At 51.0% G+C, this 57,671-nt stretch carries 28 protein-coding genes, 2 tRNA genes and 1 pseudogene (1 of these 31 running past the window's edge); 10 read left to right on the top strand and 21 right to left on the bottom strand.

Going from position 1 to position 57,671, the window contains the following annotated elements; all coding sequences use genetic code 11:
* A protein-coding gene (locus tag Q0R57_RS07320; protein WP_294745370.1) for a tagaturonate reductase crosses the window boundary here: on the top strand, nt 1-159 show its 3' portion. The gene continues 1,281 nt to the left of window position 1, outside the view; the window shows 159 of its 1,440 coding nt (coding positions 1,282-1,440); its start codon lies beyond the left edge, outside the window; its stop codon occupies nt 157-159.
* A gap of 108 nt (nt 160-267) precedes the next feature.
* On the opposite strand, the gene Q0R57_RS07315 is transcribed toward Q0R57_RS07320, so the two are convergent.
* From Q0R57_RS07315 to Q0R57_RS07305, 3 genes are read right to left on the bottom strand one after another with little or no spacing between them, the layout of a single operon-like run.
* A complete protein-coding gene (locus tag Q0R57_RS07315) occupies nt 268-1,752 on the bottom strand; it encodes a DUF5687 family protein (protein ID WP_294745367.1) in 1,485 nt (494 codons plus the stop codon).
* 2 nt (nt 1,753-1,754) lie between these two features.
* Nucleotides 1,755-2,363, bottom strand: coding sequence for a LolA-like putative outer membrane lipoprotein chaperone (locus tag Q0R57_RS07310; RefSeq protein WP_294745364.1), 609 nt, complete (start codon nt 2,361-2,363; stop codon nt 1,755-1,757).
* Nucleotides 2,364-2,373: 10 nt separating this feature from the next.
* The gene (locus Q0R57_RS07305) at nt 2,374-4,776 is read right to left on the bottom strand and encodes a DNA translocase FtsK (RefSeq protein WP_294745451.1); all 2,403 of its coding nucleotides are present in this window, start codon (nt 4,774-4,776) and stop codon (nt 2,374-2,376) included.
* 150 nt (nt 4,777-4,926) lie between these two features.
* Here Q0R57_RS07305 and Q0R57_RS07300 point away from each other — a divergent pair, with 150 nt between their 5' ends.
* The 8 genes from Q0R57_RS07300 (at nt 4,927) to Q0R57_RS07265 (ending at nt 19,315) form a co-directional block, all read left to right on the top strand.
* Nucleotides 4,927-5,571, top strand: a complete 645-nt coding sequence (locus Q0R57_RS07300) for a 3'-5' exonuclease (RefSeq protein WP_294745362.1) — start codon at nt 4,927-4,929, stop codon at nt 5,569-5,571.
* On the top strand, nt 5,543-6,709 hold the full coding sequence (locus tag Q0R57_RS07295; protein ID WP_294745359.1) for a class I SAM-dependent rRNA methyltransferase: 1,167 nt from the start codon (nt 5,543-5,545) through the stop codon (nt 6,707-6,709). Before Q0R57_RS07300 ends, Q0R57_RS07295 begins: the two co-directional genes overlap by 29 nt.
* Before the next feature lie 148 nt (nt 6,710-6,857).
* Entirely contained in the window at nt 6,858-8,066 is a 1,209-nt protein-coding gene (gene tilS / locus Q0R57_RS07290) for a tRNA lysidine(34) synthetase TilS (protein WP_294745449.1), read from the top strand.
* Nucleotides 8,067-8,181: 115 nt separating this feature from the next.
* Nucleotides 8,182-9,054, top strand: a complete 873-nt coding sequence (locus Q0R57_RS07285) for an RNA polymerase sigma factor RpoD/SigA (RefSeq protein WP_294745356.1) — start codon at nt 8,182-8,184, stop codon at nt 9,052-9,054.
* Nucleotides 9,055-9,168: 114 nt separating this feature from the next.
* Entirely contained in the window at nt 9,169-11,271 is a 2,103-nt protein-coding gene (locus tag Q0R57_RS07280) for a DUF5686 family protein (protein WP_294745353.1), read from the top strand.
* The gene (locus Q0R57_RS07275; RefSeq protein ID WP_294745351.1) at nt 11,265-14,399 is read left to right on the top strand and encodes a UvrD-helicase domain-containing protein; all 3,135 of its coding nucleotides are present in this window, start codon (nt 11,265-11,267) and stop codon (nt 14,397-14,399) included. The genes Q0R57_RS07280 and Q0R57_RS07275 overlap by 7 nt, the downstream gene beginning before the upstream one ends.
* Nucleotides 14,396-17,143, top strand: a complete 2,748-nt coding sequence (locus tag Q0R57_RS07270; protein ID WP_294745347.1) for a PD-(D/E)XK nuclease family protein — start codon at nt 14,396-14,398, stop codon at nt 17,141-17,143. The genes Q0R57_RS07275 and Q0R57_RS07270 overlap by 4 nt, the downstream gene beginning before the upstream one ends.
* 27 nt (nt 17,144-17,170) lie before the next feature.
* Entirely contained in the window at nt 17,171-19,315 is a 2,145-nt protein-coding gene (locus Q0R57_RS07265; RefSeq protein WP_294745345.1) for a Tex family protein, read from the top strand.
* On the opposite strand, the gene greA is transcribed toward Q0R57_RS07265, so the two are convergent.
* The 4 genes from greA to Q0R57_RS07245 form a co-directional block, all read right to left on the bottom strand.
* Nucleotides 19,310-19,774: a transcription elongation factor GreA gene (gene greA / locus Q0R57_RS07260; RefSeq protein ID WP_294745446.1), complete on the bottom strand. Its 465-nt coding sequence runs from the start codon at nt 19,772-19,774 to the stop codon at nt 19,310-19,312. The genes Q0R57_RS07265 and greA overlap by 6 nt on opposite strands.
* Before the next feature lie 108 nt (nt 19,775-19,882).
* Nucleotides 19,883-22,618, bottom strand: a complete 2,736-nt coding sequence (locus tag Q0R57_RS07255; RefSeq protein ID WP_294745341.1) for a LamG-like jellyroll fold domain-containing protein — start codon at nt 22,616-22,618, stop codon at nt 19,883-19,885.
* Nucleotides 22,619-22,626: 8 nt separating this feature from the next.
* A complete protein-coding gene (locus Q0R57_RS07250; protein WP_294745339.1) occupies nt 22,627-25,806 on the bottom strand; it encodes a hypothetical protein in 3,180 nt (1,059 codons plus the stop codon).
* A 78-nt stretch (nt 25,807-25,884) separates the two neighbouring features.
* Nucleotides 25,885-27,516 carry a mechanosensitive ion channel domain-containing protein gene (locus Q0R57_RS07245; RefSeq protein ID WP_294745337.1) on the bottom strand — a complete coding sequence of 544 codons (1,632 nt, stop codon included), beginning with the start codon at nt 27,514-27,516 and terminating at the stop codon, nt 25,885-25,887.
* A 624-nt stretch (nt 27,517-28,140) separates the two neighbouring features.
* On the opposite strand from Q0R57_RS07245, the gene Q0R57_RS14745 reads away from it, so the two are divergent.
* Nucleotides 28,141-32,790, top strand: coding sequence for a glycoside hydrolase family 88 protein (locus tag Q0R57_RS14745; protein ID WP_366516831.1), 4,650 nt, complete (start codon nt 28,141-28,143; stop codon nt 32,788-32,790).
* A gap of 10 nt (nt 32,791-32,800) precedes the next feature.
* On the opposite strand, the gene Q0R57_RS07235 is transcribed toward Q0R57_RS14745, so the two are convergent.
* The 14 genes and pseudogenes from Q0R57_RS07235 to Q0R57_RS07170 form a co-directional block, all read right to left on the bottom strand.
* Nucleotides 32,801-33,433 carry a trimeric intracellular cation channel family protein gene (locus tag Q0R57_RS07235; RefSeq protein WP_294745333.1) on the bottom strand — a complete coding sequence of 211 codons (633 nt, stop codon included), beginning with the start codon at nt 33,431-33,433 and terminating at the stop codon, nt 32,801-32,803.
* A gap of 62 nt (nt 33,434-33,495) precedes the next feature.
* Nucleotides 33,496-34,779 (bottom strand): replication-associated recombination protein A, encoded by a 1,284-nt coding sequence (locus tag Q0R57_RS07230; RefSeq protein WP_294745329.1) that lies wholly within the window; start codon nt 34,777-34,779, stop codon nt 33,496-33,498.
* A 12-nt stretch (nt 34,780-34,791) separates the two neighbouring features.
* Entirely contained in the window at nt 34,792-36,189 is a 1,398-nt protein-coding gene (locus Q0R57_RS07225; RefSeq protein WP_294745326.1) for a C1 family peptidase, read from the bottom strand.
* 69 nt (nt 36,190-36,258) lie between these two features.
* Complete coding sequence (locus Q0R57_RS07220) at nt 36,259-37,050, bottom strand: TrmH family RNA methyltransferase (protein WP_294745323.1); 792 nt, start codon at nt 37,048-37,050, stop codon at nt 36,259-36,261.
* A gap of 8 nt (nt 37,051-37,058) precedes the next feature.
* Nucleotides 37,059-37,131 (bottom strand) — tRNA-Gly (locus tag Q0R57_RS07215).
* 68 nt (nt 37,132-37,199) lie between these two features.
* Nucleotides 37,200-37,272 (bottom strand) — tRNA-Thr (locus Q0R57_RS07210).
* Nucleotides 37,273-37,384: 112 nt separating this feature from the next.
* On the bottom strand, nt 37,385-37,579 hold the full coding sequence (locus Q0R57_RS07205; protein ID WP_294745320.1) for a DUF6440 family protein: 195 nt from the start codon (nt 37,577-37,579) through the stop codon (nt 37,385-37,387).
* A gap of 212 nt (nt 37,580-37,791) precedes the next feature.
* Complete coding sequence (locus Q0R57_RS07200; RefSeq protein ID WP_294745318.1) at nt 37,792-39,477, bottom strand: carboxylesterase family protein; 1,686 nt, start codon at nt 39,475-39,477, stop codon at nt 37,792-37,794.
* A gap of 20 nt (nt 39,478-39,497) precedes the next feature.
* Nucleotides 39,498-41,192, bottom strand: a complete 1,695-nt coding sequence (locus Q0R57_RS07195; RefSeq protein ID WP_294745315.1) for a carboxylesterase family protein — start codon at nt 41,190-41,192, stop codon at nt 39,498-39,500.
* A 42-nt stretch (nt 41,193-41,234) separates the two neighbouring features.
* Nucleotides 41,235-41,807 carry a hypothetical protein gene (locus Q0R57_RS07190; protein ID WP_294745312.1) on the bottom strand — a complete coding sequence of 191 codons (573 nt, stop codon included), beginning with the start codon at nt 41,805-41,807 and terminating at the stop codon, nt 41,235-41,237.
* A gap of 169 nt (nt 41,808-41,976) precedes the next feature.
* Nucleotides 41,977-42,753, bottom strand: a complete 777-nt coding sequence (locus Q0R57_RS07185; protein ID WP_294745311.1) for a hypothetical protein — start codon at nt 42,751-42,753, stop codon at nt 41,977-41,979.
* A gap of 18 nt (nt 42,754-42,771) precedes the next feature.
* Nucleotides 42,772-54,417, bottom strand: a complete 11,646-nt coding sequence (locus tag Q0R57_RS07180) for a LamG-like jellyroll fold domain-containing protein (protein WP_294745310.1) — start codon at nt 54,415-54,417, stop codon at nt 42,772-42,774.
* 28 nt (nt 54,418-54,445) lie between these two features.
* Nucleotides 54,446-55,681, bottom strand: coding sequence for a hypothetical protein (locus Q0R57_RS07175; protein WP_294745308.1), 1,236 nt, complete (start codon nt 55,679-55,681; stop codon nt 54,446-54,448).
* 47 nt (nt 55,682-55,728) lie between these two features.
* Nucleotides 55,729-57,671, bottom strand: a pseudogene (locus Q0R57_RS07170) (hypothetical protein); the annotation flags it as partial.

Below are 57,671 nucleotides of genomic sequence, written 5' to 3'. Positions count from 1 at the left end.
ACTGGCGACACACAGAAGATTGTTGATGGCGTGCTCGCTGCTGAGTTTATCTGGCAGGAAGACCTCAACAAGATTCCTGGTCTCAACGCCTTGCTCAAGCAGTTCCTCGACCTCATTCAGGCTAAGGGAATGCTCGAAGCAGTCAAGACAATTCTTTAAGACGTCAAGACTATTATCAAATAAAATAGGTGAAGCTGTTAACAGTTTCACCTATTTATATTTTATGAGACTATCTTTTTAAATGAAAGAAGGTGTTTTGTCTCGGATTTATCGTGAAGCACGGAAACCTTCGAGATTCTCGTATTTACGTTTCATCATGCGGACATAGATGTGGCGCAACCAGATAGGATGCGTGAGGGTAAAGATAAGACCCACGATGGAAAGCACGATATAGGCAAAGTCCTCGTTTACCAGCAGGATGAGCACAGACACCAGCACCAGCGGCGTGATCATAGCCACCAACTGGATGATGAGCTGGATGCCGTTCTCCACATTGTTCTTGCCCGTAATCTTTTCGTTCAGAGGCAACGTCTGCTTATTATAGACAGCCAGTTGGAACAAAGTGAAATAGAGCAGGCCGCTGCTGAGCAGCAGGTAGGCCAGCATCATAAGGGGCGAGAACTTGCCAGCGATGACGGCGGGCAGCATGAGCAGCAGGGGAACGAAAAGGATGGCTACATGGAAGTAGTACTTGGCCTTGAGCAGCATGAGCGTGTTCTCCTTGTTGGTCATCAGCAAATCGATATAGTTGCCCTCGGGTCCCATGACTTTGACCAGCGTGGTCATGCCGTAGAGTCCGAAGCAGTAGAAGCACCAGAAATTGAGCATCATACGGCCGTCGTAGATAGGGGTATAGGATATGAGCAGCGAGAAGACGGTGATGAGGGTCAGACTCATGATTACTCGAGAACGGATGGCCTTGTTGCGCATGATGGACTTCAGTTCGAGCTTGAGGTACTCACCCGTCTGTCCGAAACGCTCAAAGAAAGTGAACTGCGACACGTTCTTCATGGTTGTCTCTTTCTTTTCCTGCTTGGCAATCTCCTCACGAACAAAGCGGAACTGCATCCAACGGTTCACAAAGAAAAGACCAGCAAGCAGGGCTATACAGAACAGAGGGAAATACCAGGCATAGGTGAAGTCACAGAGGAAATCCATCTGTTTGTCGAACAGGTCGGCATCGATAGGCAATAGCAGCCAAAAGCCACCATAGACCAGCACAGGGAGAAACCACCAGAGCAATGAACGTCCGCAGAGGGTGCGCACCATGAGGTAGAACTGACTGTTGGACATGGTGAGGATCAAGCCACAGATGATAACCGACAGAGCCGAGAAGAACGAGGCACCACCAAAGAAGATGATGATGGCATAGGGCACATAGAGCGACAGCCACGTCAGGTTATAGCCAGTAATCAGCGAGTTGACCAGATAGGTTTCGACAACAGAAAGGAAAGGCATGGGCTGAAGCAGATAGGGTTTGGCCACCACAGAGGGTGTCTGCTGTACGGCAAAACGCATACCAAAGTCGATGGTGAGCCACAGGGGAACCATTGCCAGCAGGATGGTGTAATGATGGCTCTCGGCTGCTGGCATAGCCATCACAACACCCAAGAAGATGAGGTAGAAAATCATGAAGCCGGCACCGATAACCATCATGACTCGGGCGACAACACTCTGTTCGAAAGCGGGGCTGCGGCGAATAGCGAGGCTATTCTGCTTGCGCAGCATCAGAAAAAGTTTCCAACGGTTCATATTTATCTCAGGTCGATGACTTCAGCCGTGGGGAAGTCCTTAGAGTTAAAGCGGAAGACATTATCGCTGAGTTTGGCTGTCTTCAGGTTACTAATGGTAAAGGTAGTCCACTGCTGCTTTTGGAGCAACTTAACTTCTGTGGGGTGATAGGTTTTCTTATCAACGGTGATATACATCTCACGTACCTTCTTTGAAGCGTCAGTAGCTGTGAGGTGCACTTGGAAGGCATTGCCCTTCTGGGTCATGGTGTAGTCGAAGCCTTTCTTGTACATGTTGATGAAGTTGTAGGGATTCATCACTTGCAACTGCGAGTCAGAGGGTGTGGTGACATTCACCTCGTCGTTGTTAGCCATATAGGTCCATAGAGTCTTACCGTCGAACCATAGCGTAGCCATCGATGTGGTGGCAGTAAACATGCGACCTTTGACGGAAATCCTTCCGCTGGTGTCACCATACTGAGCACTATTCATGGTGAAGTCGGCCTGCACGCCATTCTTAGAACTGACGGCAGCAGCACATTTATCAAGTACCTTCTTGGCATCTTGAGCATGCGAGGAAGTCCACGACAGACATCCAAGCATCATTGTCAAAACAAAAACAATCTTTTTCATATCTTATATTTTAATGAAGAGAATTCAGTAAGTTCTCCAGACTCATATCATCCTGGATAAGCACCTCGCGAGGCTTTGAGCCGTGAGCCTGGCCCACAATGCCTGCCTTCTCCAACTGGTCCATCAATCGGCCAGCACGGTTGTAGCCAATGGCAAACTTACGCTGGATGAGGCTCGTTGAGCCACTCTGCTCGTGAACAATGAGTCGGGCGGCATCGTCGAACATCGGGTCAAGGTGGCTCAGGTCGGCATCGTTGCTACCAGAAGAGGCTCCATCGCTTTCACCTACAGGAGGCTCGGGCAGCTCGTAAGGCTCCAGATAACCCTGTTGGTCGGCAATGAACTGATTGATTTCATCAACCTCAGGGGTATCGACGAAAGCACATTGTACACGCACAGGATCGTTGCCCTGCAGATAAAGCATATCACCACGTCCAATAAGCTGCTGGGCACCCATACGGTCAAGAATGGTCTTAGAGTCAATGCCTTGCGACACCTTGAAGGCAATACGGGCAGGGAAGTTAGCCTTGATGGTACCCGTAATGATATTAGTGGTAGGACGCTGCGTGGCAATGATCATGTGGATACCCACAGCACGGGCCTTCTGGGCAATACGGGCAATGGGCAGCTCTATTTCCTTGCCTGCCGTCATAATCAGGTCGCCATACTCATCAATGACCACTACGATATATGGCATGTACTTATGTCCCTTCTCTGGATTCAGCTTGCGGGCAATGAACTTGCGGTTATAGTCCTTGATATTACGTTCGCCAGCAGCCATCAGCAGCTCGTAACGGGCATCCATCTCCACACAGAGCGACTGCAGGGTGCGAATCACCTTGGTAGTGTCTGTGATGATGGCCGACGCATTATCGTCGGGCACCTTAGCAAGGAAGTGGTTGGCTATCTTGGCATAGATGCTGAACTCAACCATCTTGGGGTCAACCAACACAATTTTCAGTTCGGCAGGGTGTTTCTTATATAATAAAGAGGTGAGAATGGCGTTCAAACCAACAGACTTACCCTGACCAGTAGCACCAGCCACCAGAAGGTGAGGCGCCTTAGCGAGGTCGAACATAAACACCTCGTTGGTAATGGTCTTACCCATAGCACAGGGCAACTCCATCGTGGCTTCCTGGAATTTCTTCGAGTCGAGTACGCTACGCATCGACACTACATTCTTCTTCTCATTAGGTACTTCGATACCGATGGTTCCCTTACCTGGTATAGGTGCGATAATACGGATGCCAAGAGCCTTCAACGACAGGGCGATATCGTCCTCCAGGTTACGAATCTTGGAGATACGCACACCCTGGGCTGGCGTAATCTCATAGAGCGTGATGGTAGGACCAACGGTAGCTTTGATGCTGCTGATTTCGATGCCGAAGTTGCGCAGCACCTCCACAATGCGGTTCTTGTTCTTCGTCTGCTCCTCCATGTCAATATAGGGCTTGCTGTCGTCTTCATATTCCTGCAGCAAGTCGAGCGTGGGATAGTGATAGTTCTCAAGGTCGCGCTTGGGGTCGTAGGGTTCCAAATCTTCTATGGCCACCTGAGGTGCATCGGCGTCGCCTTTCTCCTCTTCACCAGCCACAACAATCTCAATATCAGGATCGGCAGGATGCTCTGTCTCTGTCGGCGTAATGGTCACCTGAGGCTCGTCATCCTCTTCAGTACCAAAATCAACGACTTGCGTCTCAGGATTATCGTAAACAGGGTCATCATCCGTCTTAATCAGGTTCTCGTAAGAGTCATCGGCAGGCACCTCTGTAGAATCGGCGCTGCTTACCGTAAACTTCACCTTGTCGATGAAGCGCATGGGATTCAGGATCTTACGTATCCACACAATAGTCTCGGAACTGACATACATCAGCACCAAAATGGCCACCACTATCAGCACAGCCAATAAGCCTGGAGTACCAATATAGCGCTCTATAAAGCGGTATACATATATGCCATGTTCACCACCAGGACAGAAATGGCTATCAGGCACCAGAGGTGTAGCAAACTTGGCCAGCGCCACAGAGAACCACTCGACAAAAAGGGCGATACCAATAAACCACTTAAGCAACGAAGGCCTATAAACCTTCATCACTGCCAGCGAAACAAGGAAACAGAACAAGGGAATACCGAAAGCAGCCACTCCGAAACAGCGATTCATAAAGAAATAGGCGGCATAGGCACCCAGACTACCTACGGAATTGCCAAACTTCTGAGGCTCGTTGGCCAGATCGCCCTCTCGCAAATTCTCAATGATGCTCTGGTCAGCAGCACCCGTCGTGAAAAACGAGACAAAAGCCCACGTCAGACAGATGGACAATGCAAAGAGCAACATGCCCAAAAAGAAGTGCAAGCGTTCGTTCTGAAATATCTGAATTATATTTTTAATACCCAATGACTCCAACAATGACATGCGTGGACCCTGAGATGCCGATTTCTTACCTTTTTTCTTTGCCATTTTTCTTCTTATTGTTAATTCTTCTGCAAAATTAGTCGAAAAAAATCAGTTATCATCAAAAAAAGACATTTTTTTTGTATTTTTGCACCTCGAAAACAATAAAACATGTCGAAAACGGTATATAACAAGTATGACAAGGCGCGAATTTCGTCGCTTCCCGTCGCTCAGTTCGAAGGAAGAATCATTGTGATTCTGACTCCCGGAGAGACAGAAAAGGCTGTACGCTATCTCTTGTCGCAAAGGATTTTAGGATTTGATACGGAGACAAGACCTTCGTTCAAACGTGGACATCAGTATAAGGTGTCGTTGCTACAGGTGGCAACACCTGACACCTGCTTCTTGTTCAGATTAAACCACACTGGATTCACACCAGCACTCATAGAACTGCTGGAGGACAAGACAGTTAAGAAGATTGGCCTTTCGTGGCACGATGACATCAACTCACTACATAAAATTGGCGATTTTAAAATCGGCCATTTCATCGACATACAAGATCATGTCAAAGATATAGGTATAGAAGACTTGAGCCTGCAGAAGCTGTATGCCAACCTGTTTGGAGAAAAAATCAGCAAGCGACAGCAGCTCAGCAACTGGGAAGCAGATATCCTAAGCGACAAACAGAAGATATATGCTGCCACCGATGCGTGGGCTTGCATCAGAATTTATGAAGAGCTGATAAGACTAAAGGAATCAAACGATTACGAACTAATTATTCAAGAAAATGAAAACAATATATCTGAAACGCGGTAAGGAAGAAAGCCTGCTTCGCTTTCACCCTTGGATATTCTCAGGTGCTATTCATCATGCCGACAACGGCATAGAAGAAGGAGAGGTGGTGCGTGTGGTCAACGAAAAGGGCGGTTTCATCGCTGTGGGCCACTATCAGCAGGGCTCTATCGCCGTACGAGTCCTGACCTTCAACGATGTGGATATCGACGAACAGTTCTGGACATCACGTCTGCAGTCGGCGTTTCAGATGCGAAAAGACATCGGACTGGCCGATAATCCTAACACCAACGCATTCAGACTGGTGCACGGCGAGGGTGACCTGCTGCCAGGACTCATCATTGATATATATGACGACACCGCTGTGATGCAGGCTCACAGCATCGGTATGCACCTGGCTCGTCACGATATTGCCAAGTCGCTGGCAAAGGTAATGGAGGGAAGAATATCGAACATCTATTATAAAAGCGAGACCACCCTACCCTTCATGGACCCAGAAAACGGTTTCCTGCTGGGTAAGACAGACAATAACATTGCAATGGAAAATGGGCTGAAGTTCTATGTGGACTGGCTGCGAGGCCAGAAAACGGGCTTCTTTGTTGACCAACGCGAGAACCGCGCCCTACTGGAAAGATACGCCAAAGGCAAGCGAGTGCTGAATATGTTCTGTTATACAGGTGGTTTCTCGTTCTATGCCATGCGTGGTGGTGCTGAACTGGTGCACTCTGTTGACAGCTCGGCAAAAGCCATCGAACTGACAAGACGCAACGTGGAACTTAACTTCCCTAACGACTCGCGACATGAGGCATTCTGCGAAGACGCCTTCAAATATCTGGACGGCATCAAAGACTATAACCTTATAATACTTGATCCGCCAGCATTCGCTAAGCACCGCGGTGCCTTACACAATGCCCTTAAAGGCTATACACGCCTGAATCAAAAAGCTTTCGAGAAGATTGAGAGAGGCGGTATTCTGTTTACGTTCTCCTGTTCGCAGGTGGTGACGAAAGACCACTTCCGAAATGCTGTCTTCACAGCTGCGGCATTGGCCAAACGTAAGGTACGAATCCTGCATCAGCTGCACCAGCCTGCCGACCATCCCATCAACATTTTCCATCCAGAAGGCGAATATCTAAAGGGACTTGTTCTCTATGTTGAATGATTTGAGGTATAATGTCTAAGATTATTTAGGTTTGAGGTTTCTCCACACGATAGCACAATTTATTGAACGACAGCATCTGCTTAATCGCGAGAAGCGTTATCTAGTTGCCTTGAGTGGTGGCGCAGACAGCGTTTGCATGTTGATGGTGATGCACCAGATGGGCTATCAAATCGAAGCTGTTCATTGTAATTTTCATCTAAGAGGTGATGAGAGCAACCGAGATGAAAACTTTGTGAAAGAGCTGTGCAAACAACTTCACATTGAGCTTCACTTAATTCATTTTGACACAATTACATATGCCAAGATACATCAAGTAAGCATTGAAATGGCTGCACGTGAACTACGATATCGTTATTTCGAGGAATTACGACAGGATATTGGAGCCGACGGCATCTGTGTAGCTCACCATCAGGACGACTCAGTGGAAACCATCCTCATGAACCTACTTCGAGGCACTGGCATTCATGGCCTCACTGGCATCAAAGCCCGCAACGGCTATATCCTAAGACCTTTACTCTGCGTCAGCAGGAACGAGATTACGGCTTGGCTTGAAGAACAGAAGCAACCATTTATTACGGATTCATCGAACTTAGAGGCCGATGTCACCAGAAACAAGATACGTCTAAACATCATTCCACAGTTAAAAGACATTAACCCCAGTGCCTGTCAGCAAATCCTAACCACAGCTCAGCGACTAAATGAGGCAGCAGCTGTCTATGATGAAACTATGCGTGAAACATTGTCGAGAATCAAAAGCAACGATTCCATCGACGTTAACACGCTTATACAGGAGCCATCGCCTGAAAGCATTCTCTTCGAATGGCTCATGCCATTGGGGTTTTCTCCCAAAATCATCGAGAGCATCAGTTTGTCGCTGAACACGCTACAGGCTGGAAAAGAGTGGCAGTCGGCTTCTCATCAGCTAACTTTCAACCAGGGCCGTCTTATGGTAGAGCCTGTAACAGACGAACTCCCCACCCTTCGCATTCCTGAAACTGGTAACTATATCTACCATGAAACGGCTAAACTGCGTATAGAACTAATCCATGGGCAACATATAGAGAAGGACCCCTCAAAGGCCTCGCTCGACGCATCGAAAGTTCATTTTCCCCTAACTCTTCGCCCAATAAGAACCGGTGATCGCTTTCAGCCCTTTGGCATGAAAGGTACCAAATTAGTGAGCGACTATCTGACAGACCGCCATATCAGCATCTTCGAAAAACGTCGCACTTTAGTGCTCTGCGATAGAGACGGACAGATTATATGGCTGGTGAACCACCGACCAGACACCCGCTTCTGTATCAATGATATATCTCAAGAAACGCTTGCTTTTTCATTTTTTAACACAAAAAAGTAGCCTTTCGGAGAACAACGTATCGATATTTTTAGTAACTTTGCATCCGCAAATTGAAGTATTATAAGGTATAGACCTAAATATCAGGCAGTTAGTTTAAAAATTTGAGGTACAGAAGATGAGACAACTAAAAATTCAGAAGAGTATCACCAACCGTTCGAGTGAAGCACTTGACAAGTATCTTGTCGAAATTGGACGTGCTCCTCTCATCAGTATTGATGAAGAGATTGAGTTGGCACAGAAGATTCGTAAAGGCGGACTCGAAGGCGAGCGTGCTAAGGATAAGTTGGTAACAGCTAATCTGCGTTTTGTCGTTTCAGTGGCAAAGCAGTATCAGCACCAGGGTCTTACGCTTACTGATTTGATTGACGAGGGTAATATTGGTCTGATTAAGGCTGCTCAGAAGTTTGATGAGACACGAGGTTTTAAGTTTATCTCTTATGCCGTATGGTGGATTCGTCAAAGCATTCTGCAGGCTATCGCAGAGCAGAGCCGTATTGTGCGTCTGCCGCTGAATCAGGTAGGCTCTCTTAATAAGATTAATCACGAAATCAACAAGTTTGAGCAGGAGAACCAACGTCATCCCTCTGTCAGTGAGTTGGCCGAGATGACAGACATCGACGAGGAGAAGATTGGACAGTCAATGCAGGCCGATAGTCACCATGTGTCTATCGACGCTCCTTTCCAAGATGGTGAGGACAATTGTATGCTCGACGTGATGGCCTCTGGCGATGATAGTCGTACAGACCGTCAGGTTGACCACGAGTCGATGGCCCAAGAGCTGAACTCTGTTCTTTCAAAAGTACTGAAAGACCGTGAGATTATCATCATCCGCGAGTGTTTTGGTATAGGCTGTCACGAGAAAGGCCTTGAGGAAATTGGCGACGAACTGGGACTCACCCGCGAGCGTGTTCGTCAAATTCGTGAGAAGAGTATCGCTAAACTTCGCGACTCAGGCAACGCCAAAATTCTGATGAAATATCTGGGTTAAACAATATACTCAAAACAGGAAAACAAGAAGTCATGGAAAGTTTTTTCGTGACTTCTTTATTTTTTTAGTATCATTCTATTGGTCGTTTCATTCTTTTTGTGTACCTTTGCTGCTATGAAACGCGTATTACTAACCTTAGTCATGACAATGGCCATGATAATTAATGCTTCTGGCGAGAGTTTAGACTCGTTAGTAATGAATCGCATGTTCAGTTTCCAACGTAATTATACTCAGGACGTTAACGGCTTCTCTACCAACGTCTATATGAAGCATATCTATCAGACTTACAGGCGAAATGTGACACTTTGGGCAATACCTAATATGTATAAGATGGCCGATGGAGATAGGACACTTGTTAGCGAGCAATATGGTCGTTTCACTTTCCGAACCGTTGGCGACTATACTAATAAGCAGCAGGTTTACAATTCCACTATCAGCCGTAACCGTCACCTCATGCCTGTGTTGGTAAAGTTTATGACACCCGACCTTTATGGCACCACGCTGTATGAAGATCATATTCTCTCACCATTCTGTCGTGAGAACCGAATCTACTACAATTATTCAGTGGTTCCCCTGTCACATAATCAGGCACGACTCTATTTCCGTCCAAAGATTGTGCCCAACACCCAGCTGGTAATTGGTAAAGCTACTATAGATCAGGGCACTGGTCGTATTGATCAGGCTGAGATGGAAGGTGAGTTCGACATGATTCACTTCCAGACGCTTACCATGCAAGGTGAGGAAGGACTGCGTGCGTTACTCCCTAAATACAGCATCACTGATATTGTGTTTAAGTTTGCCGGTAATCATATCACATCACATTTCGAAGCTGTTTTCGACTGTCCAGTCACTCTACCCGATACCGTTGATGTGGAAGATGACAGAGCGCTAATGGATTCCGTACGTCCTATCAGTTTGACTGAAGAGGAAATCAATATCTTTGAGGACTGGGCCCGCAAGAAAGGTTTGCTAGTTGAGCAAGAAGATACCCTTGAGGAAGAAGAGGAGGAAGTTGACACTCTCAGCATCAGCGCCACATTGGTAGGTAAAAAGAAAATCGAAGAGGAAGGCGAAGAAGAAATTGAGAAGAAACATCATGATTATCTAAAGGAAATTGGTTGGGACCTGATAGGCGAAAATCTGTTCAGCAGTCATGGATATCGCAGCAAAAATCTGTCATTAGACATGTCATCTATCATCGACCCGCAATATATCAGTTATAGTCGTAGCAAGGGTCTGTCTTACAAGATGAAGTTCTATGCCTGCTATGATTTCAATGATTGGTCGTGGGTGACACTCCGTCCGCAGATAGGTTATAACTTCAAGTTGAACGAGTTTTATTTCACTGCCCCCTTACGTTATATCTACAACTCTGATAAAGACGCCGGCATCGATGTCACCGTTGGTAAAGACAACCGAATAGGTAATTCAAGTGTTCTCGATGAAATTAAGGAAGAATACGGAGAATTGGAAGAATTGGAAGAAAAAGATCTTGACGTCTTCGATGACTATTACCTAAGCATCTATCATCACATCAAGCCCAATGACTGGATGACAATCAAGTCAGGTATTATGCTTCACCAACGTCGTGCTATTAATCCCGACGCAATGGAGCAGTATGGCAAGTTCACCAAGTACTATTCTGCCGCTCCATCAATCACACTGAAACTGAACCCTTGGGAATCGGCACCTTACTTTACCATTAATTATGAACGAGGTATTAAGTTGAAGAGCAACTACATAAACTACGAGCGCTGGGAGGCTGATGCTTCCTATAAATACCGCATGCGACGCACCGAGCAAATAAATGCCCGTTTAGGAGCCGGTGTCTATACCGCGAAATCGAGCAACTACTTCCTTGACTTCGCCAACTTCCGTGCCAACAACATGCCTGAAGGATGGGACGATGACTGGTCGGGCGACTTCCAACTGTTAAGTTCAAGATTGTATAATGAGTCAAGATATTATATTCGTGGACATTTGTCTTACGAAGCCCCACTATTGGGAGCCTTCCTCACACCCGTTGTCGGACGCCTTGTAGAACGTGAGAGAATTTATCTGAGCACGCTCTCCATTGATCACACACGGCAGTATTCTGAACTCGGCTACGGATTCTCGTGTCGTTTCTTATCTATGGGTATTTTCGCTAGCTTCTTAAACACACAGTATCAGGAGATGGGCTGTAAGTTTACTATTGAATTATTCCACAGATGGTAAAACCACTTGTTGTATATAAAGCCAGCGCAGGCAGTGGAAAGACCTTTACACTGGCTGTTGAATATATCAAACTTCTAGTTCAGAATCCTCAGGCCTACAGGCAAACTCTAGCCGTAACCTTTACCAACAAGGCGACGGAAGAAATGAAGATGCGCATACTGAGTCAGTTGTATGGCATCTCGAGAGGTCTGGACAATTCTAAGAAGTATACTAATAAAATATGTAAGGAGCTCAATGTCTCACCCGAGTTTGTACGCAAACAGGCAGGCATTGCCCTGCATCAGTTGTTGCATAACTATAGTTATTTCCGTGTTGAAACTATCGACTCTTTCTTCCAGAGCGTGTTGCGTAATCTGGCCCGCGAACTCGATTTGACTGCCAACCTGCGTGTGGGACTCAATGACATTCAGGTGGAAGAGACGGCTGTTGACCAGCTTATAGATAGTCTGAAGGTCACCGACCAGATGCTACAGTGGCTTTTGCGCTATATCATGGACAACATCAAAGACGATCGCTCCTGGAATGTCATCTCACAAATCAAGCAGTTTGGACGCACCATCTTCCGCGATTATTACAAGCAGCAAAGTCATCAACTCAATAAGGTGATGGACCAGAAGAACTTCTTCGATGACTATACCAAGCAGCTCCGTGAGATACGTCAGGATGCCGAAAAGCGCATGCACGATATAGCCGATTCTTTTTTCAATATCATCGAACGCGAAGGTATTACTGTCGAAGATTTCGCCAATAAGAGTCGTGGAGTTTGCTCTATCTTCTTGAAGATACGCGATGGAAAGTTCGATGAAAGCATCTTAACCCAAAGCGTAACCGATGCGAATGGTAACCCTTCGAAGTGGTACACCAAATCATGTAGCCGCCCAGAATTTATTCATGCACTGGTAGAGAGTGAACTGGGACCGCTACTCCGAATGGCTATTGAAGAGCAACCACGTCAACACCTATTATATAAAAGTGCAGACCTCACCCTGCGTCATCTCAGTCAGCTACGCCTGTTGAGCAGCATCGAAGCCAAGGTACATGAACTAAACACCAATGCAAACCGCTTCTTGCTTAGCGACACCCAACAATTACTACATGATCTGATTGACGGCAGCGACTCGCCTTTTATTTTCGAAAAGATTGGAACACAACTGGAGCATATCATGATTGACGAGTTTCAGGACACATCGACCATTCAGTGGAAAAACTTCAAAGTGCTACTACAAGAGGCAATGAGCCATGAAGGCTCCTCCAATCTTATTGTAGGTGACGTCAAACAAAGCATCTACCGATGGCGCAACGGCGACTGGCGTCTCTTGGCTGGCATAAAGAACGAGTTTCCTCATGCCGACCAACTGATTGAAGAAAAACCGCTGGACACCAACTATCGTTCTTCGCGCATCGTTATAGACTTCAACAATGTCTTTTTCGAACAAGCAGCAAAGATAGAAGAAGTCAGCGCCTATGATGACGTTCATCAATACTATCCTGACGAGAGTCTTAATACTGGTATAGTCGAAATTAATATGCTGCCTGCGAAAGACTATCAGCAGGTTACACTTGACGCTATCGTCACTCAGATAAAAACATTACTCGATCAGCAGGTGCCTGCTACAAAAATAGCCATCCTCGTCAGGACCAATAGTCTCATCCCCGCTATTGCCAACTACCTGATGCAGACGATGCCCGACGTTAATGTGGTGAGTGACGAGGCTTTCCGACTTGATGCCTCACCAGCTGTTACTATCATCATTCAGGCAATGCGTGTGTTAGCTAATCCTGACGATGATATAGCACGTGCCTATCTGGCAAAATACGCTTCAGGCAGACTTGACGGCGAACTGCCAGCTGAGTTTACTGACTATACAGAGCAACTGTTGAGAATGCCACTCTACGAACTGGCAGAAAGACTCTATGTCATCTTCCATCTGGAACAAACCAGCGGACAGACCGCCTATCTCTGTGCTTTCTTCGATCAGCTAGCCACATTTATCAACGAAGAGACCACCGACCTTCCTACGTTCCTGAACGAATGGGACGAGACTCTGTGCGCCAAACCCATACAGAGTCCAGAAGTCAACGGCATACGCATCATCAGCATCCACAAATCGAAAGGTCTGGAGTTTCCGCATGTCATCCTGCCATTCTGCGACTGGCGTCTCGAACATACTGACTTGCTTTGGTGCACGCCCCAGCAGGAGCCATTCAACCAACTGCCTATTGCTCCCATCGACTATAGTGCGAAAGGTATGACTGGCACCATCTATCAGCAAGACTATGAACTGGAGCACCAGCAAAACACCATCGATAATCTCAATTTACTCTATGTGGCCTTCACACGTGCCTCAGAGAGTCTCTTTGTCATTGGCCGTAGAAATGCTTCAGGAACTCGCTCCGCACTCATCGAGCAAGTTCTACCTCTTGTGCCCGAAGTACTTGAGAAAGAAGGTTATTCCAATATCATGCTCGAAGGTCTTGAAAACACAGAAACAGCACTTCATTTTGCATTCGGACATTTACCTATATACCAGCAGCCTTCTGAGCAAAAAGAAAAGGAAAAGAATCCCTTTTTACAGCCCCCCACACCTGTCGACATCAAGATAGAGCCTTTCAAACAGCAAGTCGAGTTCCGACAAAGTAATAAAAGTAAGGAGTTTGCCTCGATGACAAACGATGACGAGCAGGCACAGCCAACAGACTACATCCAGTTGGGCAGCGTGCTTCATCAGGTATTCGCAAACATCCGCACCTCCGCCGATATCGATCAGGCGCTGAAGAACCTTGAACAGGAGGGTATCCTTTATAACCAGAGTGTCACACCCCAACGCTTGGAAGATATGATTCGTAAACGACTCTCCCACCCTCGTGTAGCACGATGGTTCTCAGACCGTTGGAAGCTATTTAACGAGTGTGCCATACTGACTCCCGATGCCATAGAACGGCGACCTGACCGTGTAATGACCGACGGTAAAGAGACTATTGTCGTTGACTTCAAGTTCGGTAGTGAACATAGCGGCTATCACGACCAAGTGCGCGAATACATGGACCTGCTCCGACAGATGGGAATGCCTCATGTATCAGGTTTCTTATGGTTTGTCTATAGCAATAAAATCGTAGAAGTAAAATGAAGACTTTCCTCGAATACGTAGCCGAAGACATACTTACCAAACACGGCTGTAACTTGAGCCGAGTGGCTATCGTGTTTCCAAACAAACGCGCTTCGCTGTTCATGAACACCCATCTAGCGCAGCATGCCGGGAAACCCATCTGGAGTCCAGCATACATTACTATCAGCGACCTCTTTCGTCAACATTCCTCACGATTGGTAGCCGATCCTATCAAGCAGGTTTGTGATCTCTATCAGTCGTTTATTCAGCAGACTGGCTTCGAAGAGTCGCTTGACCATTTCTACAGTTGGGGACAGCTACTATTAGCCGACTTCGATGATTTGGACAAGAACATGGCCGATGCCGACAAAGTGTTTGCCAACCTGCGCGATTTACACGAACTTGATGATGCCAGTTATCTGACACCTCATCAAAAAGAAATTCTAGCCAAGTTCTTCAGCAATTTCTCCGACACAGGCAACTCACAGCTGAAAGAACGCTTCCTACGCCTTTGGTCACACATGAGTGATATCTATCACGACTTCAACTGCAGGCTCGCCAAACAAAATCTGGCTTACGAAGGAGCCCTCTATCGCGAAGTGGCCACACGCAGCGATCTTGATTTCACCTACGATACCTATATCTTCGTGGGCTTCAATCTTCTGCAGGAAGTGGAGTGCCGTCTCTTCACCCTACTCAAGCGTGAACGCCAGGCTTGTTTCTATTGGGACTTCGACCATAATTATATGAAGGACAACGAAGCCGGCTATTACATATCTCAATATCTGGCCGAATTTCCCAACGAACTCGACATCACACGCGATGATATCTATAGTAATTTTACTCAACCAAAGGAAATTACTTTCATGTCAGCACCAACTGAGAACATTCAGGCACGCTATATCAGCACGTGGCTCCGAGAACGACAGCGACTGAAAGACGGCAGGCGCACTGCTATTGTCCTGTGCAACGAGAACCTGCTGCAGACCGTAGTCCACTGTATTCCAGAAGAGGTAGACAAACTAAACATCACCACAGGTTTTCCGTTGGCACAGTCGCCTGTTGCATCGCTCGTCACCATGCTTATCAACCTGCAGGCACTGGGCTACGACCAGCGTCGCAAACGTTTCCGCCCACGACTATTCCACAACCTCATGCGCCATCCATATATGGCTAACGTACCTGAAGAGTTCGTTCACCCATTGGCAAAGAACGACGATAATGCCTTACTCCTCGAGTGGATGTGCGATATTCTCACCACCATTGCCCGCAACACCCACGACGATGCGCCGCTGTTTCAGGAGGCCGTTTTCAAGGCCTATACCCTACTCAACCGCTTACTCACGCTCGTCCGCAGCAATGACCTTTTGGTTAATGTAGCTACCCTGCAGCGTCTTGTCAGTCAACTCATACAGTCTACGTCGATACCTTTTCACGGAGAACCGGCTGAAGGTATTCAGATAATGGGCGTACTTGAGACCCGTAATCTCGATTTCGACCATGTATTGCTGCTTTCATGTAATGAAGGTAACTTACCTCGAGGCGTCAACGACACCTCGTTTATTCCCTATAATCTACGCAAGGCATATGGACTCACCACCATCGACCATAAGGTGGCTATCTTCAGCTACTATTTCCACCGTCTGTTGCAACGTGCTTCCGACATCAGCATTCTCTACAGCAATGCCACTACCGACGGTGGCAAGGGTGAAATGAGCCGCTTTATGCTTCAATTGATGGTAGAAGACCATTATCACACTATCAGCTACAGAACCTTACAGGCTGGTCAACAGCTTACACCATTCCAGCCTACAACCGTAGAGAAAACACCAGAGGTGATGCAGACCATCCTGCAGAAATTCCACCCTAAGGCGTTACTTACCCCCACCGCCATCAACCGCTACATGCGTTGCCCACTGATATTTTATTATACCTATGCTTGCAACCTTCGTGAGCCTGATGCGCTTAATGATGATACTATTGACAATCGCAGTTTCGGTAATATCTTCCATGAGGCTTCACAGCAGATTTACACCCGGCTGATGCAGAAAAGCCAACAAATAACGAAGGGCGACATCGAGCAAATACTCAAGTCACGTGTTGATATTGAACGTGCCGTAGACGAAGCCATCAATAAAGAACTTAAAGCAAAGCCTGCTGAGCGCCTTGAACTCAATGGTTTGCAAATCATCAACCGCGAGGTCATTATCCATTATATCACCCGTCTTCTAGAAATTGACCATGAGCTGGCACCATTTATTATTGAAGGACTTGAGACCGATGTCTGCACCAATTTCTCCACACCCCATATCACTACTCTGATAGGGGGACGTATAGACCGCCTCGACCGTATCACGAAAGACGGTTTTGAGCGTATTCGCGTCATCGACTATAAGACCGGCAGCAAGAAACTGCGCCCATTGGCCGATGTAGAGGCCGTTTTTTCTCAAGAGAATCTGCAGAACCATAGCGATTACTATCTGCAAGCTATTCTATACTCCAGCATTGTTCGTGCCCAACATCCAGACACACCTGTATCGCCAGCCCTGCTTTTCATCCAACATTCTGGCGGAAACAACTACGACCCTACCATCAGTTTTGCCAACAAGCCCGTCACCGATGTGGCAGATGTAAGTCAACGCTTTTCCGAAATGCTCAGAGACAAGGTCGATGAAATATTCAATCCACAGATAGCTTTTGTACCCACCGACGACCGCAACCGCTGTCGCTACTGTCCTTATAAGCTGTTGTGCAGTATAAAATAACCCCCAAGAACTACACCTTATTATAATATGCAACAGAATATCATTGCCAAACTCATAGCCCAGAGCCTGCAATTAGGTATTGAGGCCGTTGTCAACACGTTGACACTAATAGACGAAGGCTGCACCATACCTTTCATATCGCGCTATCGCAAGGAACGCACCGGTGGTCTCGACGAGGTGCAGATAGCTGCCATCAGCGATCATTACGAGCGACTCAAGGATATTGAGAAACGTAAAGAAACTGTGCTGAAGACTATTGGTGAACAAGACAAGTTGACGCCAGAACTTGAGCGACGCATTAACAATTGCTGGGATGCCACCGAACTCGAAGATATCTACCTGCCTTTCAAGCCCCGCCGACGCACTCGTGCCCAAGTGGCCCGGGAACAGGGATTGGAGCCGCTGGCTAAGATACTACTTTTACAGCGTGAACGCGATCCAGAGACAGTTGCTCGTCGTTTCATCGTGGGTGACGTTTCCGATATCGCAACAGCAATAAAGGGTGCCCAGGATATCATTGCCGAGCAGATAAGCGAAGACGAGCATAGCCGTCAACAGGTACGTGGAGCATACCGTCGCACCGCCATCATCACCTCGAAAGTGGTTAAGTCCAAGGCCGACAGCGATGATGCTGCAAAATTCCGTGACTATTTCGACTGGCACGAATCGCTGAAGCGCTGTTCCAGTCACCGTCTACTGGCTATGCGCCGAGGCGAGAGCGAGGGTTTCCTACGCATCAGCATCGATCCAATCGACGATGATGAATGCATAGAGCGACTGCAGCGTCATTATGTCTATGGTAACACACCTTGCGGTCGGCTGGTGGCCGAGGCTGTGGCCGATGGTTATAAGCGTCTGCTGAAGCCTGCTATTGAGACCGAGTTTAGCAACTTGAGCAAAGAAAAGGCCGACAACGAGGCTATCCGTGTGTTTGCTGACAACCTAAGACAATTACTGCTCGAAGCGCCTTTAGGGCAACGGCGCGTCATGGGCATAGACCCAGGCTTTCGTACAGGTTGTAAAGTTGTATGTCTTGACGCACAAGGCTCGCTGCTTTATCACGAAGCCATCTTCCCCCACCCCCCAGTCAACAAACGCATGCAGGCCACCATGCATCTTCAGCAACTCATCGAACAGTACCATATTGAAGCCATCGCTATTGGTAATGGCACCGCCAGTCGTGAGACGCGCGCCTTTGTAGAAGATTGCATCTCCCAAAATGCCCATTCGCCACAAGTCTTCGTAGTCAGCGAAGATGGTGCCTCCGTCTATTCCGCCTCGAAGGTGGCCCGCGATGAGTTTCCAGATGAGGATGTCACAGTTCGTGGTGCCGTATCTATTGGACGTCGACTAATGGACCCATTGGCCGAGCTTGTCAAGATCGACCCTAAGAGCATCGGTGTAGGTCAGTATCAGCACGATGTTGATCAGACAAAATTGAAACAACAGCTCGACCAGACGGTTATCCTCTGTGTCAATGCTGTAGGTGTCAATGTCAATACTGCCTCGCAGCATTTGCTGCAATATGTCAGCGGCTTAGGACCAGCATTGGCAAAGAATATTGTAGACTATCGTCGAGAAAATGGCATCTTTGCCAGTCGTACACAACTCAAAAAAGTACCGCGACTGGGGCCCACCGCCTTCCAGCAATGTGCCGGTTTCCTGCGCATTCCCAATGCAAAGAACCCACTTGACAATAGTGCCGTACATCCTGAGAGCTACGCCATCGTAGAGTGTATGGCCAAGGACTGTGGATGTAGTGTGAAGGACCTCATAGACCATAAGGAACTGCGTGACAATATCGATATTCATCGTTATGTCACATCCGAAGTGGGATTGCCCACCCTCACCGATATTATGAAGGAACTAGAGAAGCCTGGTCGTGACCCGCGCCAGTCGTTAGAGCAGTTTGAGTTCGACAGTCGTGTGCAGACCATAGACGACCTGCAGGAAGGGATGATTCTTCCGGGAATCGTCACGAATATCACCAATTTCGGAGCCTTTGTTGATATTGGTGTCCATCAAGATGGACTTGTGCATATATCACAGATGGCCAACCGCCGTATAGCCCATCCCTCCGATGTCGTCAAACTCCATCAGCATATAGAGGTCAAGGTCATTGAAATCGACACTCGACGTAATCGTATCTCATTATCTATGAAAGGATTATAGAGAGATGCTCTCTATGCGGAGCTTCTGTATGCCAGCCGGCACTCGTACCTCCACCACATCGCCAGGCTTCTTACCCAACAGAGCCTGGGCGATGGGTGATTTGATAGAAATCTTACCCTCACGCAGATTGGCCTCGTGCGGACTAGCTATCGTATATGACATTCTGGCATTGTTGGCCAGATTGGTCATCTCCACCTTTGTCAGCAACCCAACGGTATCCGATCCCAGTTGTTTTGTGTCTATCACCCTCGCAAACTCAAGCACACGCTGTTTGAAACGTATCTGACTCAGCAGGCGGCCCTGTTCGCGTTTAGCGGCATGATACTCAAAATTCTCGCTCAGGTCGCCCTTGTCGCGAGCTTCGGCAATTGCATCTCTCACCTTTGGCAGTTCCACACTTTCCAACTGATGCAGTTCGGCTACTAGTTTGTCGTAGCCCTCCTGTGACATATATTCCATCTTTCTATTCATTATTTTGTCTGCAAAGGTACAAAGAAAAAATAGGTCATGCAAATTAAATCCCCAAATAAGCACGTATTTGGGAGATAATCATAAAAAAAGGTAGTCTTAAAAAACTACCTTTTTATTATTCTTAATCTTGAGACCCTTACCAGGTGTGGTGCGCTGTATACCGTCGAGCCCGTAGATAATATCTGTCGACTGTGGCGCAGTTTCTACCTCGCTGATGCCTGCAGGCAAATCCTGCATAGTGGCCTTGACCTCATCACCAGAAAGTGCGTAATTATAGATGCGCACATCGTCGAGATAGGCCGTGAGGTTTGGATCTGAGGCAAACTGACTGCGACCGAGGTAGTTGAGCACAGGATGGATGTCGCTGGGACGAATGGTGATACCTGTAGAAGAAGCAGCCTCCTCGCCATCAACATAGATGACAACACGCTCTTTACCCAACACTACTGCGACATGCTTCCACATATTATCAGTAAGCTTGTACTGGCAGTCGAGCGTCTGCTCATCGCCACCATTCTTAATGGCAAAACGCATGACGTTGGTATAGCTGTTGTTTGGCGTCAGGAACATATAGTGCTCAGTATCGTTACCGAAGTCGAATATACGCTGCCACTGAGTGGTTGACGAACGCCAGTTAACCCACATTGAGATGGTGAGCTCATCACTCGACGCCACCTCATAAGGCAACTGGGTGAACTGGTTGGCAAGGCTGAGCGCCTTCTGACCCACCTTGTGGTTGACCTTGTCATCGACATCCTCGATAAACCTCGGCGATACGCCATTGGTCATAGCCATGTCCATCATGTTGTTGGTATCGTCGTAGAGGTTGTCTTCGAAATTCCAGCGGGCTATCATCTTTTGATCGCCTGTTGGTCTGGCAGCAACAACGTCAGAAGCCTCAGAGATGTTCTGCGACAGGTCGATAGCCTTCACCTTATATATATAAGAGGTGCCCTGACGACAAGTGTTGTCAACGAAGTAGGTCGTGGTGAGACCGCGTGCAATGACATCCCAGTCGGTAGTACCCTGCGGCGCACGTAACACCATATAGGCATTAAGGTCTTCCTCGCCATTGGCGGTCCATTGTATGCGTACCGAAGCTGCATGTGGCTGAGCGCTGACACCTGAGGGCTTGGCAGGAGCCGTAACGTCGTAGGCAACATCAACAGGAATGAAGCGGAACAGCTGGCGGTCACGCAGGCTCTCGTCCTGCATGGGAGTCTGAATCAATCGCCCAGAACCACTCGACACAGCCGTTGAGAGATAGAGTCCACTCTCACGATTGCGCACATAATAATAGCCATCGCCTACATACTCCAAATACCACTGTTCGTTTGATGAAGGAGTATCCTGAGTCCATGCGATGAGATCGCCCTTGGTCAATGCATAGTTCTTAACATTCATTCGAACCTTCGCATTATCGACCGACTCGATGTCATAGAAACTCAAGTCGCCGCCTGTGCGGTTAGTGGCGGGTTTCACCGTCCATTGTTGTTTTGCTATGCCCCTATATGCCTGCTGCATAATATTACTGCCATTGGTAGTATAGGCCAAAGCGTTGCCCGACTCACCTGCCACCTTAGAGATAATCTTATAGGTACCATCGATGACAGATGGAGGCACGTCCTCGCCCCATGTCACGTCAATGACACGCTCGGCATTGGTTTGACCCGTCTGATATCCCGTACCACCAGGCATCTTGGACACAACCTCGTGGACAGGTCCAAAGCCGTCATAATAGACCTCGCGTTCAGTACTCACCAACTGATAGGTGGTGGTCTTGGCCTGACGCTCGCTACTGCCTATGAAGGCCTTCACATGACCGTCGTCATGACGATAGACCGAAGCTGCCGTCCAGTTGTCGCGATGCTCGCCATAAGCAAGACGCACACCATTACGACTAATCTGACAGAACTCGCCACGGGCCCTGCTGTCAAAGCCCCACCAGATACCAACGGTCATGCCATACTCCAAGCCCACCATAGCCTCGGCCACATTGTGCATCTCGTCGGCATAACCAATCTTACCGTCTTTCGCCACTTGGGTGAAGAACTTGGCAAAGTTGTCAAACGACCCAGCCAGCTGGTGCGTATTGCCCCAGTCATAATATTGTTTGCCAGGGGTATACCAAGCCAGAGCCTTATCGTCGTTGAGGGTGTTGCCACCCACCATGGCAATGTCTTGACAGCGGGGATAGTGCTCCTTCAAGAGCTTGGCCACCTGCCATTGCTTGGCGGCAGTGGCTCCCTCCTCCACACTCCAGTAGTCGCCTTCGTTGAACGGCGAAATGCCCACCACTGGGTGACTGGTATTTTGCTGTATCCAATGCACATGACTGTTAATCATAGCAGCCCAGTGGTTGTTGTTAGCCACCTTGTTCTTCACGTAATACTCAGGCGGACAGCGGTTGGGGTCATCGTCCGTAGGACTTACAGCCTCCTGGTCGGCAGTCATGGTCAAAGGCAGCTTGTTATCAATCTTATTGAAGAGGTTGATACGCTGTCGCAGCACGCTAATCATATTGCTGCTCATAAGGGTATCGTTCTCCAGCGCCTCAGTATAGCGGAAGGCGATACGTCCTATGCCAACATTCTCCTTTCCCATGTGATTGACGCCCTTCATGATATTCTGCTCGTTAATCCAAGCCAGGTCAAAACCCCACGTTGGGGCGTAGCGCTTACCCTCAGCAGAGATGGCGAAGGGCACATTGACATCGGCCTTCTTCAGAGCCTGCAGATACATACTCGACGACGCTCTCTGCTCCTGGGCCTGAATACCTACAGGTAGAAGCAAAGAGAACGACAGTACTAATGATTTTCTGATGATAGTCATAACTGATATTATTTGACGATAACCTTTCGGGCTCGTCCGTTTTCAACCTTAATATATAATCCTCGCGGTAAGTTGTCTGACTGATTCAGCTGACGTCCATCCATTGTGAAGACACCATTGGGCAGCTTGCTAACATCTACTGGCAGGCTGATGCCTGTAAGGTCGTCTATGGCATGATACTTAAGCACGAAGCCAGTAGCGCACCACCAGCCCTCTCGGTTATCCTTACTACCGCTGGCATTGCCGAAGGAGTGCCACCAACCGGTGTTTGCATTCGTCTTTGAGCTCTTAAAGCCCAGCGTCAGCGAGCCGTTGGCCTCTACATAGATAGGAGCAGTAGTCAGCGTATCCCACACATCAGCTACAGGCAGGTCGAAATAATCCTTGCTGAGGGTTGGTGTAACCACCTCCACATCGCCATTTTTCAGGTAGCCATGCTGGTCGCTGATGCAGAAATGTTCAGTAGTGGCCTTGCACTCCAGCTCATAATAGCCCTCGGGTAGGCCTGTCACCGTCTGACGAATCTCCATCGTGGCTGTCTTTGACGTGGTGCTCCACCAAGCGTTCCAGCAGGTCTTGCCAAACTTGGTCGTAGCCTTCTGGTCGCCACCGGTGAAGGTACCCACCTTCACTTCCCAGCCGTCGCTCTTCTCAGAGGCAAAGGAGGGAGTCTTGGGCTGTTTTGAAGAACGTGTAAACGACAGATGGGTTGCCAAAAGCGAGTCGAGCGTAGCAGTATGCTGGATGGCATTGATGGCCTTTTGGGCCTCAAGTGCATCGGTCAGCTCTTTCTTCATCCAAGAATAGTATGGACAAGGATGCTGCTCAATGGCATTTAGGGTGGCTGCAGCCACATCAAGACTGGTCAAAGCCTTAACAGCATTCATGTGATTGCTCAACGCCTTTTCTGCTCGTGCAAGCGCAGCATCATTGGTGTCTGTGATATCATTCATCTCCTGCGTTAGATGGTCGTTCATTGCTGTAAAGCGTGTATTATACAGTTTCTGCGCCTCAGCTTGCAAACGGGCCTTCTCTATGCCATCTGCGACAGCAGCCTCACGAGTGGTGAAGAGCTGATGCAACTGCACAGCATCAATCTGTGCTTTGGCAAGGAGCGTATAGAATGCCAGGATACCCTTGCTGTAAGTATCAGCATTGAAGGTGAATGTCTCCAGAGTCCAGTTCTCTCCATTAGTAGCCCTAGCTACTTCCTTGGTCTGAGTCGTGCCATCGCTGGAAAGGAAGAACTTCATGTAGTTGCCACTATTGCAAGAAGCCACCCTGAACATATAGTTCTCTCCAGGCACCAGGTCGAATACTTTTCTAACAGCAGAAACCGTAGTAGCGGCACCATTGAGATGAGCCTGCAAATAACTGCCACCCTGATAACCACCTTCACCTACGATTTGGAATTGAGGTCCAGACAAAATGTTACCCGTGCCATTGGTCCAATCGGTAAAGCCTAAGTCAAACTCGCCGTTAGCCAACATATTACCACCGGCATAATAGATCTGTCCGTCAATCTCTACAACATCGCCTACCGATATTTCGTCAGAGGTATAGTATTCCTTGCCGTTCAAATCAATAAGGTGCAAACGGTATCTGATGCTCTCGTCAGCATTGTCAACATCTATGGTATAGTTTGAAGCAGCCTCTTTCGGCGTTATTGTATCGAGCACCGTCCAACGACCCGTGGCATCCTTCATCTGAATCTCCATCAGCTGGTTGTATTCACCGTTCTCATCATGCCAGCTAAGACGTGTCTTACCCGTGCTCAGAACTTTCTGTGCGAATTTCGTAGGACCATACTGGCGGGGAGTCGTGGGCACAAAATCGTACTTGCCGTTGTAGGCCATCGGCGCGTTCATTGAGGCATAGTATTCACCGGCAGGAGTCAAACCATTATTATAAATACGTGAGATTTCACGTTCGCCATTCCAATAGAAATAGCGCTCCACATAGTTATAACTATTCAATTTCGTACAGATACTCTGCAGCGCATTCTTTACCTGTGCCTGTGTCACATTCGGTGCAAAGGCACCATTGTTATTCCACGAGGCACCCCAGCACCACTCTGATATCCAGATGGGACGCTTGTATTTGTCACTCCAATAGTGAATGTTGTCGAAGCTGCCCTCGGTCCAGTAGCAATGCAGGTCGATGATGTCACAACGCCAGCCACGGGCATCGATAGAGTCCAGGAAGTCAGCCAGGAAACCTGTAGCGTTCCAATAGTCACTACCATCCCAAGAGGCAGGTGAACAAAGACGCATACCTGTTCGCATCATGTTCTCCCAATTGGCGAGGATGGTCTCGAGATCCTGCGGATGATCATCTGAGGTATTCTTGGGTTCATTATTGTTCTTGGTGTGAGGTGACCATGTGGCCTGTCCGATAGCACTCGATGAGGGCCAGTCCTCGTAGATATGGTTGGGAATGCACTCATAGTCAGGAGCCTTGTTCTCGCCAACGCCCCATGTATAGCTACTCTGCACATTCAGCGCATTAAGCACCGTAGAGTTGAGATTATCGGCAATCTGCTTCTTACCTGCATCATACCACTTAAACACACGATACGATGTAATTTTCTGGTCCAGTACCGGTGGCAGTTCTGCAAACTCTATGTCCTTGTCGGCAGCGATGAAACAACGGCTATAACCACGTCCTGATCCTCGAGTTGAGAATGTCACCATATAACCTCTCTTTAATTTGAACGAACGGATGCGGTTGTTCAGTTTGGCAGCTGTCAGCGTATTCATATAACCGCCATTATTCTCGGTACCGAAATCGTTGCACGAGTCACCTTCGAAGTTTTTCTCGGAATAGACCGTCAGCGGCTTGGTGCTGTTGCCATAGGGCAGGATGATACATCCCCTATTGTAGAGTTTCACCTGACAGTTGGTGTTGTTACGTGCCTGCTCTCCGTTAATCTTCACATACTTGAGCCATTTACTGATGGCTACCGATGGTTTAATCTGCGTCATAATGAGCACAGCATGGTCTGTGTTAACGATATCCACGATACCTTCTTCGGTGAATGGTGTGGTACCAGTAATCTGATAATCCACATCGTCGGTCAACGTCACCTCAGTCGTTACTTGGGTAACTGACTTTTTCTGATTTGCTGCCATCATGACCAGCGAACAACATGTCACGAAGAGCAAAAGGATAGTGCGTAGTTTTGTCATTTTATTATTTGGTATTTAGTTAGTATTCATACTTTCGTTTGCAAAGATAAGAGTTTTATGTCAAACCACAAAATAAATTTATTTATTTTCACTCTTTGGAATCTGCAGCTCCAAGTCATTGCGAAGACCGAAGATATGCGGCGACATAATCTCAACGCCTGCAGAATGGAAGTGGTCAAGAATGTTCTGATGCAACTGCGAGTAGATATCCGACAGCCATTCAGAATGCTTGGTATAGGCATTAATCTCGTATTCCACATAGAAATCGTCAAGCTTTGTCACTCGTACGAAAGGCAGCGGTTTCTTCTCGATATGCTTGGTGGCACGGGCAGCATCAAGCAACAGGTTCTCAATGACTTCATGCTTCATATCGTAGCCTATGGTGACCTTGGTATGAACGATGATGCCGTAGTTATGTGCAGCAAAAGTGAAGTTAGATGTCTGCGCACTCATCAGGTTGGAGTTGGGAATAGTGATAATCTCATTTTTACGTGTCCGAATTCGGGTTACCAGCGCCGTCTTCTCGAGCACAAACCCCTCTACCTCGCCAAAGCGGATAAAGTCGCCCTGGTGGAAGGGACGCATATAGGTCATCACCAGTCCGGCCATCAGGTTGCCGATGATGGATGTGGAGCCCAACGACACGATGACGCCTAAGAATACCGATACGCCCTGGAAAACTTCCGAGTTGGAATTTGGCAGCAAAGGCCATATCATCACAAACATAAACGAGTAGCAAAGCACACGAAGAATATGATATGTAGGAACCGCCCAGTCAGGATAGAACCCATTGATTCTCAGACGTCCTGATGCTATTTCGTTCGATAAATAGTGCAACCCTTTTACAAGATAGCGAAAACAGATAATAATGACCAGTATCTTGAAAAACTTTGGCAGATAACCTATCACACCCCAGAAGATGTCTGTAGTCGGGTCCCAGATATAGCCTAAGACGGTTATGGTCAATGACTTGGTCTCTGGGAACAACGAGAACAGCACTGGAATGGTGATGAGCAACTGCACGACGATAAGGCCTATGCGCAGCAAGCGATAGAGCATCAAGAAAAGCGCTCCCTGACGATGCTTATTGAGCACCTCATAGTCTTTGATGACAATGGGTAAGGCCCGCCTCATCACCAAGCGCGTCAGTCGGAATTTCCATCGGCGATATAGCCAGTTGGTCAGTTTGATAAACAGCCATTGCAGCACAATGATGATGACCACCATCAGCAATCCCAACAGCTTCTGCCTCAGGCCATAGTCCTCGTGAATCTCCCTGATTTTTTCCTCAATGAGCGAGGCGTAATGATTGGCCAGCTCCTGTCGGGGTTTCTCCTGCCACAAGGCGTCGATATCGGTAATGCTCAGTATCAGATGATTACCAGCCATCACATCGCTGGTAAAATCGCTTTCATAGACATAGATAGAATCCGTGAAGAACGTAAGTCGCCTACCCTGCGTCATAATCTCCTGACGAGCACGTTCCACACGAATCTCCGGCAAGATACCTCCATAACGTGAATAGAGCACAAACAGGGTATCCTCATCAATCACAAGCGGCACGCCAGGAGTTACAGAACGTAGCGAGTCTATGCGGCCTTTCATCTCTGCCATTCTCACAGAATCGAGCATAGCATTCTGGGCGGAAAGACTCTGAGAAGGCATCAGACAAGCTATTAAAGCCAGCGTTGTATATAGCAGGTATCTCATAGTTATTGGAATTTTTACTTTGCAAAGATAAGTAAAAAGTTCCATTTTTCATAATAATTGAGGTAAAAAAAGCGCAGCAGGCAATAATTTGTATGTTTCAACGTTCTTCAATAATGAAGAAAACAATCGAAAACAGACGATATGAAACTTAAAATATGCAGGATTAGTGACGATGGCGAGATAAGCAGAGTCAGTCAGTCCGATGTCGACCTCACCATTCTCCCCACCAACGCTGGCATCATACCCGACAAAGCTGTGCTGTCTGACGACTATTCCTCGACAAAAGAACAGAAAGTGGGCATCTTCCATGAAGAGATGCCTCAGACTATCATCACTCGTGTGGTGCAATACTCGCTCGATGTTGTTCAGTTGCAGTCAGACGAGACGCCAACTATGATACGCAACCTGAGGTCTACACTCTCCCCTGACATCCAGCCCGGCATTCAATTCTGGAAAGAGCTTCCGCTCACCAACGAAGGCCTCGAGAAGATGACTCAATATGAGGATTGTGTCGATGCGTTTGTGTTTCATCCACACAACAACGACCTCTCGCTGCTGGAGGCTTACAAGCAAAAAAAGTCGTTTGTCAGAAGAATACTGATTGCCGTACTGCTTTGTTTGTTGATGCCTCTGGGAGGTACCGCTGCAGAATGGAACGAGCAGAAATACAAGGAGATAGAACAAAGCATCCAGAGTCCGATAATCAGCGGCAAGGATTACGACATCACCCGCTATGGCGCCAAGCCAGACGCTTCGGCAGCCAACAATCAGAAAGCCATCCAGAAGGCCATCGACACTTGTTCGAAGAAAGGTGGTGGCAGAGTGCTGATACCAGCTGGCAAGACCTTCGAGACAGGAGCTATCAGTCTGAAGAGCCACGTGAACCTCGTTGTCGAGGAAGGGGCTGTGCTGAGGTTTGCCTTCCAACCTGAGCTCTACCCCATCGTCGAGACCTCATGGGAGGGTGTTGACTGCTATAACCTCTCGCCCTGCATCTATGCCTTTCAGCAAACCGATATCGCTGTGACAGGCAAGGGAACGATTGACGGCAACGGCTCCAGACAGACATGGTGGCCTTGGTGCGGTTCGTCCAGATTCGGCTGGAGAGAAGGCACCATCAACCAACATGCCGAAGCCCGTCCGCGCCTGTTGAAGAATGGTGAAGACGGCATCCCTATGAAGGACGAAAAAGGCCGTCGCACGCCAGAGCGCTCCTTCACCTCTGCCGACGGTCTGCGTCCGCAGCTTATCAACATCAACCAGTGTCAGCGCATCCTGATTGAGGATATCACGCTGCTCGCCTCTCCCTTCTGGGTCATCCATCCTCTGAAATCAACAGACATCACCGTTCGTGGTGTCCACATCAACAACGACGGCCCCAACGGCGATGGATGTAATCCTGAGTCATGTGACCGTGTACTCATAGAAAACAGTTTCTTCAATACCGGCGACGACTGTATAGCCATCAAGAGTGGGCGCAATCATGACGGCAGAGAACGTACCATGCCCTCGCAGAATATCATCATCCGACATTGTGAAATGCGAAACGGACATGGTGGCGTAGTCATCGGCTCGGAAATCAGCGGCGGTGCCAGAAACATCTTTGCACACGACTGTGTAATGGACTCGCCGGCATTGGAACGAGTCTTACGCATAAAAACCAACTCTTGTCGTGGTGGCATCATTGAAAATATCTTCCTGCGCGACATCACCGTGGGACAATGCGACGAGAGCGTGCTAAAAATCAATCTGGATTACGAGCCCCAGGAGAACTGCTGCAGAGGCTACTACCCGACTGTCAGAGACGTGCTCATGGAGAACGTCACCTGTCAGAAGTCCCGCTATGGTGTGCTGATTATCGGTCTGGAAGAGGGCACCTACGTCAACGACATCACCGTTCGCAACTGCCGTTTCAATGGTGTGGAGAACGGCAACGCCATCAATGGCAAGACCAGCAACATCCTGTTCGACCGCCTCTTTGTCAATGGCAGTCTGGCTCTCACCAAGATGCCCTACAAGCACTACTCCGAATGGATGACACAATCGGAGATGAAACGCACGCCGAAGTCCTATATGCTCGACAATGCTAAGAAGCCAAAGTGGAGTTATACAATGGGTATTGAGCTCGAGAGTATGCTCGATACCTATCTGCGCTATGGCGGTCAGGACATCCTGGACTACTGCAAGCTCTATACCGACACGATGATCAATGCCCAGGGCGACATTCGTGGCTATAAGCTGGCAGACTATAACCTGGACAATATCCGTACGGGACATTTCGTTAGCCGCATGTATCATTTGTATCCTGAGCCCAAGAACCTGAAAGCCATACAAACGCTGATGCAACAACTGCAAAACCAACCACGCACCAAGGCCGACAAGGTCTTTTGGCACAAGGCCATCTATGCCTATCAGGTATGGCTCGACGGCATCTTCATGGGACTGCCTTTCCGCTGTCTGACAGCCTCATACCTCAACCATCAGACATCAGACATAAAACCTCAAACCATCTATGACGACGCCGTCAATCAGATGAAGATTACCTACGAAAAGACCCTCGACCCTCGTACAGGCCTCAACCGTCATGCCTATGACGAGACCAAGGAGATGTTCTGGGCCGATAGTCAGACAGGACTCAGCCGACATTGCTGGGGACGCGCTCAAGGATGGTTCACGATGGCACTCATCGAAGTGCTCGATGCTCTGCCCGAGGACTATGCCCGTCGTCAGGAGGTTATCACGCTGCTGGAGAAAGACCTTGAAGCCATTGTGAGATGGCAGGACCAGCAGACGGGGCTCTGGTATCAGGTGATGGACTCCCCAGGGCGTGATGGCAACTATCTGGAGAGTACCTGCTCCTCGATGTTTGCCTATGCCCTGCTCAAAGCCTATCGTAAAGGCTATGTGGGAGCCAAATATCGCGATGCCGGCATCAAGGCTTATCGAGGCATCATCCGCCATTTCATCCGCATCAACGAAGACCAGACGCTCTCGCTCACCAACTGTTGTTCGGTGGCAGGATTAGGTCCAAAGAACAACCCCCGCCGTGATGGCACCTATCAGTATTACCTCTCTGAACCCATCTGCGATGACGATGCCAAAGGCTTAGGACCGTTCATCTGGGCCTCGCTCGAGATGGAGCAGTTAGGCTTCGACACCGATAACGTCATGCAACCAATCAACCGTGAGGCTGTCGTCAGTCGCAACAACCCCGTCATCACCGAGGCCGACCCCTTGGCATCACTTTCCGTTGGCAATGGCCATTTCGCCACCACGGTAGATATCACAGGACTGCAGAGCTACCCTTTTGAATATTGGGGCGGTGTGCCCCTGACAGTAATGTCCGACTGGGGTTGGCATAGCTTTCCTAACACCAACAACCTGACGCCTGCCGAGAGTGAGAAGACCCTCGACCTGGGTCATGGTCATCCCGAAGTCTATGCGGTAGAATATAAGAAAGCGGAGGATGGTCGCCATAAGCAGGCCACCGAGTATTTTCGTGCCAACCCTCATCGACTGAACCTCGGCGTCATCGGCCTGAGCCTAAAAGATGCCAACGCCCAGCCCGTTGCCCTTCAGTCGCTCACAGATATCCGTCAGGAGTTGAAACTCTACGACGGCACCATCGAGTCGAGCTTCAAGGCCGACGGTCAGCAGGTCAACGTCATCACAGCCGCCCTTCAGCAGCAGGATGCCGTCATCTACCGCATCAAAAGCCCACTCTTATCCGATGGGCGCGCCACCGTCACCATTCGTTTCCCCTATCCCACAGGTCAGCATTCCGATGATGCTGCCGACTGGACGAAACCTGAGCTTCACAACTCGCGCATCGTCTCTTCCACGGCCCATAGTGCCCTCATAGAACATCAGATCGACACCACTCGCTATTACCTCATGCTCTGTTGGCAAGACGAAGCCCAGTTGCAGATGACCGACCGCCATCAGTTCCAGCTTTCCACCTCGGCCAATGAGCTTGCCTTTAGTGCCGAGTACCTGCCCGAGGCGCCTAAAACCACAATGCCGCTGGCTTTCGACCAGGCGTTGCGCTCTGTCAAAGGCAGTTGGAACCGCTGGTGGAACAATGGTGCCATCGTCGATTTCTCACAATGCACCGACCCGCGAGCCAAAGAGCTGGAGCGACGTGTGGTGCTCTCGCAATACCTCACACAGATAAACTGCGCCAATAGTCTGCCGCCACAGGAAACGGGCCTCACCTATAACTCGTGGTTCGGTCGTCCACACTTGGAGATGACGTGGTGGCACATGATTGACTTCGCCCTTTGGAACCGTCCGCAGGTACTTGCCGACGTGCTGCAATGGTATCGCGACGCAGCCTATCCAGAAGCCAAGAAGATTGCCGAGCGACAAGGGTTCAAAGGCATCCGCTGGATGAAGATGACCGACCCATGGGCTGGTGAGGCGCCCTCTAATGTGGGCAGCTTCCTCATCTGGCAGCAAGCACATTATATCTATATGGCCGAAGAGCTCTACAGGGCCAATCCCACCAAAGAGACCCTCAACAAATATGCGCAACTGGTAGAAGAGACAGCCGCCTTTATGGCGGATTTTGTAACCCAAAATGCCCATAAAACCCATAAACCCCATAAGCTCTATCACCTCTTAGGAGTCACCGCTATGCAGGAGAGCGTGTCAAAGGATATAGCCTACGACCAGCCCTTCGAACTGGCCTACTGGCATTACGGGCTTAGTATGGCAAACCGCTGGCGCGAGCGTCAGGGACTGCCCCGCAACCCGCAATGGGACGACATCATCCAGCATCTCTCGCCCCTGCCTCAGAAAGACGGCCTCTTTACTGCCGGACAGCCCATCGCCCCCACTCTCGACGAAGAGAAGAGCCGCAGCGACCACCCCGCCGTTCTGGGTCCCTTCGGCCTTCTTCCCTCCTGTCCGCTATGCTGCGACACCGTCGCAGCCAGCAGGACCCTCTCCTGGGTGATGCAGAACTGGAACTGGCCCTCCACCTGGGGCTGGGACTACGGCATGACGGCGATGGCTGCCGCCCGTCTGGGACACCCCGAGACAGCCCTTCAGGCCCTGCTGCTCGACACCCAAAAAAACACCTACCTGAAAAATGGTCATAACTTCCAAACCTCAGACCGCTTGCGCATCTATCTGCCGGGGAATGGCGCCCTGCTCACCGCCATCGCTATGATGTGTGCGGGCTGGGATGGCTGTAGCGAGCCGCTGAACCCTGGCTTCCCCCACGACGGCACATGGAACGTGCGTTGGGAAAACCTGCAGAGGATGCAATAAAGAAAGATGATTATGCCTCGCTGTCCTTATCCTCGCTTTTCAGGATAGGCAGCGAGATATGATAGCGTACAGCCAAGAAGCGGATGACGCATGTCACCACAAAACTGATAATAGCCGTCACACCCACAGGGATGCCAGCCTCTATGCCAGCCCAATAGGCCAGACCGCCGACGACACATGCCATCGCATAGATTTCCTTATGAAAGATGACGGGCTCGTTGTTCAGCAGCACATCACGGATGACGCCACCCGCCGCACCTGTGATACATCCCATGATGATAGCCACCCAGAAGGCCTGTCCTGCGTCGAGGCTGCGCTGTATGCCAGCAATGGTGAAGAGCGCCAGTCCGAAGGTGTCGAACACAAACCATGCATTCTTCAGCGGCTCCATCCACTTGCCTAAGAACGCCACCGTGAGCAGTGCCACAGCAGTACATATCATATAAATAGGTGTGGTCATCCAGAAGATAGGCACGTCGAGAATCACGTCGCGAATAGTACCGCCTCCAATAGCTACAGCGATGCCGCACACATAACCGCCAAACCAGTCGAAGTGTTTGGCTGCCGCATGACGGATGCCTGAGACAGCAAAGGCAAACGTGCCCAGCAACTCTACTATCTTAATGATGATATCCTGATCCAAGAATTTTCAATTTTCAACTCTCAACTTTCAATTTTCAACTCTCAACTTTCAATTTTCAACTCTCAATCCTCAAACCTCTTCCCCCAGTAGTTCACCATGCGCTGCCACAGCTTTTCCTCAGCCGGACTGTGCTGTCCGTGCCACAACCGCTTGTCCACCAGTTCGTCGGGCATATACTGCTGCTCTGTAAAATGTCCGGGATAGTCGTGCGGATACTTATAGCCGTCGTGATAACCCAGATCCTTCATCAGTTGCGTGGGGGCATTACGCAGAGGCAGCGGCACAGGCTGGTTACCCGTTTCGCGCACCAATGCCAACGCCGCATCGATGCCCAGATAGGCCGAGTTACTCTTGGGCGAGGTAGCCAGATAGACAGCACACTCCGCCAACGCAATGCGAGCCTCGGGCCATCCTATCTTCATCACCGTGTCGAAGGCCGCATTAGCCAGCAGCAGGGCGTTGGGGTTAGCCAGTCCGATATCCTCGCTGGCCGAGATCACCATGCGTCGGGCTATGAACTGCGGGTCTTCGCCACCCTCAATCATGCGGGCCATCCAATAGAGTGCCGCGTCGGGGTCGCTGCCACGGATGCTCTTGATAAAGGCCGAGATGATGTCGTAGTGCATCTCGCCGTCTTTGTCGTAGGCCAGCGGATTCTGTTGCAGACAATCCTCCACCAGGGCATCGGTGATGACAAGCCCCCCTCCTTGGGAAGGGCTGGGAGAGGCTGTTACCAACTCCAAGATATTCAGCAGTTTACGGGCATCGCCGCCGCTATAGCGCAGCAGGGCGTCAGTCTCCTTCAGCTCTATCTTGCGTTCCTTCAGTATCAGGTCTTTCGTGATGGCACGCTCCAGCAGTTGCAGCAAATCGTCTTTCTCCAGCGACTTCAACACATAGAGCTGACAACGCGACAGCAAGGGACGGATAACCTCGAACGACGGGTTCTCGGTGGTGGCACCAATCAGCGTGACAATGCCCCGCTCCACAGCCCCCAAAAGCGAGTCCTGTTGCGACTTGGAGAAACGATGTATCTCGTCTATAAATAAGATAGGTGATGCCTCGTTGAAGAAGCGCCCTTTCTGAGCCTTCTCTATCACGTCGCGCACATCCTTCACGCCGCTGGTAACAGCCGACAGCGTGTAGAAGGGCGTCTCCAGCTTATGGGCTATGATCTGCGCCAGCGTGGTCTTGCCCACCCCTGGCGGTCCCCAGAGGATAAACGACGAGATGCGCCCCGACTCAATCATCCGTCGGAGCACAGCCCCCTCGCCTACCAGGTGCTTCTGACCGATATAGTCATCCAGCGTGCGGGGCCTCAGCCTTTCTGCCAAAGGTTCTGCCATCGTGTGTATCTTTTATTCGTCCATCTGGAACAGCGGGTCTTCTGGCATCACCATCACAGGAGCCGTCTGCCAGGCCTGCTTCACCTTGGGCGTCACAAACTCGTTGGGCACCACCAGTCGGAACATATAGTCGCGCAGCCAGCGGTCAGTCATAATCAGACAGCCCTGCTGACCCCATGTGGCGCCCCATGAGTTCTCCACCTTCCATTTCGTGGCCTTGCCCTTCTTGTCCAGGTCAACGGCAGTCAGCGTCATCGCGTGAGTAGAACCGCTGTCAAAGGTCGAGATGCGCTCGGCCTTGTCCATGCCGAAGGTAGTACCGAAGAGCGAGCCGTAGTCGAAGTTCTCGGTATCGGCATAGCCGCGTTTGCGGTCCAGCATCTTAGCTACGTCATACGAGCTATAGAGCTTATGACCAGCCTTGAGGGCGTTGATAGCCATCTCCTCGATGTCGTCCATGGGCAGGTTCACGTATTTCCAGTTATGACCATCGTAGGTGTGACGGTCCAACTCTACCTCGTAGGTCTTATAGTACTCGCGGCGCGGGTCGTTCATCACCATGATGAAAGTGCCGTTGAGCTGCTGACCCACCACCTCTTTATAGAATGACTGAGGCGTGTATTCCTTGGCCTCGCCTACCGTCTTGCCATTCTCGTTCTTAAAGGCATAGGTAAACGTCTGTGGCGGCACGCCCATGGTCAGCTGCAGCATGTGGTATATCTGTCCCAGCATGCGCGTCTTGGCCTTTTCGATGGTAGCAGCCTTCTTGTCCTTCTGCACCATCTCGCGCAGCTGCAGTCCGAACTCACGCAGTTTCGAGGCTATCAGGGCGCGAGCCTTCGACGTGTTGTCAGTAGAGTACGACTCGGGCATCACCTCGGTAGGTACCAGTCCATATTTCTCAGCCAGGTCGGCCACACCACAGAAGGTGCCGCCGTCGTTGATGGGATAATGGAAGAAGAACTGCACGCGCAGGTCGTCGATGGGCTTCTTGCCGTTATCGATACATCCCTGCAACATCAGGTTGGCCTTCTCCAGCTGGTCCCAGAAGAAGAGGTATGCCTGCGAGAACTCCACGGTGAGCGAGTCGGTGCGCAGGTTGAAGTCCGAGCGCAGCACGTTCAGTCCGCTGAACATCCAGCAGCGTCCCGATGACTTTTGGTCGGTAATCGACTGTTTCTTGGTCTCTATGCTAAAATGCGTGTCCAGCGCCTTCGCGTTCTGGTGGTTCTTCGCCAAGTCGTCGATGGCATTGCCGGCAATAGCGTTCAGCAGCGCCTTGTCAGAAGCCTGCAGGGCGTTTTCCTTCTGAATCTCGTCGAGCATCTTCGTGCTGATGCCACCGTCTTTGTTCTGTGCCATAGCCGTCAGCGCCACGCACAATCCTACGATTACAAGTCCTTTTTTCATATCGTTTTGTGTTTCAACTTTCCACTTTCAACTTTCCACTTTCAACTTTCCACTTTCAACTTTCAACTTTCAACTTTCACTCATCCTCTGCCTCACCGCCTCGAACAGCAGGATAGCAGCCGACACCGACACGTTCAGCGAGTCTAGGCGTCCACACATCGGAATGCGGATATGGGCATCGGCAGCCTCGCGCCATTGGTTGGTCAGTCCTGTGGCCTCCGTACCCATCACGATGGCTGTACCGCAACGCATATCTGTGTCGTAATACAGTTCCGAGTCCTGCAGCTGGGCCGTGAGGATGCGAATGCCGCGCTGCTTCAGGAACTGGATGCATGTGGCCGAGTCGGTAGCCACCGTAGGCACCGTAAACAGCGCCCCTATGCTGGCACGAATCAGGTTGGGGTTATACAGGTCCGTCAGAGGGTCGCACACCACCACAGCATCGGCCCCAGCGGCATCGGCCGAGCGCAACACAGCGCCTAGGTTGCCAGGCTTCTCCACGCTCTCCAGCACCACTATCAGTGGCTGCTCCCTCAGTTGCAGGTCCCCCAGCCTCATGTGCTTCATGCGCATCACCGCCATCACGCCCTCCGTGCTGCCACGATAGGCTATCTTCTCATACACCTGCGGCGTCACCTCGTATATCTGCTCTGCCCTCAGGTCGTCAATCTGTTCCGTCAGCAGTTGTAGGCAGAAGAACAGACTCTCTATCTCATAGCCCTTGCTCACACAATGGCGCAACTCGCGCAGACCCTCCACGACAAAAAGGTCGGACTGTCTGCGTTCCGACGATTTCTGCTGAAGCAATACCAGCTGCTTCACCTTCTGATTCTGTAAACTGGAAATAAACTGCTGTGCCATGATAGAGGAGCGGAATACGGGACTCGAACCCGCGACCCTCGGCTTGGGAAGCCAATGCTCTACCAACTGAGCTAATTCCGCAGATAGTGTATTTAAGAAAACATGGGGATTCACTCTTCCTGAGCGTCCCCATTGTCTTTTCCTGTTTGAGCCGACACCCGGACTCGAACCGGGGACCTACGCATTACGAATGCGTTGCTCTACCAACTGAGCCATGTCGGCCTCGACTTTTTTAACGCCCTTCCTATCCTGAAAATAGTCCGTTTGTTTCTTAGCGGGTGCAAAGGTAACACTTTTTTCCGTTACCAACAAATTTTGCACCCACTTTTTTTCTCTAATCGTCTATAATCTCGCTGGGCGGGGTCACAATAGGTTTACCGTCCTTGTCAAGCAGCGGAGTAAGCCCACCGCCATATCCATAATGTGCAAACAAATAGTTGATGCCAGTTTCCCTGTCAATAATAATATTCAACTCCTTCATTAAACCACCTTGGGCTTTCTGCCAGATAAAACGTTTGTTCTGTGCCATAATCTATTATCTTTTTTCTGATTCAACATTCATGCCGCAAAGTTAACACTTTTTCTTCTAATATAGTAAACTATAAACAAAAAAAGTGCGCCGACCCATTACTGAGTCAGCGCATCTTTTTGTTTGTGGAGTGAAGGTGGGAGGCCTTTTGTGTAACCTCCCTTCACCTGTCACCCTTCACCACTCTTCTTTTGCATAATTGTGATTGTTTGTTATAGACAATAATACTTGGTCAGGAAATAGGTGCGGTCCCAGTCGAGGATTTTCCGCTGCGATTCCTTCTCGGGGTGGATGTTGAACTCGTCGAAGATCATCAGCTGCTTGTTCTCCAGGTCATAGAGCGGCCACTCCTTGGCCTTGCCGTCGGGCGACTCGGATGCGCTGAGCGACGGATTGCCCGTCTTGGCAAACTGCACCCACATGCGGCGCAGGGTCTTCGAGAAGGTCGCGTCGAATGTGCGTCCCGTTACAAAGGTTTGTTCCGGATGATTGAACACTGTAGAAAGCTCTACGGCATGTCCGCTTTTCATCAGCGGAACAGATGACTCAACCGTGAAGTAATAGTTGTAGGTCTTGCCGCCGGCCTTGGTCTGGTTCTCCGCCTGCCGGAACACAGGCGCAATAAACCATATCTGATTGTATAGGCGGCAGAGGGGATCGTAAGCCTCTCCCTTGACATCCTTGTAGAAGCTCTCCACCAGCGCTCTCTCTTCTGCCGTCAGCCGGGTGAGATTCGTTGTCAGACGTTCATTCAGGAAGTCCATAAAGGGCTCCGGACCTCCTGCACAGACCAAGAAATAGTTCATTTCGTCCTTGTTGCAGCCCTGCATGAAGTCAAGGTCCTTCGCTGCTCCGTTGGCGTAGGCCTCATAAGCATCCAGGGGCAGGAATTTGCCATCTCTTTCAGGGAATACTCGCAGTGTATTCGCATCAGCAGCCTCCACCAACTTCTCAATATCGACCTTCTGAAGGTCGGCAACGGTTTTGCAACCCAATGCGCTCATCACTTCATTTGTGCAAGCAATTGCCTCTGCCTCCGACCTTGAAAAACAAACAGAACCGCTCTGTGCTATCACTCGTTGGAAATAGTTGTGAGAGCCCTCGATGAGCGGAAGCAGGGATACGCTACCTCCGCCTGCAGACTCACCGAAGATGGTCACATTATCCGGATCGCCGCCAAATGCCGCAATGTTGTTGTGTATCCACTTCAGCGCCATCATCTGGTCCATCAGTCCCAGGTTCTGAGCATCGGGGTAGTCGGCTCCGTCGGGCAGGTGCGACAGGTGGAAGAAGCCGAAGACGCCCAGTCTATACTCGATGTAAACAAGTATGACGTCAGGATTCTCTCTGACGAAATTGGTTCCTTCTTCGCGAGGTTCTACCGTGCCGCCTACCTCAAAAGCCCCTCCGTGAATCCAAACCATGACCGGCTTTTTTACGGCTCCGTCATCTGCCTTCCATACATTCAGATACAGGCAGTCTTCGCCTCGCGGATAAAGGGAAGCCCTTTGCCATTCGTCGTCAACCTGACAGGGACTCTTCGCATTGTAATAAGCCTCGTATATGCCATCGTCGGGAACAATGTCAATCGGAGCTTTCCAGCGATGTTCGCCTACAGGCTGTTCGCCCACGAATGGGATACCCTTATAGGCGATGACATTATCGGTCTTTCTACCGACGAAGGTGCCGTTGATGCACTTCACGGCCAGCGACTTGTCGTAATTGCCGTCGGTAATTTTCCTGTTCTCGCCGTACAAGGCTTGCAGCTGCGCCCTTTCCTCAGCAAGCGGATCGTTCTCCGTAACAGGGTTATCGGTGGTGTCGGAGCATGAAGTGAGCACGCTTGTGGCGCAAACGAGGATGGCGGCCATCACGGCAAACAATAGTCTTCTATTCATTATCAGATTGTTTTAAGTTATCAGATGCAATAATACTTGGTCAGGAAATAGGTGCGGTCCCAGTCGAGGATTTTCCGCTGCGATTCCTTCTCGGGGTGGATGTTGAACTCGTCGAAGATCATCAGCTGTTTGTTCTCTAGGTCGTAGAGCGGCCACTCCTTGGCCTTGCCATCGGGCGACTGATCGGCGCTGAGCGACGGGTTGCCGGTCTTGGCAAACTGTACCCACATGCGGCGCATGGTCTTTGAGAAGGTGGCGTCGAAGGTCCACCCCATCTCCAAGGTTATTTCCTGATGATTAAATATTACCGGAAGCTCCACCGAATGTCCGCATCTCAACAGCGGCAAAGAAGATTCTGGGGTGAAAAAATAGGTGTACGACTTGCCGCCGCTCTTGGTCTGGTTCTCCGACAGACGGATAAGCGGCGCGATGAATGTTATCTGGTCGAACAGACGGCTGGTGGCAGAATATTCGGCGGTAGCGTCCTTGACGTCCTGACAATAACTCTCGACCAGAGCCTTCTCCTCGTTCGTCAACTGTGCCAGTTTCTTCGCCTTGCGGTCAGCAGCCCATGGATTCCAGTAATCCAGTCCGAAGCCGTAAATGAAATAGCCCATCTCATCCTTGTTGCAGCCATGCAAGAGGTCGATGTCCTTTGCCGCGCCGTTAGCGTAAGCCTCGTATGGGTCCAGAGGCAAGATGCGTCCGTCTCGTTCTGCCCATACGCGTAGTCCGACCGCAACCGTTGCCTGCAAAAACTTGTCAATATCAACTTTCTGTAGGTCGGAAACGGTCTTGCAGCCGAGCGCCGCCATTATCTCATCCGTACAGGCGATGGCCTGTTCAGGAGAACGTGTGAAGACGGGAGCGCCGCTTTGGGCAATGACGCGCTTGAAATATTGTTGGGAGCCTTCCATCAGCGGCAGCAGGGTCACGCTACCTGCACCGGCGGATTCGCCGAAGATGGTCACGTTGTCAGGATTGCCGCCGAAGCCTGCAATGTTCTCATGCACCCACTTCAGCGCCATCATCTGGTCCATCAGTCCCAGGTTCTGAGCATCGGGGTAGTCGGCTCCGTCGGGCAGGTGCGACAGGTGGAAGAAGCCGAAGACGCCCAGTCTATACTCGATGGAAACAAGAATGACTTCTGGATTTTCCTGTATGAAATTGTGGCCCTCATACAGCGGGTCAACCGTTCCACCCATTTCGAAAGCTCCACCGTGAATCCATACCATGACTGGCTTCGTGGCGGCAGACGAGCCTTCAGCCTTCCAGATGTTCAGGCACAGGCAGTCCTCGCCCTGAACGTAAAGGGAGGCCTTTTCGCTGAGATTCTCCCTCTGATAGGGACTTTTCGCATTATAATAAGCCTCGTACACACTCTCATCTGCAACATAGTCCACTGGCGCCTTCCAGCGCAGTTCGCCCACGGGCTGCTGGCCCACGAACGGGATTCCCTTGTAAGCAACGATGCCTCCTGACCTTTTCCCCACAAAGGTGCCGTTGATGCACTTCACGGCCAGCGACTTGTCGTAGTTGCCGTCGGTGATCTTTTTGTTCTCACCATACAGAGTCATCAGCATCTCTTTGTCACTCAGCGGTTGCTCGGGCTCTGCTACTGCGTTGTCTGCATTGTCCGTGCATGAAGTGAACACCATTGTTACGGTGCATATGATAAGGGTGGCGGCCATCATCCAAAGATACTTCTTCTTCATAATTGTTATAGTTTTAATTAATAATATGTGTAGTTATCTTTGCTATTTTCTGGCCGTTTCTACTTCCGTCACGAAGCACGCCACGAGGCCGTAGGTGATGGTGGGACGGATCCAGATCTCCGTGAGCATGTAGTTGGTGTACTCGCTGGTGGGTTCCAGGTAGATGTCCAGGTTGTAGAGCGCGGCAATGATCATGTCGATGATGCAGATGAGCCACAGGTTGCGCTTGGTATAGCTCTTCCAGTTCTTGCGCGCGTAGAAAAAAGTGAGTGCGCAGAGCAGCAGCACAGAGAGGGTGAGGCATGCCAGATGAAGACCATAATAGGCCAGAGGCGGCGCGAAGAGGATGTCGCGCAGCAGCACCGTCATGCCCACCGAGATGGAGCACCAGTAGTTAAACTGCTGTGTGGTGATGTGGGGCGAATTGAAGAAGTACATCCAAATCATCACCAGACAGGCAATGTAGAACATATTGAGCACCAGCTCAGGCCACGCCTCAGCCAATCCAAAATGGGCAATGCCGTAGAGCATGACGCCCACCGACACCATCCCCGCCACGGCGGTAATCACGATGTCGAAAATCTTTGCACCTTTTTTGAATCTTGTCTGCATCATTTTAATTTATTTGTTTCAACATATAATTTTCATGTAATTGACCATATAATTATCATTAATGAGTAATTCGTGGGACTCGCTACGCGCTTGGCTCGTCCAAGAATTCGTGTTCCTTTTAATATTACTGGTAACGGCAGCGGGAGTCGAACCCGCTACCGTTTGTACGCTGTTATAGTTTCACAGCGTCGGGGATGGTGTACAGCTTGCCGGCTGTAGCATCATAGTACTTCAGCGTCAGCGACTCACCAGCGTTGCGACCGAAGATGAGCAGCTGGGTGCTGCCGGACGAAGCGAGCGACACCGTGCCGCGACACTCTTCGCCCACGAAGGCAGCTACCATGTTGCCACTGACGGGGGTGAGGCCCACCTTGGTCAGGAGCGGCTCCACGTCCACCGTCTTCTGCACGGGATACTTGGCCGAGCCGAGCGTGAACTCAGGGACGAAGGCCTCGTCGATGCCGGTGGTCTCATCAGCGTCCAGCGTGATGTTGTCGGTCAGCGTGAAGAGGTGCTTCAGCGTGGAACTGTAGTATTGCAATGACATGTTCACCGTTTCCGAGCCCGTCTCGTTGCCGTAGGCCTTCATCAGGAACTTGCCCGTGGCCGTTCCGCCGCCCACGCTGACGGCAGGCTTGGCCAGTGCGCGTATCTCGCCGTTCACGAAGAGCGCCATCAGGTCGCCGTCGGAGGCGTAGGCCTTCAGCGCATCCTCTATCTGCACCTTCAGGATGGTCCAGTTCGCATAGAGCGAGCCGTCGGGCTCCGTCCAGTTGGGGCGCTCCTGATTGTTGCTCCAGTCTATCTGCCACGCAGGAGCCTCAGTGACCGTGGTCTCCGTGTAGGCAGCATTCTTTGGATCATTGACATTATTGTCATCGTCGCTGCTGCTGCAAGCCCCCAGTACGAGGCTTGCCAGCAGAACGAACATTAATTTTATCTTATTCATAATACTCTTTATTTAATGTTACTTAACGACGATCTTACGACCGTTGAAGATATACACACCACTCTTGGTTGGACGCTTCTGCAGCTTCATACCGTTGATGCTGTACCACTGGCCGTCGGCATACTCAGCACGGGCGAAGTTGATGGCTGTAGGCTGGTCGGGACTGCCGATGACGGCATTGGCCTTGTAGGTCATCACTTCGCCGGTAGAAGCTACGATTTCGCCGTCACGCTCGATGGCGAACCAGATGTTGGCGCTGGCATCGCCAGCGATGCTCAGATAATTGACAATTGACAATTGAGAATTGACAATTACGCTACCGCATTCCTCGCCGTTCGAGTAGGCGATAAGCACATCACCATCTTCCACTTCGAAGCCTTCTACTACGGCGCTTACGGTCATCGTGCTGCGTGCCTTGGCGGCGGCAGCGGCGCGAGTAGTACCGGTGTTCCAGTCCTCACGGAAGTTGCTGTTCAGGTCGTAGAACGGATAGGTGAACGAAGCGTCGCTTTCGGCCTTGCGCAGCATCATGTAACCCTCGCCGGGCTTCATGTACTGCAGCGAGCCGCGCCAGCGTCCGGTGTTGCCGGTCTTGGTGAAGTAGGCAAACTCGGTGTGACTCTTTATCACGTCGCCGGGTTCAGCATTGTCGAAGTAGTCGCTCAGAGCCGTCTCCACGCTCAGGTTGGTCATCGGCGTGTAGCCAATGGCGTTCCAACCCTTGCTCACCTTGATGGTACGGTCGTCCTGATCCTTGATGACGGTGCCGCCAACCGGCAGAGTGCAATCCTTCTTGACCTTGATGGCATACGCATTCTTCGGCGAGATGGTCACGGTATCGGTGCTACCGGTGGCAATCCACTGCTTCTGTGCTGCCTCGTAGGTCAGCGTCAGGTTGCTGCCCAAGTCGGTCAGGATGTCGCCGTTGCTCCACTTCATGCCGCCCAGCAGTGTGTTCACGTCGCTGAGCTGGTCGCTCTTCAGGTTGAACGATACCCAGTTCCAGCCTTCCTGCAGGTTGAACTTCTGTACGATGTTCTCACCGCCGTCGAAGCGGACAGGCGTATCGGTACCCAGGATGGCATCCTTCGCGAACGTGATGGCAGGACTGGTGGTTAGCACAATCTCACGACCGGTGTTGTACTGCCACAGGCGGAAGTTCAGCTCGCGGCCCACTGACAGACTATCATAGACGGTCAGGAACAGTCCGGTCTCACCCGTCAGCTCAGAGTGGCTGATGTTAGCGAAGCCGTGGCATACATTCTCGTTGTCGAAAGCACCCACAATGTCGCGCGTATCAGTGTCGAGTTCATTGAACAGATAGACCTGTCCGGAGATGCTCATCGAGTTCTTCAGGAGCTCACTCGGCACGCTCGTTGCCCAGTCTGGTGCATCTCCCTCAACCGTCAGGTTCAGGTAGAACGGCTCAGTGATACCATTCTCGTCAGTCAGATAGAGAATCTCATTATACGTACCGATGTTCAGGTCCTTGCTGACCATTGCATCTACATAATCAGGACTCTGCGGTGCGATGACGTCGCTGTACTTGCTCAGCGTGAGCCATGACGGGCAGTTCTCGATGGTGTAGGTGTGGTTCTTGGCGCTGTTGTTGTAGAACGGCAGTGTCAGGATCTGGTCGTCATCCTCGCCTGTACCATACTTCATGGTATGATCGAATCTGTTGACGAGCCACTCCAGACTGCTGGCTGTTACCAGATAGCAAGCCGTCTGCGGAGAAGCCAGCGTGTTACCGTACTTATCCTCTACCTCATACAGGGTCACATAGATGTTGCGATGGTTCAGCTTAGTAGCAGCCTCGTCGAGCTCTACCATCACCTGGTTACCTCTGCCGATGAAGCTGTACTTCAGGTTGGTCACCTCCTCGTAAGGCAGTACAGGAGCAGCCTGTGCCTTATCGATGTGGCTCATGACGACATCCTCGCCATCCGTAAACTCATACTTGCGAGCAGGAGTCTGTGTAGGCTTCTGTGTCTCGGGATCAAGTTCATAGACGATGTTACCATCGGCATCACGCTCTATTACCTTACTATATACATAAGGTACCATCTCGATGGTGTTGTCCGACTGCAGTTCCTGACGGTCGAAGCCCAGATAAGTCTTCAGACCAGCCTCATCACCGTTCGGGCTCTTCTTCGAGTAGGTGTTGATGAGCGTCTGCGGCAGGGCCTGAGCGAAGAAGCAGAGCTCGTCGATATTACCCTTCAGCGGAGCTGTGCCGTCGTAAGTGTTCTTGTCGACCACATAGCGGCTTGCACCGATGAGCGGATAGCCACCGCTGATACCACCCAGTGTATCGGTCTCGAAGGTAGCGCGTACCTCCTGGTCTACGTAGATGTTAGCCACGTTGCGAGCACGGTTCACGGTCATCGCATAGTGGTGCCACTGGTTGTCGCTCCAGTTGCCCGGTACCTCGATAGCGAAGCCGTTCGAACGGTACATCAGCTTCTCAGCCTCGAATCCGATGTGGAACTGGTTCTTCGCACCGTCGTCCTCCTTCAGACCACGGCCGTTAGAGAGCAGCGTACCGCGACCCTCGGCATCGGTCTTGAACCAGAACATCAGCGTGTAGTCCTGTTCGCTAGTTCGATCCAGGGTGCTGCTCTTCAGCTGCAAGCCCTTGTCTTCCTTGTTCAGGTGCAGTGACATACCACGTGGCATAGCCCAGTTAGCACCGATCAGCTTGGCATTGGCACCCTGCGTCTTGTCCATCGCATAGTCGCCAGAGCCCTCATTCATCGGGTAGTAGTCTACGAGATCCTTCTCATAGCCTGACAGACGGCGTCTGCCGTAGGTATTGCTGAGCAAGCCGCCATCCATGGTGCGGTACCACAGGCGAGCCTCCATCATGCGGCCCTCGTAGTACTTGCTTTCTGAACGGTCGCTCTCGTTGGTACGACCGAAGATGAGCTTGCCAGTACCGTTGTACAGGTTCTCCATCTTATAGGTACCCAGTGCGTCACCATCTCTGAAGAACGTCAGTGTGCTGTCCTTCTGGTCGATGACGAGTGCCACCTTTGAGAAGGTGTTCTTCTTGATGGCCTCCGTCGAAGTGAACTGCTGTTCGTCGACGACAGCCTTCAGCTTGAAGTCCTCCGTCAGCCACAGCTGCAGCTTATTACCATTGGTGCCGTGTGAGAACAGTGGCATCTCGCGTCCTGTCTCAGTGGGCTTCACCATCAGGTCGATGGTCACGTCCTTACCGCTGAAGTTACGCTTAGCCTCACTCTCTACGCTGGACTTATCCGTGAACTGGATGCTGACCATCTCAGAGAGGTCGTTATTGTTCACCTCGCCCTTCACCTCGAAGTTAGTGCCGGCACGCAGGTAGTTATATTCAATATCCTCAGAGAAGTTGAACACGATATCATCACCGATGTTCAGCAGACCACTCTTCGGTTCAGGTGTGCCGAACAGCTGCGGACGACGGGTATCCTTCACACCGCTGATAATCTTCGACGATGTGGTGAGGAACGAGTTACCGTTGCGGCAGAAGACGACGGCACGCAGGTCGTATAGCTTCTCGATCACCCAGTCTTCACCGAAGAACTGTGTGACGATGTTACCGTTCTCAGGAATCATCTCGCGAACGCCGTTGGCACCTGCCATCAGCAGCGAGTCAGCATAGTATGAGCAGATGTTCGTCCAAGCATCATCACCACGTTGTGACTCCTTATACTGGAACTCGATGTGGTCGAAGTTATGCTGGTGCTTGTCGAAGCCGTTGATGACAACGGGGATATACCAGCCACGTTTGCTGTCCTGCTGGGCCATGGTGTTGATGACCCACTTGTCGCCAGGCATGGCAATGTTCACCGGTCCGGCCTCACGCAGGAAGTGTACGTCGAACGAAACATACTCCGTAGTGTGCGAGGGGTCAGTGGGCGACAGGAAGCCCAGGCGCAGACCCTCATAGTCGAAGCCGTCGCCGACACGTACCTCAATGGTCTTCTCGGTTACGAAGGCCGGGTCGAGGTAGATCTCCGTACCGCTGGCGGTCAGTGGATGACCGTCGATGGTAATCTTGGCACCGTTCGGGTTCGACTGGTCGTCTACGAACAGGCTGAACGGAGCAGTGGTCTTGACAGCCTCAGGCTTCTCGCTCTCGTTGGCGAGATAGACCTTGAAGCGGGCAGCGTCGTTGACCGATACACCGCTGACGCTCTGCTTGTCGAGGCGAATCTTCGGGTTGTTAATCTTCATGGTGCGCTGGTCAAGTACCGTACCGGCGTTCCATATCATCGTCGTGCGCTCGTCCTCCCATGGGTTGCAAGTAGCACCGCCACGGGTACGGTATACGAAGCCCTGCGGACCGAGGATAGCCATGGTCACCTCCTGCTCCAGTTGTTTCAGGATGTACTTCTGCTCCTTCTTGAACTTGTCGCTCATGAAGATAGTGACATAGTCAGTGTTGTCGTTCATCTTAGAGCCTGGATCGTCGGGGATGAGTTCAAACTCTTCCTCCTCTTCCTCTTCATCGTTGCCCAGGTCAGGCAGTGCGACGCGATAGACATCCACATTCAGATGGCTCAACGGGTCAGGAGCAATGGTGAAGCTCTCCTTGCGGCTATAGGCCTTCTCTGAACCGTAAGTGCCATCGCACTCTGAGGTCAGCACAGGCGTGAGCTTCCACTTGAACTTCGTACCGCCGAAGCCTACCTCAGCCTCAGCGCCAGTGGGCTCCTCTTCCTTCTCGGGATCCATCTTAGCACCGGGTTCTTCCTCCTCAACAGTTTGCAGTGCTTTCAGGATAGCCTCAAGAATCTGCTCACCGAGCATCTCGCTGGCGTCCTTATCCTCGTCGGCTACGAAGAACATCGGATCGTCTGAGAATGGGAAGTGCAGCATCATGGCGTTCGTGAAGTTGGTCTCGAACGACTCGCTGTAGCTCACTGCATCAGCACCTGCCACGTCGTAGTTAGCCACGAGGTCATCAGCCGTCAGCTTCTCATATTCGTTCTGTGCAATCATCATCGACCAGCCAGCCACCAGTGCAGCCTTCTCCGATACCTCGTCGGTAAAGAGCTGATCGGTAGTCTTCGGCAGGATAATGATGTAGTTGGTCGTATCGTTAGGCTCAGTCACCGTTGTGTTGTAGAGGGCATTGCCCACACCGAACAACGGATCCTGCGTATCGCGCAGCGACAGATAGACAGGACGCTTGGTCTTGTCAGCCATGGCCTGGGCCTCTTCGCGTGTACCGATGTACATCAGGCTCAGAATTTCCTTGGCCAGTTGCGGGATGACCTGCTTCAGGATGTGCTTCTGTGAGTAGATGAACTGTGACTCCAGTTTCGGACCGTAAGCCATCGACTCATCACGTACCAGGTGGTACTTGTTGCCTGCGGCATCGTAGCCCTCGGCAATGTGGATCATCGAGCCATACGCGCTGAACATGCCCATCAATCCGGTAGGACCTTCGCCAGTGGTCAGACCCACGCGGCCTGCCATGTGCTGGTACATTGAGTCAGGCAGTGCACGGATGGTGGACATCGGCATCACCTGGATGTTCTGTACCATACCGATATAGAGGTCGGCATCAGCACCCACCATGTCAGGATCGCTGCTCGTGGTGATGTCGTTACTGGTGGTCATCGTGTACGAATAGGCCTTGTTGCCCGTCATGTCGAATACGAACTCAGAACTGGTGGCGTCACCGTTCTCAGCGGTGAAGATGTCACCCGAGGCAGTACCGGCACCCATCGGAGCGGATACCGTACCGATATACGAGTTGGTCTTCTCGCCTGTGGCAGCGGTATATTTGATACCTGCCGACGCCTTCAGATCCATCTTGTAAGAGAAGTTGAGCGTAGAACCCTCAGAGAGTGTTGCCGTACTGTGTGATCCTGGCGGGTCGCGCAGGATGTCAAACAGCAGAGGTTGTCCGTTGGTCATCACGTCGATACCTGTTCCGATGGGGAACATGTTGAGCACGAAGCCGTTCAGCGGGTCTGCCTCATACATCGTGCCGTCCTGCTCAGCGGTGAAGGTCACCGTCTTCAGAGCGTTCTCGCCAGAGAGCAGCTGTGCGGTCTGGTCAACACCCAGTTCAAAGACGGCCTGTCCATTTTCATCCAGCGGCAGGATCTCCCTGTTCATGCCGGCCTTCATGCCGTTCTGCATGGTAGCATAGCCACCGCTGACAGGAACGATATCCAGGCGCTCTGTTGTCGGGTCGTTGTTATAACGATAGCTCTCAGCCACCTGTACCTGGATGTAGTACTTGCGCTCCAGGCTGAATACGGGATAGCCGAAGGTGTAAGCGGCACGTCCGTCAGCACCCTTGTAGGCCAGGGGCACCATAGCCCTGTCGCCTGCCAGATTGGTGGCGGCATAGGTCTTGTCGCCAAAGTAATCGAAGTTGTCGAAGCCCTGCTGCTTATAGGTCAGCTCGATGGGGCTGCGATAGATGCGGTTATAGATCGCGTTGTAGGTCAGCATAGGATCTGACAGTTCGTTGCCATCGATATCCGTGAAGGTACCTACGAAGATGGTATCTTTCGCTGTGAGGCAGTCTGTCAGGTCGATAACCTCACTGACCTGATCTTCCTGGAACAGCGTGGGATAGCCCTTACAGTAAACCTGCTGTACCTTCCAGCGTACGGGCGGCAGCTTCACGACATACTCACCGGTAGCTGAGTCAGGCATCACCTCCATGCGCTTACGCGTGGTCTTCACATAGGTCTTGTGGCCGTTGCCGTGCTCATAGATGGCTTCACGCTCGGTCTTGTTGCGGTTCGTGTTCTCATAGACCAGCCATGAGCCGTTGTCACCCTCCAGGGTGAGCACAATCTTCAGCGAGTCGCCCAGGTTGTTCTTCGACAGGTTGTAGCCAAGCGGCAGCTCGCCCTGATCCTTACCACCGACTACGCGGCCGGTCAGCTTCACCTTCGTAGCGTCGTAGAAGCGGATGTCTGCCACATCACCACCGAAGTCATGACCTTCTGGTCCCTTGAAGTAGCCGTTGTTTACAAACTCGTGACCGTCCATCTTGATCTGGATGGTGTCGACGCCACTTCTTACGCGGAACGAGAAGCTTCCGTCATATTCCGTCTCTACGTATTTGCCTGCGCTGTTGTACACATCCATACCGTTCACCTGGAAGCGGGCACCCTTCACGGGGATGCTGGTGCCTTCGTAGTACACGAGACCTGAGAAGCGCTTACCATCGATGATGATGAAGTCACGCAATACGGCATCGTTGCTCTTAGAATCGAAGGTCACGGTAGCAGCGTCCTCACCCTGTTTGGTTTTGATATTGATAGGCTGCACACGGTAGGTCGTGCTCTGGCCGCCCTCCTTGTAGGGCAGCTCGTCAGCCACGAAGTATCCGCTGGCGTCGGTGGTCACCTTTGCCAGTTCCTTGCTGGTTTCTTCGTCTACGACGGTCACCTTCACTTTGGCAGCACCAGTACCGTCGTTGAAGCGTACATAACCTGCCACACGACCGGTATTCTTACAGTGGCCTTCCTTCACGTCAGTCTCACTGAAGGTGATACCTTCACAGTCGTTCACCGCGCGTACCTTATATTCATAGTTCTTCACAGGCGATACGGTCTTGTCCTCGTAGCTCAGATTGTCGATGTTGGTAGCTATCTCCTCCCAGGCGTCATCGCCCTTGCCTACCTCGCGGCGCAGCACGGTGAAGTAGTCAATCATGTTGCCGTCGGTATCCCAACTCAGCACGACGCTGCTCTGGCGGGTCTCCGTCATCAGGGTCTTCTCAATCTTACCATTGTTGGTATGATAGAAGTCAGGCAGTGTAGGCTTGGAGATAGGATCGTACTTAGGTTCATCCATGGTTGTGGTAACAGGATTGATGGTATTACCTTCCAGCTTCCAGCTGCTGCCGAGATACTTCTCAACATCAGCCTCAGTGATAGTCACATCATAGGCAGGTTTGATGATAGGCACCACATTGTCGTCGACAATCTTCCAGTTGTCGGCACCCAGAGTTTCCAGCATTTCTTTTGCGGCAGCTGCGTTGTTCTTTGTGGTCATCACAGGCACGGCCTTACCATCGACAATCTTCCACGTACCGGCTTGATTGCCGTTCATCAGGTTAACCACCTCATTCTGATTGGTCTTGTTGTAGTGATTTACTGTGTTCCAGTCGTGCCGGGTAACAGTGAAACTGCTGCCATTGGTTCCCCAAGGTCTCGTATTATCCCAACAGTAGTACTTATTCTGGGCTGTGGGCGAACCATTGTCATAGACACGGTGCAAAGACCAATTGCCTCCGTCGCACCATCCGATGATTTCGCCTGCATATGACCCACTTTGCCAATTAGTGATAACATTGCCGTCAAAGCGACAGTCGTTCATATTTACGGTTCCATTTTTCGAATGTCCGATGATACCACCGGCATGGGTATTCCCCGCGTACACTTCTGTAGATACCCACACACGGTCGATATTGATGGTGGGGGTACCAATTGCAGAGCCTATCAGACCTGCGGAATGAATACCGCCATTGACCTTACCCGTTACATGCAGATCCCTGATGTTGGCATTCCAAACATAGCAGAAAACAGCGCAAGCCTTACCGTCATTGCGCCAAGTGTCAACATTCAGCGTATGACCATTACCCTCAAAGGTTCCACGCCAGTAAGTGTCTTCGCTTAAACCGATACCCAGGCCTGTGGTGATGTCGGCCTCAAGGCTGGCATCAACCCAATATTTGCCTTTATTAGCCTCTGTCATGTCACGGAATGTTTTCCAGTCGTCGGCGTTGCGGATGGTAATAAACTTCGACCCCATTCCTCTGACAGCATGGCTGTTGGTAACAGTCACAGATCCGCTAGCATTCTTTCGTGCCCACGTTTCGTTGTTGTCTGTTTTGGTGCTGATGCGGTCGGGATTGAAGAGACAGTTATCAATGGTTGCCGAACTCTTTTCATCAACCCAGCTAATGAAGCCAGCGTTGCCGGTGCAATTGTCGCCCTCAAAACGGCCGTCGAACTTACTGTTGCGTATCGTGACATTGGAATTGGATACTCGTCCTACGAAACCAGCGAGCGTACCTTCACCATCCATAGTACCTTTCACGGTGACTGATGACTGGCAGTTTTCAATGGTTGCCGTACCATTAAGGACTTGTGCAACGAGACCTGTTGCATACATCTGACTGGATGTGATGGTACCTGCCGTATGCAGATTCATAATGGTGGCATTACCCACGTTTACGAAGGGGCCGACGAATTTTCGCCCATGATCATACACGTTGAAGGTCAGCGTATGGCCGTTGCCATCAAACGTACCACGGTAGGCATAAGTATCTTCGAAGCCAACCATGATGCTACCAGCATTCACATCGGCTTCAAGGCGGGCATCCACATCATACTGACCCTGGGCTGCCTCCACCAAATCCCTGAATGTAGTCCAGTCATTGGCACTACGGATGACGATAATAGGTCTATACTCAGTGATGGCATAGCTGTTGATGAGCGTATAAGAGCCTGTACCGATACGTGCCCACGTTGCGCAGCCATCAGGCTTGGTGTTGATATGGTCAGGCGCAAAGACGCAATTGTCAACAATTACAGCTCCGTTGGCATAGCCCACGTAGCCACCGTTATTGCTGCAATTGGTACCTACAAAGCTACCGTCGAACTTACAATTTCGGAACATGACAGTAGCATCGGTATTTACGACAGTCACAAGACCACCGTTGGTGGCATCGCCATTCACGCTACTATTTATAGTGACTGATGAGCGGCAGTTCTCAACAGTAGCGTTCGCATTAGGAAGGACTTGGCCAATAAGACCGCCTATAAACTTCTTGCTGGAGGTAATATTTCCTGCCACGTGTAGGTTCTTGATCGTGGCATTGCCCACCCAAACGAAGGGGGCAACATTATCTCTCTGATGGTCATACACGTTGAAGGTCAGCGTATGGCCGTTACCGTCGAAGGTACCACGATATGCGATATTCGAATCAAAACCCACCATAGTGGAGCCTGCGTCAAGATCGGCATAGAGGCGGGCGTTCACGTCGTACTCGCCTTTGGCTGCCTGCACCTTGTCACGGAACGTCTTCCAGTCGTCAGCATTGTGGATGGGGAAGAAGAATGGCGTAATATTCTCTACAAAGTCGAGGGGCGACTTGTCGCGCTCCACATACATATCTATATCATAATGTACGCACGAGCGCGAGAGGTTCAGCACCTTGTAGCGCTGCTGGCGCTCGTCTTGGTTCAGCTCGACGGTTCTGTCCTCAATGATCTTGCCGTCGTTGTTCGTTGCGGTGAGGTGCAGCATCATCTTGGCACGGTCGTCCCATACGCCATTGTATTCATCAGCATAGTCCCACGACACGCGAACGGTGTAGGCACGCTCGTCTTCCCACTTGGCACTCCAGTTGGCAATGCGCAGCAGGTGCAGGTTATCGACTACCGTCGAGGCGCTGGTGGCACAGTTATTGGCTGCATCCCAGCCCCAGATCTGGCTCATGGTACGACGTACGCGGTAGGTCAGCTTATCCAGCGTACCGCCATTGACCAGCATATTCTTTTTGATAGACTGCACAATAGTGCTATCCACGAAGACATATTCGCTCTTCTTCGAAGCCTGGGTGAACACCTCCTGACCGATGGTCTCAAAGTCTTTCTCTTCACCTGTCAACGAGCGCTGAATCTCGAAGAAGTCGGTCAGCGAGAAGTCCTCGAAGTCGAGGTACGGCACGCTCCACTTCAACTCCACCTTCGGGTTGACACCGTCAATGGCGGTGGCACTCAGTCCTACAGGCGCATGGATCATGGTCAGGTCTTCTGATGTCGACACGACGGGCTCTATATCATAAGAGGAGTCGCCTTCGCCCTTCATCTTGTAACTGGCCACAATGCGGAAGTTATTGTGAGGCTCGGTGGCATTCAGACGGATAACGCCGTTGTTGACGTTTTTATCCATATCCACCTTGACGACGTTCTTGTTCGCATCCGTATATTCGTAGTAAATCCAGTTGATGGTGGTCGATGCCAGGTACCAGGGCACTTCTACCTGTCCCTTGAACTTGGTAGAAAGCATAGCATCAGAGATGATGGGCTGCAGCGTCTGACCTGCCGAAGGCATGGTGATGGCATCTGGGGCAGGAAGCGTCAGCGTCGCATCTGAGCGGCCGTTACCGTTACGCTCTACATCCCACTTGAAGGTGAGCTTCTTACCCAGCACGTTGTAGGGCACATACCAAAGGGCAGTAACATCGTAGGTCTCGGCATCGTCATTGTTTTGAATCACATCACCGCCTACGGAACCACCGCTGGTAACCTTCACACTGCTACTAGTGTTGCCAAGCGTCACCTGAATGTAACCACCGGCTTCGGTACTGAATGTAGTCCAGCACTTGTCGGCAGAACCGTCGATGTTCTCGGAAGCCTGCCAGCGGAAAAGCGTAATCTCGCTGCCACCGCCAATGGACACTTTCAACTTACCGTCTTTAATCCAGCAGTCGTATCCTTCCTGGACATAGACCGGTACATGGATCTTCACCGTGTTCGATCCATCCAATGACACACTGTAGTTGTACGACTTGTCAACATACGTGTCGTACGTGTCGGCCACCGCCTGTTGTGGCAGCAGCCACGCGAAGAGCGCCGCCAGTAGTAGCCACGGTCGCCCTCGCCTTGTTTTTGATAAATTGTTGTACATAATAATAATAAATTAGGTTAATATAAAATTACTTTATCACTGTCTTTACACCATTATTTATATATACGCCTGCGCGTGAGGGCTGCGAGAGGCGGCGGCCCTGCAGGTCGTAGTATTTGGCGGCCAGGCTCGTAGCGGCACGGGCGGCGGAGACACCGGTGGTCACGGCCTCCTTGGCCTGCACGACCAGCTCCTTCATGAAGGCGGTGGCGAACTCCAGGTCGGCCTGCGTGTAGCTGTCGTCGGCCTGCACCTGCTTGGCCGCGTTGATGAACATCTGCATCACCTCGGCGACGGAGGGGTTGCTCTCCTGGATTGTGGTCATGTAAGCCTCGCCATCGGCGATGGCAGCGGCGAGGTCGGCATGGGCTATCTCCATCTTCATCTGCTGGAGACCTTCAGTCAGGACTTGGGTAACGAATTCCAATACCTCCATCGAAGTGCCCTCCATGGACTTGGCGTTATTGATGACGTTGGTCAAATTCTGGGCCTGCTCGGGGTGTGTCTCCTGAATGGTGGCCAAGTAAGCCTCGGCATCGGCGATAGCGGCGGCGAAGTCGGCCTGTGCTATCTCTAACTGCATCTGCTTGATGCCTTCAGTCACGACTTGGGTAAAGAATTCCAAGACATCTACCGAAGTGCTCTCGATGGCCTTGGCATTGTTAATGAGGTTGGTCAACTTCTCGGCCTGCTCGGGGTGTTTCTCCTGGATGGTGGCCAGATACTCCTCGGCCTTGGCGATGGCGGCGGCGTAGTCGGCCTGTGCCACCTCTATCTTAATCTGCTGGAGACCTTCAGTCACGACCTGGGTAACGAATTCCAATACCTCCATCGAAGTGCCCTCCATGGACTTGGCGTTATTGATAAGGTTGTTCAACTTCTCGGCCTGCGCGGGGTAGTTCTCCTTGATGGTGGCCAGGTACTCCTCGGCCTCGCTGATGGCGGCGGCGTAGTTGGCCTGCGCCACGGCAATCTTGCACTGGTTCACGCTCTCGTTCATGAACTTGGTAGCGAAATCAACGTCCTCTTGCGTCGCATCGGCATCGTTCAGCACCGTCTTGCAGGAGTTGATGAGCATGGTCAGCACCTCGGCCTGCTTGGGGTTGCTCTCAAGGATGCTGCTGTTGTAGGTCTCGGCCTCGCTGACGGCGGCGTCCAGCGCTGTCTTGTCGGCAGCTGCCTGCACGGTCAGGGTGGTCAACATGGCAAGGATGAACATCATGGCCATCCGCGCCGTTCTCATGTTACTGATAATTGTTCTCATAATAGTTTTGTTTTATTTGTTTAACATATAATTGTCTTGTTAGTTTTTTATTTGATTATTACTTTACGTCCGTTATTCACATAAATGCCCTTCACGCTGGGCTTGCCGCTGAGCTTGAGCCCGTCAATGGTGTACCACGCGTCGCTAGAATTGAGATTTGAGATTTGAGAATTGAGAATTCCCGTGGTTTCAGAGCTATCGCCGAAGTCGATGTCGAAGTCAGTTATCTGGCGGGCTGATCCTCCGTCCGTACCAATCTTGAAGTAAGCACGCTGGGCTCCGAGAGAGGCGCCGCTGAGCGGATAGTACAGCTTGTTGGCATCGCCAAGGAAGAGGATGCTCTTGTCCTCGCTGTCGAACGCGGTGTACTTGTATGTTCCGAGGAAGCGGACGCGCTCTTCGCCCGATACGCCGTTGTCATAGCTGCGGTCGGTCGCGTCGATAGTCACGCCGTTGAAGAAGGGGCTGACGATGTCGCTGGTCCCGTCGGCATTGGTGCCGTCGTATGCCACGTAGGGGTCGGGCTTAGTCCACTTGATGATATACGGCGTGCCGGCCACGAGCGTCGTCACGGCGTCGCCGAAGGTGAGGTTGAGCGTCGTGCCGCTGATGCTGGCCTCGGTCAGCGTGCGGGCTTCGGCTCCTGCGAGGGGCGAGCCAGCGATCGTCACGTCGAAGGGCAGGCAGATGGTGTTCCACGCGCCGTCCTTGTAGAGCGTGCGGTCGGCTAGCGTCACATTGGCAGGGTAGCCGTTGGCACTGCTGATGGTCGTGCCGTTGTCGGCGTTGTCGGCGAGAGTAATGGCGATGGAACTTGCCGCGAAGCCGAGGACAGGTCTGACATTGTAGCTACTCGTCTTTCGGTTGGTGTACCAATAATATTCGCCGAAGAACCAACCTTTTTCAGAATCAGAACTGGACTCCGTAGCAGACCAATAGCCGCCGTCTTTGTTAAATGCCGCGCCGCCAGCATTGGTAATGTAGGCATTCACATTGGCATCGCGGGTTTTACCGTAATTGTCGCCCGTCGTCGAGCCGAGGTTGGTGAAAATGGCATCGTAGTCACCCTTCTGCGCCACGCACCAGTCAGACACTGCTACCACGCCCAGCGAGGTGTAGCTTGCGAGGTTGCCTCGGGCATTATCGTTGGGCAGCAGTTTCAGCGTGGTGCCGGCGTAGCCGGTCACCGACTCCCAACCGTTGATGGTATTCCACGTCTGCGATGTGGCGTCCTGCAGGGCGAGGATGAGGCCGTGGCCCGTCGAGGTCACCTTGCCTAAAACGCCCACGGCGGTGCAGCCATCGGGCACGGCTCTCTTCGCGTCGTGCAGATGGCCTGCTGCGCACACCACCTTGCCCACGTCCTGGGCAGTGGCTGTGCTTAGCAGCCTGAAGTCAGACACCATATCAGGATCCACGTAGTAAGTGCCGTTGTAGAAGATGCCATGCTCGTAGGCCTTCACCATGCCGTAGTCCTGCACGAGACTGCCGACATCCAACAAGGCGTTGGCGACGGCCTCAGTGCCCTGATTAGTGGGCAGGTTATCGACAGCGACGTAGTAGCAGTTGGTGATAGTAGGCTCGTTGGTGGAGTACACACAGGTGAAGGTGTTGGCGACCATTCCTGCGCCCACGCTGCTGGGTTTCATCAGCGAGTTCGTGATGGTGGGCGTGTTATATGTCGGCCATCCGATGAATCCGCCGCAGTTGGTTGTGCTGGCAGTGGTGGCAAAGGAGCCGTCGAACACACAGCCTTCGATGATGATGGTGTTGTTTTCATCACTCAATGTGCTGACCAGTCCGCCGTGGGTGCCGTCGCCGTTGACGCTGCTGTTGATGGCTACCGAACTGCGGCTGCCCGTGATGGTCAGCGCACCGTGTGACTCGCCCACGAAGCCGGCAGCCTTCTGTACGCTGGTGTAGATGGTACCGTCAACGTGCAGGTTCTTAATCGTGGCGTTCTTCACGTGGCGGAACGGGGCGCAGTATT

The sequence above is a fragment of the uncultured Prevotella sp. genome, assembly GCF_946407605.1.
Classification (GTDB): Bacteria; Bacteroidota; Bacteroidia; order Bacteroidales; family Bacteroidaceae; genus Prevotella.
This window is presented reverse-complemented; position numbering and strand designations above follow the sequence as displayed.

What these genes read in the sequence shown, in the direction of transcription:
- Q0R57_RS07315 (WP_294745367.1), bottom strand. Translation starts at nt 1,752, where the DNA reads ATGAACCGTTGGAAACTTTTTCTGATGCTGCGCAAGCAGAATAGCCTC.
- Q0R57_RS07310 (WP_294745364.1), bottom strand. Translation starts at nt 2,363, where the DNA reads ATGAAAAAGATTGTTTTTGTTTTGACAATGATGCTTGGATGTCTGTCG.
- Q0R57_RS07305 (WP_294745451.1), bottom strand. Translation starts at nt 4,776, where the DNA reads ATGTCATTGTTGGAGTCATTGGGTATTAAAAATATAATTCAGATATTT.
- Q0R57_RS07300 (WP_294745362.1), top strand. Translation starts at nt 4,927, where the DNA reads ATGTCGAAAACGGTATATAACAAGTATGACAAGGCGCGAATTTCGTCG.
- Q0R57_RS07295 (WP_294745359.1), top strand. Translation starts at nt 5,543, where the DNA reads ATGAAAACAATATATCTGAAACGCGGTAAGGAAGAAAGCCTGCTTCGC.
- tilS (WP_294745449.1), top strand. Translation starts at nt 6,858, where the DNA reads ATGCACCAGATGGGCTATCAAATCGAAGCTGTTCATTGTAATTTTCAT.
- Q0R57_RS07285 (WP_294745356.1), top strand. Translation starts at nt 8,182, where the DNA reads ATGAGACAACTAAAAATTCAGAAGAGTATCACCAACCGTTCGAGTGAA.
- Q0R57_RS07280 (WP_294745353.1), top strand. Translation starts at nt 9,169, where the DNA reads ATGAAACGCGTATTACTAACCTTAGTCATGACAATGGCCATGATAATT.
- Q0R57_RS07275 (WP_294745351.1), top strand. Translation starts at nt 11,265, where the DNA reads ATGGTAAAACCACTTGTTGTATATAAAGCCAGCGCAGGCAGTGGAAAG.
- Q0R57_RS07270 (WP_294745347.1), top strand. Translation starts at nt 14,396, where the DNA reads ATGAAGACTTTCCTCGAATACGTAGCCGAAGACATACTTACCAAACAC.
- Q0R57_RS07265 (WP_294745345.1), top strand. Translation starts at nt 17,171, where the DNA reads ATGCAACAGAATATCATTGCCAAACTCATAGCCCAGAGCCTGCAATTA.
- greA (WP_294745446.1), bottom strand. Translation starts at nt 19,774, where the DNA reads ATGGAATATATGTCACAGGAGGGCTACGACAAACTAGTAGCCGAACTG.
- Q0R57_RS07255 (WP_294745341.1), bottom strand. Translation starts at nt 22,618, where the DNA reads ATGACTATCATCAGAAAATCATTAGTACTGTCGTTCTCTTTGCTTCTA.
- Q0R57_RS07250 (WP_294745339.1), bottom strand. Translation starts at nt 25,806, where the DNA reads ATGACAAAACTACGCACTATCCTTTTGCTCTTCGTGACATGTTGTTCG.
- Q0R57_RS07245 (WP_294745337.1), bottom strand. Translation starts at nt 27,516, where the DNA reads ATGAGATACCTGCTATATACAACGCTGGCTTTAATAGCTTGTCTGATG.
- Q0R57_RS14745 (WP_366516831.1), top strand. Translation starts at nt 28,141, where the DNA reads ATGCCTCTGGGAGGTACCGCTGCAGAATGGAACGAGCAGAAATACAAG.
- Q0R57_RS07230 (WP_294745329.1), bottom strand. Translation starts at nt 34,779, where the DNA reads ATGGCAGAACCTTTGGCAGAAAGGCTGAGGCCCCGCACGCTGGATGAC.
- Q0R57_RS07225 (WP_294745326.1), bottom strand. Translation starts at nt 36,189, where the DNA reads ATGAAAAAAGGACTTGTAATCGTAGGATTGTGCGTGGCGCTGACGGCT.
- Q0R57_RS07220 (WP_294745323.1), bottom strand. Translation starts at nt 37,050, where the DNA reads ATGGCACAGCAGTTTATTTCCAGTTTACAGAATCAGAAGGTGAAGCAG.
- Q0R57_RS07205 (WP_294745320.1), bottom strand. Translation starts at nt 37,579, where the DNA reads ATGGCACAGAACAAACGTTTTATCTGGCAGAAAGCCCAAGGTGGTTTA.
- Q0R57_RS07200 (WP_294745318.1), bottom strand. Translation starts at nt 39,477, where the DNA reads ATGAATAGAAGACTATTGTTTGCCGTGATGGCCGCCATCCTCGTTTGC.
- Q0R57_RS07195 (WP_294745315.1), bottom strand. Translation starts at nt 41,192, where the DNA reads ATGAAGAAGAAGTATCTTTGGATGATGGCCGCCACCCTTATCATATGC.
- Q0R57_RS07190 (WP_294745312.1), bottom strand. Translation starts at nt 41,807, where the DNA reads ATGATGCAGACAAGATTCAAAAAAGGTGCAAAGATTTTCGACATCGTG.
- Q0R57_RS07185 (WP_294745311.1), bottom strand. Translation starts at nt 42,753, where the DNA reads ATGAATAAGATAAAATTAATGTTCGTTCTGCTGGCAAGCCTCGTACTG.
- Q0R57_RS07180 (WP_294745310.1), bottom strand. Translation starts at nt 54,417, where the DNA reads ATGTACAACAATTTATCAAAAACAAGGCGAGGGCGACCGTGGCTACTA.
- Q0R57_RS07175 (WP_294745308.1), bottom strand. Translation starts at nt 55,681, where the DNA reads ATGAGAACAATTATCAGTAACATGAGAACGGCGCGGATGGCCATGATG.